Genomic DNA, 56038 nt, shown 5'->3' on the forward strand with positions numbered 1-56038 from the left:
TGATCAAGGCCGTCATCCGCATCGCTTTCTTTTGCGCCTCTGGTACGGTTTGTAACATGATCCAACTTTGCAAGACGTATAATAAAGTGGCAATGATAGTAACGGCAATATTGGAAACACCTAAACTAATGCCAAGGAAATGGGCTGAAGAAATTTCTGGGGAATACATCACGGCTTGATAGATGGCAATCATAAATGGAAATTGAATAATTAAAGGCAAACAGCCGATACCGCCGGTTAAACTCAAATTGTTCTCCCGATAGACTTTCATTTGAAGTTGGGATAATTGGGTCTGGGCATCAGGAGTTTTATTTTCCCGCATGGCATTTTGAATCAAAGTCAATTGGGGTTGGACCCGTTGCATTTTTTCTTGCTGGGTCGTGGATTTATTAGATTGATACAGCATCAATGGTAAGATGGCTAAGCGCACGATGAAAGTGATGATTAAAATACCCCAACCATAACCACTGGGGCCACCAATCAAATCAGCAGTCCAATTGATCAAATGTTGCATTGGCAGGGCTAATACATTATAAAGTGTCCCGTAAATCATACCAGTAGGTGGTTTTTGCCCGGTACGGTAAACATTTTGAACATTACAACCACTTAAGACGGTCAATAAAACAACTGCCGTCAAAACGAGTAGTATGTATTTGGTTTTTTTATTTTTCATTTTCCGTTCCTTTCATAGATAGGTCCAAAAAATACTATACGTTATGGTAAGGGACATTTCAACTGATTTTCAGCCAATTACGTTGAATTGCCCAAAATCGGGCAAAGGTCGTAGTTCCTGTTCCAATACTTTTTGCACCCGGGCATAAGGGGATGGACCTGCCTTGATAGCCGTGACAAAGGCTTGTAAATTGCGGGTTTCACCCACAGCTTGAATCGAAACACTGTTGTCGGAATTGTTTTTAACCGTACCTTTGATATTAAACTTATTGGCCAGCATCACCGTGGTATAGCGAAAGCCCACACCTTGAACTCGGCCAAAGACAGTTAGAGAAACGCCTCTTTGCATTTGTATACACATCCTTATGAATTATTGCTACAATAGATATCATACTACGAACAGTTCAAAAAGGAGAACACTTTGAAAATTATTGATTCACCTAAAAATGATACAATTAAGAATATAATCAAATTAAAGCAGACAAAATACCAAAAAAAAGAACGACTTTATCTCCTCGAAGGTCGTCATGAAATTACGGAGGCTATCAAGGCCCAAGCGCCGATTCAACAACTATTGGTGACCCAAACCACGTTAGATGCCAATCCAACTTTTCTTGGGGATTTTGAGACAATTCTAATTAGTGATGCGGTCAGCAAGCACTTAGCTGATACGAAGACCGATCAGGGTGTTTTTGCTGTATTACCAATTTTAACGCCAACTTTACCGACCACAATCAAGGGGGCTTGGTTATGGCTAGATGATTTGCAAGATCCCGGCAATGTGGGCACTTTGGTTCGGACAGCAGATGCGGCTGGTTTTACAGGGGTTATTTTTGGCTCAAATACGGTCTCGGCATATCATCCCAAGACGTTGCGGGGCATGCAGGGGAGTCAGTTCCATATTGCCCTGTACAAAGCCGATTTGATGGCAACTTTGTTAACTTTTAAGGCCCAAAACATTCCTATCTATGGCACAGCTTTAGGGGACAATACAGTTAGTTTTCGCGATGTGGGGCCCGTCACTGATTTCGCCTTGGTCATTGGCAACGAAGGTAATGGGATGGCACCAGACTTATTAAAAGCAACGATACAAAATTTATATATCCCAATTACGGGTGCGGCTGAATCTTTGAATGCTGCGGTAGCTGCTGGCATTTTAATGTTTCAATTACACCAATGATACCGCTTTGCTTTGGGGCTAAAACATGATATAATTTGGTTGCTCAAGGTTATGTGACTGTCAAAAAGGGAGTTTGTGAATGTCAGAGAAAAGTTGGCAAAATGATTCTGAATATGTCGCATTGGTATCAGATCTACTGCAACGTGATGAGGTTTTAAAGTTGGCAGAGTTTACCCAGCATTATTATTCTAACCGCTTAGAACACTCAATTCACGTATCATATCGAAGCTATTTATTAGGTAAGAAATTAAATTTAAACACTAGAGCACTTGCTCGAGCTGGGTTGTTACACGATTTGTTTTATTATGATTGGCGCAATACCAAATTTGATTTGGGGACACACGCCTATGTGCATCCCAGAATTGCTTTGCGTAACGCTGAAAAGTTAACAGATCTAACCCCAATGGAAAAAGATATTATCATCAAGCATATGTTTGGCGCGACTTTGGCTTTGCCAAAATACAAGGAAAGCTGGGTTGTGACCTTGGTTGATGATTACTGCGCGTTAGAAGAAGTTGGCGATCCATTGTATCATCGGGCTGCTGCTAAAATCAAACGCCGGTTTGGTGTCTCAATTTCATAAGGTTTTACAGCAAAAAGGTTGCTATATGCAGCCTTTTTGTTTATACTTATTTTTAATAAGTAGAGGTGAGAGCATGGTTGAACAAACAAAGACTGAGCTGGCAGTACCCTGCCAAAGTGAACAATTTCAACTTTGTCCCAAGTTCACAAAGACCTTCTCCATTCTAGGCAAGAAATGGAACGGCCTAATTATTGATGTATTGTTAGAAAATGGGACGTTGCGTTTTAAGGATCTATCCAGTAACATTACGAAATGTAGTGATCGTGTTTTAGTAGAACGTTTGAAAGAATTAGAGGCTGAGCATTTAGTTCAGCGGTTGACCCACTGTGATTCTGGGCTGATCGAATATCGCTTAACCGATAAGGGCCAAGCACTCGGACCTGTCATGGCGGCAATTCATCAGTGGTCAGATAATTTTATTGACGCTGCAGAATGTGAGTAGTGATTTGACAAAAAATGGAATTGCGGTATCATATTTTTATATTGAAAGACGTTGAAGGAAAGTAGTACCAGTTGTAAGGGTTGATTAGAGAAGCTTCTTTTTTCTGAGATGAAGCCCAATTCTTATACTGGGAATTCACTTCCTGAGTCGGCACCTAAAAAGTGTTCCGGTTGAGTGGCCGTTAAACATGAAGTGTATAACGTATTTTTGCGTTGTAAATTAGGGTGGTACCGCGCGTAGACCTCGTCCCTTGCTGGATGGGGTCTTTTTTTGTCTGGAAATAACAATATGGAAGGAACTTCAATTATGAGCTTGAAAAGTGATTTAGAGCAGTTAAAAGAAAAGGGTTTAGCCCAAATTAAAACTGTGGATTCAACAAAAGTGTTAAATGATATCCGGGTTAGTTTGTTAGGTAAAAAAGGCCCAATCACCAATGTACTGCGGGGGATGAAAGACTTAAGCGCTGAAGAACGGCCGCAAGTGGGCAGTTTTGCTAATGAAGTTCGGGATAGTTTAACGGCAGCTATTGAAACTAAGAAACAAGAGCTACAAACGCAATTATTAAACGAGCAATTAAGTGCTGAAACCATTGACGTCACGTTACCCGGCCGGCCGGTTGAAATTGGCACAAGTCATGTTTTGACGCAAGTTCAAAACGATATTGAAGAATTATTCATTGGCATGGGCTACCAAGTCGTCGATGGCCCTGAAGTTGAAGAAGACCACTATAATTTCGAAATGATGAATATGCCTAAGGATCACCCGGCTCGGGATATGCAGGATACTTTTTATATCACCAATGAAGTCTTAATGCGGACTCATACCTCGCCGGTACAGGCCCGGACATTAGAAAAACACGATTTTAACCAAGGCCCTTTGAAGATGATCAGTCCCGGCCGGGTTTATCGGCGGGACACAGATGATGCCACGCATTCCCATCAATTCCATCAAATTGAAGGCTTGGTAGTGGATAAACACATTACTATGGCAGATTTAAAGGGAACACTAGAAGTTTTAGCAAAACATGTTTTTGGTGCTGATCGGAAAATTCGGCTGCGACCAAGTTATTTCCCGTTCACGGAGCCATCTGTTGAAGTTGATGTATCTTGCTTTAAGTGCGGTGGTAAAGGCTGTGCCGTTTGCAAATATACTGGCTGGATTGAAGTACTTGGTGCTGGGATGGTTCATCCCAATGTCATTGAAAATGCCGGGATTGATTCTAAAATCTATGGTGGCTTTGCCTTTGGGTTAGGCCCTGATCGCTTTGCCATGCTGAAGTATGGCATTGATGATATTCGGGAATTCTACTTAAACGATATTCGTTTCTTACATCAATTCAAAGTGGAGGATTAATTTTTCATGAAGATTTCTTACAAATGGCTTCAAGAATATATTAACTTAAATGAAAATCCAGATGTTCTGGCTGATAAGGTTTCTTTAACCGGTATCGAAGTTGCGGGTGTGCGCTATCCGGACAAAGGATTAAAGAAGATTGTCGTTGGGCATGTCAATTCAATCGAACCGCACCCTGATTCTGATCATTTAAATATTTGCCAGGTCGAGGTTGGTGAAAGCGAACCCTATCAAATTGTCTGTGGGGCGCCCAATGTCGCAGCGGGCCAAGATGTTATCGTAGCCCTACCAGGCTCACGTATTGCCAATAATGTCAAAATCAAGAAAAGTAAAATGCGGGGTGTAGAATCTAAAGGTATGATTTGTGCCTTACAAGAAATAGGTTTTCCTGACAATGTCGTGCCTAAAGAATATGCCAATGGTATCTATGTTTTCACTGAACCCGTTAAAGTTGGCGAGCCTGTTTTCAAGTATCTGGGGATGGATGATGCCATTTTAGATTTCGATATTACGCCTAATCGTGCGGATACATTAGGAATGCACGGGACGGCTTGGGAAGTTGGGGCGATGTATCATGAAAAGCCAACTTTCAAACAACCTGAACTTACCGAAACAAATACCAAAGCCCAAGATTTACTGAGGGTTTCCGTTGAGAATAAGGCTGTTGTGCCGGGTTATTATTTGCGGATCGTAGAAAACGTCCAAATTAAACCAAGTCCCATGTGGCTGCAGATTCACTTATGGAACGCAGGGATTCGGCCAATCAATAACGTGGTTGATATCACCAATTACATTATGCTTGCTTACGGACAGCCGATGCATGCCTTTGACTACGATAAATTGACCCGTAAAGAAATATTGGTTCGGGATGCTAAAGCTGGTGAAGTGATCACCTCTTTGGATGGGGAAGGCCATCAATTAGACCCTGAAGATATTGTCATTACCGATGGCGTAATTCCAACCGGCATTGCCGGGGTCATGGGGGGCTTAGATTCTGAAATCACTGCTAGCTCCAAGACCGTTGTTTTGGAAGCCGCTGTGTTTAATGGTACCCGGATCCGTAAAACGGCCCAACGTCATAATTTAAGAACAGATGCCTCTACCCGTTTTGAAAAAGGGATCGATACAGCTTCCGTGACCGATGCCCTCAATGCAGCTGCAAGTTTACTGGCGCAATTAGCTGACGGCGCTGTAGCTCAAGGCATTTTAGTAGGCAATGATATTCAGCCTAAAGACGCGGTCATTGCTATTCGCCTAGCGCGGATTAATCATATCTTAGGAACCGAATTAACTTTGCCGCAAGTTCAAGCCATTTTCGAAAATCTAGGTTTTGGCGTGACCATTTCAGATACAGATCTGATGACGGTTTCTGTGCCACCACGGCGTTGGGACATTAGTATCGAAGCTGACTTGGTGGAAGAAGTGGCACGGATGTATGGCTATGACAACTTGCCTGCTACTTTGCCTAAGATTGCCATGACACCTGGTAAATTCAATCCACAACAGCGTTTCATTCGGCGCAGCAAAACATTGTTGCAAAGTGCGGGTTTATCGGAAGTTATTAGTTATGCTTTAACTACCAGAGCCAAAGCACAGCAATTTACCATGACTGCGGACACGGCCCTTACAAAATTAGATTGGCCAATGACAGAAGATCATGCTTATTTACGCTTAAATCTAGTGAGTGGTTTATTGAATGATATTGCTTATAATGTGGCCCGTAATCAAACTGATTTGGCTATTTACGAACAGGGTCGCGCCTTTACTAAAAAAGCGGGCCAAATTCGGCCAATTGAACGGGAATATTTAGCTGGTGCTGTAACTGGGTTAGTCAGTGGTGATAACTGGGCCCAAGGCAAACAAGTAGTGGACTTTTACTACCTCAAGGGTATTTTAGATACGTATTTAGCTGATCATGACTACACAGGGGACATTAGTTACGTTGCCAACACTGACCGGCCTGAATTACATCCTGGTCGTTGTGCAGATGTGTATGTGGGCGAGCAATTTGTTGGTTTCATTGGCCAAGTTCATCCGGCTACTGCAAAGGCTTATGCTATTCCTGAAACTTATGTCTTCCAATTAGATTTATCCACGTTGTTAGCTTTGCCGACTACTACCTTAGTTTCCCAATCAGCGCCTAAATATCCGGCTACCAGTCGCGATATTGCCGTTTTATTACCAGATACGGTAACTAATGCGCAAGTTGAAGCCATTATTAAACGCCGGGGTGGGCAGCACTTACAAAATATCCACTTATTTGATGTTTATGCTGGCAAGAATATTGAAGCTGGCCATAAGTCCTTAGCTTATAGTTTGACCTTCCAAAATCCAGAAGCCACGTTGACTGAAAGTGAAATCAACGAACAAATGACGCATATCATTGCTTATTTAACTGAAACATTGCATGCAGAAATTCGGTAATTTCTAATCAACAATTAATATCTAGTGCAAATTTTAGCTAAGTCTTGTATAATATTCTAGATTAAGCATTTCAGGAGGGCTAACTTTGCGTGAAGATAACAATAAAGATAATTCCAAGTCGGATTTAAAGGCTGCCGCGCAAAAGCGAAAGACGCAACGTCGGACCGAGAAAAAGGCTGCAAATCGGATTGTCACATGGATCATCGGTGTATTAATTGTGTTGATTGTGATCTTAGGCTTTACGACGTACCACTATATCAGCAGTTCGCTGAAGCCTTTGAATCCCAGCAGTAAGGCACAAGTAACCGTTAAAATTCCAATCGGGTCGACCAATAAAGAGGTAGCCACAAGATTGGAAAATAAAAACGTCATTAAAAGTGCTACGGTTTTTAACTATTATGTCAAAACCCACAATTTTTCCGATTTCCAAGCGGGAACTTACCTATTTTCACCTTCTCAAACCTTATCTCAGATCACCAGTGAATTGCAACAGGGACCAGAGAAGAAGGTCATGGCTAAGGTGACCGTTAAAGAAGGGGTCACCATTGATCAAATTGGGGATGCCATTCAAAAAGAAACCAAGTTCAAGAAATCTGACTTTTTGAAGCTAATGAAAGATGAAAGTTACTTGAAGAAGCTACAAAAGAAATATCCAAAATTGTTAGATTCAACCATGGCAACTAAAAATGTGCGTTACCATTTAGAGGGCTATTTATTCCCGGCACGCTATGATATTTATCAAGGGGATACCTTGCGTACTTTAGTAGATGGCATGATTTTGAAGATGAATCAAGTTATGACGCCTTATTACAGTAAAATTAGCAGCGATGATATGACCGTGCAAGAGACATTAACGCTGGCATCATTAGTAGAGCGCGAAGGGGTAACTAACACGGATCGTAAAAAGATTGCGGGTGTTTTCTTTAATCGTCTAGATATTGACATGCCAATTCAGTCCGATATTTCAGTCATGTACGCCTTGAATACCCATAAGGAACATTTGACTAATAAAGATACCGCTGTGAAATCGCCTTATAATCTGTATAAAAATAAAGGTTATGGGCCCGGACCGTTCAACTCACCAAGTTTGCAATCTATTCAAGCTGTGTTGAATCCGGCTGATCGAAATCAGGATTATTTGTACTTTGTGGCTGATTTAAAGACTGGTAAGGTTTACTATAGTCATACCTATGACCAGCATTTGACAACAAATTCATCACTGGATCAATAAGCATTTTCAACACTTAAAGTGTCGATACAAAAGGCTGAGGGCAATCTTATATTGTCCCAGCCTTTTGCAGTAGTCCAAATTTTCAATCAAGTTTACATTTAAAGTTATTGACAAATAGTTTGTAAGTCCATAAGATAGCTATTTGTAGTATCATTTTTAATTTGTTAAATCAGAATCTATAATGAGGTGTATTATATGGCACAAAAGTCTTTTCCAATGACAGCAGAAGGTAAAGAAAAGCTGGAACAAGAATTAGAAGATTTAAAAACTAAAAAACGACCAGAAGTCATTGAACGAATTAAAATCGCTCGCGGCTTTGGGGATCTATCTGAGAACTCTGAATATGAATCTGCCAAGGATGAACAAAGTGTGGTTGAATCAAGAATTTCGCAAGTTGAAGAGATGATTCGCTTTGCTGACGTTGTGGATGCCAATGATGTTGACGAAGATGAAGTATCCGTTGGCAAGAAGGTAACTTTCCTTGAAGATGGTGATGATGATCCTGAAACTTACCAAATTGTAGGGGCTGCTGAATCCGACCCCATCGCTGGGAAGATTTCTAACGAATCCCCAATCGCCCAAGGGTTACTCGGCCGGCATATGGGAGATAAAGTTCAAATCACTACCCCTGGTGGGAGTATGGATGTTACCATTACCAAAGTTGAATAGTCTATATTAAAAATTAGAGATTGAGACAAAACAGTGTTTTGGACTCAATCTTATTTTTTTGAGATCAGGTTAGGATTTATTACAAAATTTTCAGTCTTTAGCCCCAGGTAATATCCGTCGCAATTGGTTAGGGTAAATGAAGTAGGCTTGCTATAATATAGGCATAAGCTATTTAGAAATTTTTTTAAGGGAGTATTTTTTATGAGTGGTATTTGGACTGCTTTTGCCATTGTCATCAGTTTTGTTTTAGCCATTCTTGGCTGGCAAATTTTTAATAATCCCGGGGCTTTGGTATTGTTGATCATTGGGGTCATTTTGTTATTGCACCATCCTAAGAAAAAAGCCAAATTGCCGCCCTATCAAACGCTGGGTTTTGCCAAGATTACCGGTGCTTTTTTAGTGTTATTGGCCTTGGGGCAAAATATCAGCTTCTGGTTTTTACTATTGGTTTTCTTCTTTTTTGCCATGATTATTTTTGGCAGTTGGCGTAAAACCAAACATAATCTCAGTAGCTATATGCCTTGGAATCAAAAGGGCTATGTGGCACCAACTGGTGAGCGTCAAACTTCAGATGATGATATCACCGTCAAACAGCAACGCTGGTTTGGTGATTTGAATATAGGCAGCCAAATTTATACTTGGGATGATATTAATTTAACGATTATTGCTGGGGATACAATTGTGGACCTGGGCAACACGCTATTGCCACCGGATAGAGAAAATGTTATTGTGCTAAGAAAGAGCTTTGGTCGAACCCGGATCCTGGTGCCCGTTGGCACGAAGGTTCGCATTAATCACTGCGCCCTTTTTGGTAAACTTAAATTAGACGATCAAACCTATGATTTACGCAATGAGTCGATTACGATGACTCTGAATAATGAAGAAGATAATCGGGAGTTGCGTATTATTACCAGTGTTTGGATTGGTGACCTTGAGGTGATTTACGTATGACGCGGTCATCTAGATTTGCAGTATTTCTTGTGACGACTTTTTCAGTATTAATTCTCATGAGTACTATCAGTTTGGCTTATTTTATCCCCACAAATAACTTAAGTGGTCTACTGGTATTTTTAGGGACCACTGTTTTTGAGGTCCCGTTAATTGTTTATTTACTATTACTAGCTATTTTAACCGGCTTTGTTGCCATGCTGGTATCTTTTGCTTCTGAACGGCGGCAATATGGAGAAATCAATCGGAAAGTGCAACGGTTGGTGGCCCAGCAATATCAAGATGGTATTTTCAAACCAGACAATGATGGCGATCGCATCGGCGCCGGACTTGAAGAATTACGCCAGCAACTGGTAAAATTGCAACAAGAAGTTCAAATTTATTCTGAGCAGCCTATTGATGTTTCTGGGCAATCTAAAGAACAGATTTTAGAAGAAGAACGGCATCGCTTAGCTCGGGAGTTACATGACTCGGTGAGCCAACAGTTATTTGCCGCCATGATGATGCTGTCAGCCTTAAATGAAAGCGTTCAAAAGCAGACCAACAACGCGGGTTTTGTGAAGCAGGTGGCCACGATTGAACGGGTCATTAACGAGGCACAATCTGAAATGCGGGCTTTATTGTTGCATCTACGGCCAACGAATTTGGAAGGCAAGAGCTTGCGGGAAGGCATCGAGTCTTTAGTTAAGGAACTTCAAACCAAAATTAAAATTGATATTCACACTGATTTAGACGATGTCCATTTACCGGCTGGTGTGGAAGATAATTTATTTAGAATTGTTCAAGAATTATTTTCAAATACATTACGCCACGCCAAGGCCTCCCGTATCGATGTTTATCTTAAAGAGGTCAATCAAGTTATCTTGCTTAAAGTTATGGATGATGGGGTTGGTTTTGATATGGATAAAGTTGCTGAGGCCGGTAGTTATGGTCTAAGTAATATTAAAGAGCGTAGCAGTGCCATTGGTGGGGCATTTAAGATGATTAGTTTTCCAGGGAAAGGTACCAGTGTTGAAATTCGTATACCGATCATAAAGGAGCAGGGGCAAATTGATTAAAGTGTTGATTGTAGATGACCATGAAATGGTTCGCTTAGGGATATCCACTTATCTGGGGATTCAAGATGATATTGAAGTTGTCGGTGAAGCCGACAATGGGGCAATTGGTGTCAAAAAAGCCTTAGAAACTCATCCTGATGTTATTTTGATGGATGTGGTCATGCCTGAAATGGATGGGATCGAAGCAACAAAAACCATTTTAAAAGACTGGCCGGAAGCTAAGATTATTATTCTCACCAGCTTTATTGATGATGAAAAAGTCTATCCTGCAATTGAAGCAGGGGCGGCTTCTTATATTTTAAAGACTTCGACAGCTGAGGAAATTGCCAAAGCCATTCGGCAAACTTATGCCGGCGAATCTGTTTTAGAACCAGAAGTCACTACTAAAATGATGAATCACATTTCCAATCAAAATAAAACGGAACTTTACGATGATTTAACAAATCGTGAACGGGAAGTTTTGCAATTGATTGCCCAAGGTAAAAGTAACCAAGAAATTGCTGATGCCTTGTTTATTACCTTAAAGACCGTTAAAACGCATGTTTCTAACATTTTATCTAAACTACAAGTGGAAGATCGCACGCAAGCGGCCATTTATGCTTTTAAACATGGGTTGGTTTCTTAGCTAAGTTTTACATATTTCTGGTATAATCAAGATGTTGCTGACGTTGAATAGAAAAGGGGTCCAAATGATGGAAATAACCGTTTCAGATGCTGCGATTAAGTGGTTTAAAGATGAGATGAACCTACAGCCAGGAGAAGGTATCCGTTTTTTCGGTAAAGTATATGGGCGCACCAACGTCCATGAGGGCTTCTCAATTGGCATTGCCAAGGAAATTGCCACCAAGCCCTTGGTCAGAACTGAAATTGATAGTTTAATCTTTTCGATTGATCAAACTGATGACTGGTTTTTTGCCGGCTATGATTTGCAAGTTGATTATGATGCGCAAAAAGATGAACCAATCTATCATTTTGAAGCAACACCAGCCCATTCAGCATCTTAATTGAATCATATTTTGATATAACAAAACGACCAGCCATTGTTCGTGCAAGTTCAAAAATTTAGTTTTCTTGAATTTGCACGGTAACATGCTGGTCGTTTTTTTGAATTTAAATCATATGCTTGCGCCGATAAACTGTTAAGCCAATAATCATGCACCAACTAAAGGCGCTAATGACTAGGCCTAAACGCAAATAAGGGGCCCTGTAAACAATTTGAATATGGTGTGTTCCTGATTTCACCGGGATACCAATGAGGGTTTGTAATAACTGTATTTTGGGCGTTGGTCTACCGTCAACGAAGACATGCCACCCTTTGGTATTGGGAATAGATGTCATCACCACTTGATGGTTGTTGGTGGCCTTGATGTTGCCACTGATACTTAAAGGTGTAATTTTTTGTTGTGTCAAGCCTTGATCTTGTAAGGTATTGGCCCAAACCTTAAATAGCGAAGCGTTGAATTTAAAGATAGAAATATTGTCAAGCCATAAACTATTCTTCTGGGGAACTAACTCTATTTTGATGGGCTGGCGTTTTTGTTGATCGGCCACTCCAAAGACTAAGGTGTTTTGATAACCATCATCTAGTCCGATGGCTTTACCGTTAATGGTCAAAGATACAAACTTACTGTTTAATGTTGAGCCCCAGGTCATATAGTAAGGATCGTCTGTGGCTGGTGTGAAAGTTAGGGTGACTTTAGCCGGCTGTTTTTGATTGATTTTGGTATAATCTAAACCAGCAGCATGTTTTTTCAGGCGCATATTATCTAAGGTCACTTGATAGTTGGTCGCCGTATATAACGGTGTGGTAAGTTGGGGCACTGTTTCATGGAAAATTGCTTCTTGCTGTGCCAAAGGAAAATCAGTGTAGGATTTTGTCGCGCGCACTTTTGCATCCGCTAAAAATGCTAAAGGTAAGGCAAAAGGATTTTTGTAGATTTGTTGTTCCGGTAATAAGCGCGCGGTATCATACTCCTTTAGATCAGGTCGAGAAGATACGACAGGTAAGCTAGTTTTTAAATTTGGGGTGGCAGTATTGGCATCGATGGGGTCACTACGATCTTGTAAGAAGTAACCCACACTCAATAGGGCATCCGTGATTAAAGTGCCGTTGTTATAGGTCACAAAGCCATCCCCCTTGGGTTGGCCCAATTTACCAAAGAAATCAGTAACTTTAGGCTCCATCATGGAGTTGAATTGAGAAGCCCCGTAGTAGTCGGCTTCCATGGGGTCGTTTTTGGTGCGTTCATAGGTTTTACCAATTCGATAAAAAGGCGTATTCTTGGCCAATTCTTTGACGTTGTCACTGCCTTTAACCAGTGCTTGCGTATAAGTCGTGAAATCTGAGTTATTGAGATAGCTGATGGGGTTTAAACTCATGAACAAATTTAAGCCCATTTCAACGGTTACAATGATAATGAACAAATTATTGACGCCGTGATACCGGGTTTGTCTCAGCGTTAATAAGACCAGTGTCAAGAGCATAAAACCGGCGGTGATGGCAATTTGTGGCTTACTAATAAAATCAAAGCGATTGACCACATTCAAAGCAAGCAGTACTAAGCCTAAGGTTAGGGCCAAAGTCAAGCCAATTTGCGTTATGCCCATGGGTACATTGTAGCGGAAACTGTAGGCCGCCAAAAGCAACAGCCAAAAACTAATCACAAAAGAAAAACGGTAGGGATACCAAATCGGAAATTGCAGGCCATGCCACAAGAGATCCAAAGGCTCATAACACAAGGAGAAAATCAGCAATAAACTAATCGTACCGGCAGCAATTTTGGCTTTTAAGGGAATGCGTTTGATGGTGAAAAATAAGATGAACCCAAATAAGGCTAGGGAACCGGTAAAAATATTAGCATAACCCGTGGACATTTGGTCAAAATTAAAGCTGCCAATGATCAGTTTCAAAAGTTGATGCCAAGGTGTATATTCAAAGCGCCATTGAATTTTGGAAATGGTATGTTGGCCCTTACTTTCACTCAGGGCACTTAATGTTGGCAGCAACAACCAGGCTGCAGTGCCGGCAGCCAATAAACCGCCACTAACAAAGCGCCAAATTGCTGGTAGCAGTTGCTTGGGCTTGGTGATTTTTAAACTACATTGGAAGATGAAATATAAAATGGCAAATAGCACAATCATGAAACCAATATAATAGTTCAACAAGATTGTGATGCCCAAGGCAATGGGCCAAAAAAGTGGGTAGTGGCCCTTAAAAATCCCATTGATACTTAATGCCACGATGGGTAGCATGATCACACTGTCTAGCCACATCAAATTAAAGTGATTAACCACTAAGTAACTCATTAAGGCGTAATTGATCCCAAAGGTAGGGATCAATAGGCCTTTGAGCAAGTTGGTGCGCTTAAAGAAGATAGCACTTGTTAAACCAGCGGTGCCGAATTTTAAGACCGTTATGAGATAGACAGCTACCGGAAATAGCCGCTGGGGTGTTATCAGAAAAATTAAATTAAAGGGACTCATTAAATAATAGGCACTAACGCCCAACATATCGCCACCGATAGCTTTGCTAAAGGAATAGATCAAAGTCTCAGGGTGGTGTAATAAACTTGCTTTAAAATATGCAAAGAAATCGATATATTGTTGGCCCAAGTCAACAGTTAGCAAAGATGACTTACCAAAGGGGTAAGCACCGCGATAAGCAAAATAAATTAAAATAAGTATCGCTGGCACAAAAAAACTGAGATAATAAGCGTAGTGCTTTTTGAAGTGCTGTAAAATCATAGTTAACCTCAATCTAAAATTCAGAATATGGTCACTTTCAAAAGTCGGTAACCATTAAGTTGTCATATCTTTGTGTTTTTGCCTCTTATCAAAGCAACTATTTTATATTACAATAAATACCAGCCTGTTTTCAATTTTCGGGTTAATAATTTTTTCAATGACAGAAAATTTAGGAGTTTAAAAAAAGTGAAATATCTTAAACAGCAAATCAAATCTTCAGGCCGTGTCGGAAACTCAAAAATTCCGATCCGCTTGAATATTTTATTTTTTATAGTTTTTCTTTTATTTGCCGCTTTGGTGGCCCAGTTAGCCTATCTACAGGTTATTCATGGCGCTTCTTTTCAAGCAGAAGTCAATCGAACTGATCGTACAGTTATTCAAGGCAACGTTCCCCGGGGGATGATTTATGACGCGAAGGGACGTGTGTTAGTTGGCAATAAAGCCAATAGTGCCATTACTTATACCAAATCAATCAACTTGAATACGAACAATATGTTAACCGTTGCCAAACGACTCAGTAACTACATTACTGTAGATACTAGTAAATTAACGGATCGCGATTTAGCAGATTTTTATTTGTCAGATGCAACCAATCTCAAAACAACCACTGCCAGCTTAAGTAAAGCCCAGACTCATACGGCGTCAGGCGATAAATTGTCAGATGAAGCTATCTACAAATTAGCGGTACAAAAGGCAATGGCCGCTAATCATAGTTTTTCAGATAAGCAAAAACAACAAGCTGCTATTTTTAAATCCATTAGCGGCGCCTATCAGTTATCAACGGTATTTGTGAAAAACTCTGGGGTGACTTCAAAAGAAGTCGCTGAAGTTAGTGAACATTTAGAAGACCTGCCGGGGGTGAATATCGGCACTGATTGGGAACGCAACTTCCCAAGTGGGGATTCCATGTCCAGCATCATCGGGAATGTTTCCAGCGAAAAACAAGGGTTACCTGAAGATCAAGTTAATTCCTTGTTAGCAGCTGGTTATTCACGCAATGATCGGGTGGGGACTAGTTATTTAGAGCAAGAATATGAAGATGTGCTCAGAGGGACGAAATCACAAACCGAAGTGACGGTGGGGTCTAATAACCGGGTCTTGAAGTCGGATGCTGTTTATGGTGGATCCAAGGGTGATAGTTTGAATCTAACAGTGGATTCAGACTATCAAGCCAAAGTTGAAGCTGCCTTAAAAGCAGAATTTGCGCAAGCCAAAGCCAATGGTATGGCTGCTTATTCTGATGGGGCCTACGCCGTTGCGATGAATCCAAAAACTGGCGCGATTTTAGCCTTGGCAGGTGTTCGTAATAACCCTAAAACGGGTAAGACCACTGACGATGCTTTAGGGACCATTAACCGGACCTTTGTGATGGGGTCTTCGGTGAAGGGGGCTACTGTTCTAGGGGCAATGATGGACGGCGTTATTTCACCAACTAACAATACCCAATCCGATGATGCCATTTATTTGCCAAGCACACCGGTTAAGAAGTCTGTTTATCCAGTGGGGACCTTTGGGAGCATGAATGCTATTACTGCCCTTGAAGTTTCCTCAAATATTTATATGATGCGCTTGGCCTTAAAAGAAGGCCATGCCCAATATGTGCCTAATTCATATATCAAGATGGATGATGATATTTTTAGCACCATGCGGGGCTACTTTAATCAATTTGGGCTCGGCGTTAAGACGGGCATTGATATCCCTGGGGAGACATCCGGTTATGAAGGCAGTAATTTTAATGAATCCGGGCAATTGAAAGTGGGTTCAGCACTGGATTTGGCTTACGGGAACTACGATGCTTATACTTTGATCCAAATGGCGCAGTATGTATCGACTATCGCGAATGGTGGCTATCGGATGAAGCCTTACTTGGTTCAATCTATTCAAGCCACCAATAATGATGGTTCCATGGGCAATGTGGTATCTAATACACAACCAACGGTGTTAAACAAAGTTGGTTTCACCCCATCTGAATTATCTGTGGTTAAACAAGGGTTCTATAATGTGGTCCATGGGTCACAAGCCTGGGGGACAGCTCATGATTTGAAGAGTGTGACCCCATCTATGGCTGGGAAGACCGGGACCGCCCAATCATTTTATTCCGATGGCAAAAACTTAACTGAAACGCTAACCTCGAGTTTTGTGGGTTACACCCCATCTACTGATCCAGATTTTGCCATTGCCATTGTCTTTCCAAACTTGAGTACGGCAGCTAGTAACGCCCATTATAACCTTGATATGGCTAAAGAAATGGTCACAGATTATTACGGCACGACTACAGCCGCAACGGACACAAATAACAAATAATCCTTAAGACTAGCGAATTTCAATAGGTTTTCACGATTAAACATGGTAGAATAGTTTTGACTTTTCTTTGAGGGGGCGCGCTATGGACAAAGTAACTTTTCGGAAACAACAGATTGATCGACTGGTCAAATTTTCAAAAGATGATCAAAAAAGTCAGGAAGAAGCACAATTAACCAAAGCATTTTATCAACTAGAAAACTTTCAAAATGCCGAGACAATTGGCTTAACGATTAGTCAAGACATTGAATTCAATACAGCACCTTTAATTAAGGCGGTTCAAAATTTGGGCAAAAAAGTTTATGTACCCAGAACCTTATCTAATTATCAAATGACTTTTTTACCATATCCAGCAGATGTTGCAGATTTAGAGAAGAGTTCTTTTGGGATTTACGAACCTAAATTAATCGCATCTCAGCGCTTAGATCCACCTGATTTGGTAGTGGTCCCAGGGATTGCCTTTTCCAAAGATGGCCATTACCGCATTGGTTTTGGTGCTGGTTATTACGATCGTTATCTTAACCGGTATCAACCCCATACAACGGCTTTTGTATTATCACCGATGTTATATGATGAACCACAATGGCCAGTTTCCATGTTAGATGTACCTGTAGAAGATATTCTAACTGTCTAGAATGGAGCGATGGTATGGATTTTAAACGAACTTGGCAACGCTTGGATAGTACCGCATTTGTAACGTGGCTGCTTTTAGGAGCAGCTATTATTATGTTCTTTGTAGAAGTTCTCAGCGGCGGCAGTCAAAACATCGCTGTCCTAGAGCACTATGGTGCTGGGGTAAATGGCTTAATTGCCCAAGGCCAGTGGTGGCGCTTAATCACGCCCATGTTTTTACACATTGGGGTGATGCACATCGCCGTCAATGGGGTGATGATTTATTATGTCGGGACCCAATTAGAGCGGGTATTTGGGCACCTGCGCTATTTTGTCATTTATATGGCCAGCGGGATCATTGGGAACTTATGTAGCTTTGCTTTTGGTAGTGATAACAGTATTTCAGCTGGGGCTAGTACCGCGTTATTCGGGCTTTTCGGGGCATTTATCATGTTGGGCTTATCTTTTCAACATAATCCGTTTATTCAGACAATGGCTAAACAATTTGGCGTGTTAGTCGTCATTAATTTAGTATTTGATATGTTTGCCACCAATATTGATATTTGGGGACACATTGGGGGTTTTGTTGGCGGGGTATTAGTCGCGTTTGCCTTAAGTGTCCCAAGAAGATTTGGCCAAACATCCCGATTGGCTCAGGCATTAGCAGTCATTGTCGTGCTCTTAGTATCTGTAGGTTTGTATCGGGCTGGTTTGAATGGATGAAAAATTTAGAAATTTATATGATGTGCAACAGCTATTGAAACGGTTTGGTATCTTTGTACACTTAGGCAATCGCCTTTGGGATATTGAATTGATGCATGAAGAATTGCGTAAGATTCATGATGCGCGTTTGATTGATGACCAGGTATTTCGTTCGGCTGCCCTGGTTTTAAAGCGAGAACATCGCTTAGAAGCTGAACATCCAGAAAATAACATGTTTCATGATTGAAGGGAGTTAAACACCATGGCTAACATGGCTGACAAAAAATTAATCGGGGTCGATCTCGGTGGGACAACAATTAAATTTGCAATTTTAACATTGGACGGTGATATCCAACAACGGTGGAGCATCGATACGAATATTTTAGACGATGGGACTCATATTGTACCAAGTATTATTGATGCCATTAATCACCGCTTGAAATTATATGATATGACTGCAGATCAATTTATTGGGATCGGCATGGGCTCACCGGGTTCAGTGGATCTAGAAGCCGGAACGGTCATTGGTGCCTTTAACCTCAATTGGAAAACATTGCAATATGTTAAAAGAGACATCGAAACTGGCACCGGGATGAAATTTGTAATTGACAATGATGCCAACGTTGCAGCTTTAGGTGAACGCTGGAAGGGCGCAGGTGAAAACGAAGCTGATGTAACCTTCATTACCCTAGGGACTGGGGTTGGCGGCGGTTTAATTGCCAATGGTCAGCTATTGCATGGTGTGGCCGGTTCTGGTGGTGAGATTGGCCACGTGACGGTTGAAACGCACAATGGTTACCTGTGTACTTGTGGCAAGCATGGCTGTTTAGAAACCGTGGCCTCTGCCACCGGTATCGTCCGGGTTGCCCGGGACATGGCCGAAGAATATTCTGGCAATTCTGTCTTGAAGAAGACTTTAGATGATGGTGAAGAAATTTCGTCTAAAATTGTCTTTGATATGGCGAAAAGCAATGACCCGCTGGCTTTAATGGTCGTGGATAAAGTGACCAACTATTTAGGCTTGGCTTTGGCGAATGCTGCCAACTTATTAAATCCGTCTTTTGTAGTTATTGGCGGTGGGGTTTCTGCTGCAGGTGATTTCTTATTAACTCGGGTTGATAAGGCTTTTAAAGCCAATACCTTCCCCAATGTCCGGGAGACGACGGCTGTTCGGTTGGCAACTTTAGGCAACGAAGCCGGCGTTATTGGTGCGGCTTGGTTAGCTAGAAATGCATTTGTGAAGTAGTCAAGATTAAATAGTTAGGGGCGAATATTTTGGTTGTTGGTGCGATTTCAGGTCTTTGGTTTTTAAACATCTTTTTCCTAGTGATTATTCTGGGATTTGTGGGCAATTGGCTATATTATTGGTTACGAGCTAAACAATTAAAGGCCGGCCTTAAAGAAGAAGTATTTGAAAAGACTATGCGTAAGGCACAGTTGATCGATTTAAGAGAAAAAAAAGAATTTGATGCCGGGCATATTTTAGGTGCCCGTAGCCTGCCATTTACCACCTTGAAGCAACGGATGGGTGAACTGCGCAAGGATTTACCAGTCTATGTTTATGATGATGGTAAGAACGTGAGCGTTCGGGCCACATTGAAATTACGTAAGGCCGGTTTTCAAGAAGTGAACTGGCTTGAAGATGGTTATCGTAACTGGAAAGGTAAGACAAAGAAGAAATAATAAGTTGTTGCGCCTAGACTGTATCCAGGTAGTTAACGCAAAAAAAGGCTGGCACAAAATTTTATATTTTGTGCCAGCCTTTAATTTTAAAATACTGATTATGCTTGATGTGCCGCATGTTGCTTGCGATTAGCCTTACGGCGATTTTCTTCTACCTTGTTGTTAAAGTCTTCTTCAGGTTCGATCACCGTCTTTTTAAATGCTAAAACGGCACCACCCAGTGCACCCACTGTGGCGAGGGCACCAACAACAAAACCAGATACAAACTTATTTGCCATATGAATTACCTCCTATTTCAGTATACCTTTATTATTACTTATTGTATCAGAGATTACCACTAAATAACATGATTGGAGCATAAGATGAAGTCAAAAGTGTTGATGATTGTGGGGCCAACCGCCATTGGCAAGACCGACCTTAGTATACATTTAGCCAAAAAATTTCACGGGGAAATCATTTCAGGTGATTCGATGCAAATTTATCGTCATTTGGATGTGGGCACTGCCAAGGTAACCCCTGATGAAATGGCAGGGGTCAAACATTACCTACTAGATATTGCTGATGTTGACCAACGCTATACCGTCCATGATTTTCAGACCCAAGCCCAACAAATAATTACCCAGTTAACACAGGCAAAAGTTTTACCCATCATTGCCGGCGGGACAGGTTTTTATTTAAATGCCCTCCGACACAATTTAAATTTAGGGGATGCAGCTAACCACCAACTCAACGAACAAACAAGGGCTAAATGGACGCAGTTTTATGACACAGTAGGCCCTCAAGTTGCTTGGCAGCGCTTGTTGCGACAAGATCCTGTGAGTGCTAAAAATATACCAGCTGCTAATAAGCGGCGGATCGTGCGGGCATTAGAAGTGGTCAATGAAACTTCGCAGTTGTTTTCCCAACAAAATCAAACTGAGTCCCAATTGGATACCTTGATAATTGGGTTGAATACAAAGCGGCAATTGCTTTATGAACGAATCAATGCCCGTGTCGATCAGATGATGGCCCAGGGCCTCTTAAACGAAGCACATTGGCTTTATAAACGCCGACAAACTAGTGTCCAAGCCAGCAACGGCATCGGGTATAAGGAGTTGTTTGCTTATTTTGAGGGTTCAATGAGCTTAGACGCGGCAGTAGCTTTGATCAAAAGAAATTCCAGACACTATGCCAAACGCCAACTAACTTATTTCCGCAATCAAATGCCCACCCACTGGTTTGATCCTTTTGCAGATCCACATTGGCTTTCAGAAATAGAAGCGACTGTGGCCCAATGGCAAAATTAATGTAATAAAAGCTAACATTTTGCATTGACAGACAAACCTCTGTTGTGTATGATAGGTTTTGTAACAGAGAGGAGGTTAATTATGAAAGAAAAAGAATTACGACGGACACTTGCGGTTCTTCCGATTGGAACAGCCATGAAGCTGACTGATTTAAGCGCACGTCAGATTCGTTACTATGAAGATCAAGAATTGATTCGACCAAAGCGCAACGAAGGTAATCAACGCATGTTTTCGCTAAATGATATTGATCGACTGTTGGAGATTAAAGATTATCTAGCAGATGGCATGAACATTGCTGGTATCAAGTATGCCTTTGAAGAACAAAAACGTAAGTCCAAGCTCGTAACCACGACTCAGAGTGACAACCACGAATTGACCGATGATGATGTTCGGCGCATTTTGCGGGAAGAATTACTTCAAACTGGTGGCTTGGAGGGTCCAGACCATCAGATTCCTGGTTTCTTTCATAAAAAACCACTCTAGGTAAGTTAATAGGCATTGGAAAAGGAGAGTTTGATATTAATGGCTAATAAATCAATCACAGCTGATGACATCCGCGAAGTTGTTGTCAAAGAAAACGTGCAATTCCTACGGTTAATGTTTACGGATATTAACGGCATCATCAAAAACGTTGAAGTTCCAGTGGACCAACTTGAAAAGGTATTGAACAACAAAATCATGTTTGATGGTTCTTCCATCGATGGCTTTGTTCGTATCGAAGAAAGTGATATGCTTTTATACCCTGATTTGTCCACATTCTTAGTTTTCCCTTGGGGTTCTGATCATGGGAAAGTTGCCCGTTTAATTTGTGATATTCACAATCCTGATGGGTCACCATTTGCCGGGGATCCACGGAATAACTTGCGTCGGGTTGTCAAAGAAATGCAAGATCAAGGGTTCTCAGCTTTTAATATCGGCCCTGAGCCAGAATTCTTCTTATTCCAATTAGATGCAACCGGCAAACCAACCCTCAACTTGAATGATAAGGGTGGCTATTTTGATTTTGCACCAGTTGATTTAGGTGAAAACACTCGCCGCGATATCGTCCTTGAATTGGAAAAAATGGGCTTTGAAGTAGAAGCTTCTCACCATGAAGTTGCCCCTGGCCAACATGAAATTGACTTCAAATATGCTGATGCCCTGGAAGCAGCAGATAATATTCAAACGTTTAAATTAGTTGTTAAAACTATTGCCAGAAAACATGGGTTGCATGCTACCTTTATGCCAAAACCATTGGAAGGTATCAATGGTTCTGGGATGCATATCAACATGTCCTTGTTCAGCGATCCGAAAACAAATGCCTTCTTTGATGAAAAAGCTGAAGGCCAGTTATCAGAGACGGCTTACCACTTCTTAGGCGGTTTAATGGATCACGCCCGGGCATTGACAGCTGTTAATAACCCAACCGTGAATTCTTACAAACGTTTAGTGCCAGGGTTTGAAGCCCCAGTTTATGTTGCTTGGTCTGGCCGCAACCGCTCACCATTAATTCGGGTCCCTCAATCAAGAGGTTTATCCACACGACTTGAAATGCGTTCCGTTGATCCAAGTGCGAACCCTTACTTAGCAATTGCTGCGATTTTAAATGCTGGTTTAGATGGTCTAGCTCAAGGTAAAACCCCATATCCAGCCGTTGATCGGAACATTTACCGCATGAATGAAGCTGAACGTCAGGATAACCACATTACCGATTTGCCTTCTACATTACATAACGCCATCAAAGCACTTGAAAAAGATGATGTCGTTAAAAGTGCTTTAGGTGATCACTTATACCGTAGTTTCTTAGATTCTAAGGATCTTGAATGGGGCGCTTATCGCCAAACTGTTTCCGAATGGGAAAGAGATCAATACTTGGAATTATATTAAAATGAGTAAAAAAAGGTTGAGGCCAGCAATTTGGTCTCAACCTTTTTTTACATTTAATGGCAGTATTGGTGGTTTGACTTATCCCAAGCAGGTGGTCTACACTAGATAAACTGAAAAAATTGAAGGGAATGGTGAGATGACCCAAGATGATTTGTTTACCGATGGTGAAATCAGTGTATACGGCGCCAGACAAAACAATTTAAAGGATATCAATTTACGGCTGCCTAAAAAAAGAACGACAGTGTTTGTGGGATTGTCCGGGGCCGGTAAGTCTTCGTTGGTATTTGATACCATCGCCGCACAATCCCGACGTGAATTAAATGAAACTTTTCCCAGTTTCACCCAACAGTATTTACCTAAATATGGCCAACCTAATGTGAAGGCAATTGAACATTTGCCGGTAGCTATTGTTATTGAACAAAAGAAGATTGGGCAAAATGCCCGTTCCACCGTGGCTACTTATACGGGTATTTATTCGCTATTACGCTTATTGTTTTCACGGATTGGTCAACCATTTATTGGTTATTCCGACACATTTTCCTTCAATATGCCCCAAGGTATGTGTCAAACTTGCCAAGGTTTAGGTTATGTGGATGATATTGACGAAGCCGCCTTAGTTGATAAGCATAAGTCACTAAATCAAGGTGCCATTACTTTTGTGAGCTTTGGTGTGAACACTTGGCGCTGGAAAAGGTATGCTAACAGTGGTTTGTTTGATAATGATAAACCTTTGGCAGATTACACGCCTCAAGAATGGGAATTATTGATGCATGCGCCACAACAACAACTTAAAAATGCCCCGGTTAATTGGCATCCCACGGCCTTATATGAAGGGATTGTTCCCCGAATCAAGCGGTCGATCCTGCACAAGGCTGAGGCTAAACATCATCAAACTGAAATTGCCAAAGTGGTGACTCATAAGTCTTGTCCAGCTTGTCAAGGGACTCGGGTAAATGACCTCGTACGTTCTAATCATATTGATGGTAAAAACATCGCAGATGTTTGCAGTATGAACCTAGAGCAGGCCGTAGCTTTTTTAAACCAGATTCAAGTGCCTTTAGCTACTTCAATTATTCGTGAACTAAAGACCATGTTAAAGGCCTTGATCAATATTGGCTTAGGGTATTTATCTTTAGCACGGGGGACCAGTAGCCTTTCTGGGGGTGAGTCGCAGCGGATTAAAATTGCGAAATACTTGAATAGTTCCCTATCTGATTTAGTTTATATTTTAGACGAACCCAGTGTGGGCTTGCATCCCCATGATATTCGTTTAGTGAAACAAGCGTTACGTCAACTGCAAGACCAAGGCAATACGATTTTAATTGTGGAACATAATCCTTTAATGATGACTGACGCAGATTATGCTGTAGAAATTGGTCCTGTGGCTGGTAGTGGCGGCGGACAAATCACGTTTACAGGTTCTTTTAAAGCTTTAGTGCATTCCCATACATTAACGGGAGATTATTTAAGACAGCCATATATTTTAAAAACACCGAGAAAACCCAGTCAAGGGTGGTTGATTCGTCAACATATTCAAAACAACAATCTAAAAGATGTTAATGTCCGCTTACCCCTAGGCGTCATGATAGTCCTTACGGGTGTTGCTGGCTCAGGTAAGAGTTCTTTAGCCAAAGGGTTAATGGCCAGTATGGACGTACCGATCATTAATTTAAAGCAGCGGGCTGCCAGTGCTAATTTGCGTTCCACACCATTAACTTATTTAGGTATCTTTGACAAAATTCGACAACGTTTTGCCAAGGCTAATCAAGTTTCTAGTAGTTTATTCAGCTATAATGGCAAGGGGGCTTGTCCTGTTTGTAAAGGTAAAGGCGTCACCATTACCAATATGGCTTTTATGGATCCAGTGGTCCAAACGTGCGAAGCTTGTCATGGGCGGCGTTATAGTCCAGAAGCACTCCGATATCAATATCTAGGGCAGACTATTGCCGATGTTTTGGAAATGAGTGTGCAAAGGGCCAGTCAGACTTTTGCCAAGGATTCAGTAATTGGTCCGAGAATCCATGATTTACAACGCGTGGGTTTAGGCTATCTCAAATTAAATCAATCGCTAACCACGTTGTCTGGGGGAGAATTACAACGATTATCGCTGGCAACCCAGTTAAACGGTCAGGGCAATATGATTTTTCTAGATGAGCCCACGGCAGGGTTACATATGCAAGATATCAAGCAGCTTCTCAAACTTTTCAATACATTAGTTGATCAGGGCAACACCTTAGTTTTAATCGAGCACAACTTGACGGTGATGACTCAAGCAGATTGGTTGATTGATGTTGGACCAGATGCTGGTAGCTTTGGCGGCCAGATTTTATATGCCGGCCCACCAGCTGGCATTTTACAACAAGCAAACTCCTATACGGCGGCGGCTTTAAAACACGCCTTATCTAAATAAAATCCAGCAATTGCCTGACACATTTGGCAATTGCTGGATTTTTTGTTAAACGAATTTAAATTAACGCCGATAAGGAATTTCTAAGCGACAGTCTGCTAAATCGATTTGATAATGAATTACTTCAGAGGAACGTAATGTCATCCCCATGTCGGTGCTGTATAAAATCAGCCCAATTTGATGATTTTTTAATAGATGATAGTGGGTTGGTTGCAGTTCAAAATGGACGGTATAAAAATGATCAGGGGTGACAGTTTGGTTGAAACGCAACGAGGCCCGGTTTTGCAAATTAATATGTCCCTTTGTGATCAACTTGTAAGCTGATGTTTTTGGGGTCAGCTGAAATTCCTTCAGATCTTCAGATTGCCAGTTATAGCCAAGTTTTAAGCCAGTCCGTTCAATAATACTAGGGTTAGCTAACAAGCGCTTAGCTTGGCCATAATCCACGAGCATAGCGCTTAGCAAACCGTGATCTGTACTGCTGGCAATTTGGACAGTTAAAATCGGATTGCCATCAATATAAAGCTCATGATCTAATGGCTGGGACTTATATTGCAAGCGGTTAGTGGCATAGGTCGAATGATCTGCCATGATAGCCCGGGTCCAGGCGTGTTCATCACGATCGCCTTTTAGGAAAGTTGCAGCACCATCATCCACGTAAGTTTGAATGGAGCTATTTTTAGGCTGCGTTGTTAGTTCGTTGCCCACTAAATAATATTGGCGCTTAGGATCGCTGTCAGCACACCAGTCTTGGTAATGGTGCCAGGTTTCAGGCTGGGCATTATCTTGAATGAGGACTTTGGGTAAAATGGTGTCACTGTGATTGGGAAAGCCCAACAACTTGTCGGTCAGCCATAGATTGACCATGTCGTTAAAGTCAATGGAGCGAATGTTGTTCATATAAACGTGTTGGCCTTGGTGCAAGAACATTTTGGCGGGGATATCAGCTTCTCGCAAGGTTCGCCAAAGTTTTTCCGGATTGCGAAGTTTGACGTTCCAGTCGTTTAAGCCATGGACTAATAAAACAGCACACTTGATATTTTTAACGTTAGTGCGATAGTTGCGAATTGCCCAAAAATCATTATAATTGCCGCTGTTGCGATCCTGACCCTTGGTTAAGGCTAAGAGGGTTTTATCAAAGACTGGTTTAATCCGTTGATAATCAGCGGCGTCTTTTAGACGGCTAAAGGTATCAATTGCTAATACATCGCAATCTTCGCCTTGGCAATCCTCTGGGGCCACCACCAAACCATGGTCGCGATAATAATCATACCAACTGGAAATGGCTGATTCTGAAATGATGGCTTTTAAACCAGGAACCCCCGTTGTGGCCGCCGCGGTGGCCATGGTGCCCAAATAGGATTTGCCAGTCATGGCTACATTGCCATTACACCACCAGGCCTTGATGGCGATGTGATCAGTTTTGTTAGTGAAAGCAAGACGGTCGCCATGTAACCATTCAATAATGGCGGTGGTGGATAAGGTTTCGGCCGGGGAGCCGCTAGTCCGGATACCATCAGAATGCCGCGTACCAATCCCACCGGCATAAACCGTGGCTAAACCCCGGGCTAAGAAATAATCATTCAGTGAATAAATATTATCTTCAGTCGAAGTTATCTCCGCAGTTTCCGTTTCACTTTTAACCGCCGGTGTTTTTAGCGTCACAGGTTGATCAATCTGGAGGACCGGCGGCAGGGCACTGGTGATAGTGGGTTCGGTGGCTGGCTTGACCGCTAAATTAATATTAACGTCATGTAAAGCGGCCGTCATATCATTGGTGCCCTTGAAATAAGGATTGGCGGTATAAAGGGCGGGGACTTTTAAGTTATAAGCCGTGGCTTTCGGGCGGAAAATGGTAGTTTCTAAAAGATCATATTGACCATCTTCATCCGTATCTAAATCACTTTGAACATAAACGATCTCGCGAATCGTTGTATTGGCATCAAAAGTGGCCTGTAAGCGTCCGTTGAATAAAACGAATTGTGGTGTTCTAGATTTGAAAAATTGATTGAAAAAGCCCCGATTCGCCAGTACATCCAAATAATTTTGGCCATTTTTCGTTCGTAAACAGAGCAAGTAATAAAAGGCAGTGACCAATTGGGCTTTAGTTGTTAAGAGTTCTGGTGTCTTTAAGAGGGGCAAGCCTAAATTGCTTAAAAACTCACCGCCTTGGGCTAATTTAAAATCGACATCGATTTCAAATCCCAGTAATTGTAGAGCTAGGTTGTAAAAATCTGTTGTAAGTAATGTGAAGTGTTCAGTCTCATATAAAGCTTTTAAGGTCGTGTGTTCATTGACCAATAGCCGGTCCATGGTCTCCAATAAGGCGCTGGTGCTATGTTGCTCAGGAAATAGCTTGTTGATAAAGACAGCAAATACTTTGTTGATTTTCATGGTATCAAAGCGGCCGGGCAAGAAATCAATGGCTTTAAGATCGCTTAATTGCTGGTCAAAAGGCACGGGATGATAGGAATATTGGTATAATTTCAATTGGTGCACCTCTTTAGATAAATTTTGATTGACAACGCTAGAAGAAATTGTGTAAAATGGAATACGTTGTTGACACAGTGGCTCAGCTGGATAGAGCAACGGTCTTCTAAACCGTAGGTCGTGAGTTCAAGTCTCACCTGTGTCATTTTGAGTATAGCATATGAACAAGTAAAAAACATCTAAGCCCTGGTAGTAAAGGGTTTAGATGCTTTTTTGTTCCCCTAGAAAACGTAAGAAAAAGGGTGTTTTTAGAAGCTTTGCGACCAAATTGCGACCAGATTACAAAAAGTACTCTGAGAGTTCAATAACGAATAAAATAAGGAAAGTAAAATTTATTGATTTAGATGTTGAATGGCATAACCTGCTTCTTCAGGAGTGAACTTTTCGCCGGCAGTAGATGTCAGTTGCTCTCGAATTGATTCTGGAGACATTGCCATGTTTGTTTGATAATCCTTAGCTTTTGCCAATGCATTGGCATTGTAATCCGCTTTTAAATTGTCAACGGCATACTGTGCTGCTTCAGTTGAATATTTTTCACCATATTCTGATGTCAATTGGTCGTAGATACCCTGTTTGGACATGTGCATGGTTTTTGAGTAAGTAGCTGCCTTGATCAATGCTGTTTTATACTCGACCGGAACTTTTGCCTCACTAGAACTTGATGCAGTACTTGATGATTCAGTAGTACTTGTGGTTTGTTTTGAAGATGATTCCTTTGAACTGCTTGAATTAGAAGCCCCACAAGCCGTTAAAGAAACGGCCATTAGTGCAATTGCACCGATAGTTAATAACTTTTTCATTTTACATCCTCCTTATGGTAAAATATTTTTGTTCAGTATTTCCCAAGCGGAGGTACATCTCCTCATCTCGTTGCATCGGGATGGGGCTTTTTCATTTAGAAACCAAGGCTCTGTTTTATAGACCTAAAAGTTCTTTTTTCTTAGCGTCGAATTCTTCTTGCAAAATGATGTCGTCATCAAGTAATGCCTTATATTTTCGAATCTCATCGAAAGCGTCATCTGGCGTTTTTACAAGATTTTCTGACGCATCATTCATTTCGAGTGATGGTTCATCTATTTCTGTTTCAATCTCTAGTTCGGGCTCAGGGACATGGATGGTAAAGTTTGATAATTCAACAAACTCTGAATTGAAAAGTGAAAGTTGAAGGGTGATTTTTTCAGATGTTTCAATATCTTCAAGTTTCAATATCGTGAGGGCACGATCCTCGACCATTTCAGTTGAAGTTGATGTTGTACCAGCGTCAGTAGATATTTTATCTTTCCCCATACCTCGGCCAACAAGCCCACCAGCAACAGCGCCAATACCGCCGGTTAAAGCACCACCGATAATTGCGCCGCTTAATCCGTGACGTTTCTTTTTAACGGTTTGTTTTCCGGGTGTGGTGGTCTCTGTCACTTCTTCGTGGTATATGGGTCCGCTGAATTCAATGGATAGTAAGTGATACAGGGTTGGGTCTTTTAAATTGAAACTCACGCTGTCATCATCAAGCTGGTATATTTTAGAAAGCACCATACTCCCGTTTACGAGCTTCCGCGCGCTTGAATTATAAAAGGTAATGCCTGCCTTACGTACTACGCGCTGCCTGTAACCGGTGTCGTTCTCGTTGTCAAATAAGCCCATTTTGCTACCTCCAATGTTAAAATAGTATTGAAAGTGTCTTTCCAATGGAGAGTGCTATCCTCAGTCTGTTGGTAGCGGGCTGGGGATTTATTGGTTTGCAGAAGTTTTTATGTATTCGCTTTCATTTATAGCATATCGAAATCGAAAAAATATTTAAGTCGTGTTAACAATGTCGATAGATATTCTTTGCCTTTGGGTGACCTGATAAAGTCTGAATATACTGATATCTATCTATTTTTCATCACAATTCGTAATATGCTGAATTCCTTGCTAACCAAGCGAGGATGCTTGAAACTTTCTGATAAGGAAGAAATATTGCTGCAATAAAATTGAGTGTTTTTTGTTGGTCGTATTAATCGAATACACGAAGAATGAATTTTCACATTATCGAAAATCAAATTTAATAGAAGTTGATTCATCTTGAAAATTTAAGAGGTGTGACAGATGATTGTTCCTGAATTTGCTAAATATTACGCTTTAGAATGGGCATTAGTTGATGACGATGGCAGATTGGTAAGGGGTGGTGAAGATGGCCGCATGCTCTTGAAAGCAGGGGCACCGCTCAAAGTCCAAGAAGCTTATGCGGCCTATATCGAGTTATTAGATTATCAATTAGAGAAGTATATTGATTTTTAACCTTAATTTCGTTTCAGATGCTAAACAAATGTCATAGCCAGGGGTGATTCAATTGATTGAATTAAAACTCCTCAGTCAATCTGGGAACATTGTAACTTATGAATTTATCGTCGAATCTGAACAAAGGGGACAAGTGCAGTATAATTTTGAATCGGGACAATACCGGGTTGAACAGCAAACTATCACCAAGTATCCTACGAGTTACTTGGTTCACTTGATAGCTAAGTTGGCGGAGTTCTCAAATTTGAATCAATTCCCCAACAGTTACACAATTGCTTGGTATTAAGGAATAGGACGTGAGGACTTTGAAAATTGATAAAACTCTAACAATCGAAAATGAAGCTGATGATCAACCGGAATTAGTTTTTATGGCTGATTACCCAGAAGACGACGTTTGGATATCAGATGTTGTCACTGCCCTGGCAGTATCTAAGAAGAAATGATCCACGCCAGTCGGTTATTCACTTTGGCTCAGCATTGCTGGAGATGTTGAATATCTGCAATAAGAAATCTAATCGTCGGGCGGTTAAAGTTGCACTATTGGTGGTCGAAAGAAAAAGCATCTAAATCCCTTTTTACCAGGATTTAGATGCTTTTATTGTATGAAAGATTGTGCATTTGTAACAATTAATAATTACTATTACCAAAGACCAATGCTAAAAGTGAACCCCACAACAAGATGACAAAAACAAATGTTACAACGGCAATAATGAACTGAACGATACCCGCAAGATTCCAGGTTTTTTGTACGGCTTGAAAGGTTTCATAATCACCGTATTCGCTATTTTGCCAAGCCCACTTATTGCCCATGGCCCCACAGATGATGGCCCAGATTAACCCAAATCCGGGGATGAGGGCAATAAGGGGCAGATAGGTCTTGTTACCAATCCCCCAGACCCAGTTAAACATTAAGGCGCCCCAATTCCAACCGTGGACATCCGCTTCAATACCTGCTCTGTTTTTGATCATATGTCATTCCTCCCAAATGATGTTCATGTCAAGCCGGCCGATTTTTACCAACCCGCAGTGAAATGTAGTTTAATTTTATATTTCATGGTGAAGCTGGTCAATCATTTTATGGCACGAAGACAGGTTATGTTTAACCATACAAAAACACCTTTGAACCATTTGTAGCGTTCAAAGGTGTTTATGACAGTCAAACTATTTCATGTTTGTTTGACTGGTATGGGTGATTTTGTCATTAGCAGCGACAATTACAAAGCTGGCGTCATTACCCTTTACACCAGATGTATAAGTTTCAGTTAAAGCCTTTTGACCATCGATGAGGGTTTGGGTGACTTCATCAGCCAATCCAAATTTATCAGTGGCTTTAGAGACCTTGTCGCCCTTTTTAACGGTATTGAACTGCTTGAGATCAATTGTATTTTTACGCTTAGCGTTATAATTGATCAACTGCGCGCCAAAAGCCTTGTCGTTAGTAAATGACAAAACAATCTTTGCATCGGCTTGTTTATCAATGTTTGTCCAAGTGACGTTTTGTACAGCGATATCGTTGATTTTACTTTCCGTCGTCGTACTTGGCTTGCCAAATTGTTTTTTAGCAGCAGCTAAAGTTGTCCCACCAGCGGCTTTTTTATGCAAATCTCCAAATTTAAGGTTGTTGAAGTCAGCGCGCTCAGACTTAACAACGACTTTACTGGATGAGCTAGCACTATTGGCACTGTTACTTTTTGAGCTGTTGCCACCACAAGCGGCCAGGGAAACTGAAGACAAGAGCATTAAACCGACGAGCAAAAATTTTTTCATGAGGATCCTCCATTGATAACATTGTTATCAGATAATTTTAAAGCATGGTACAAGTGTGATTAAACTAGGTTATAGACTAATGTTACCTGCATCTAGTCTAACCCATTGGGCATCATTACCTACCCGAAGGTAAATGGCACCGTTGAGAACTTTGGCACCGAATACTTTCCAAACTGAGCCAGCGTATAATTGGCTGACCCCATTGCCGGCGCCATCATATAAAGTAGCTGGGCCACTGCCGTAAACTGTGAAAGTACCATTAAAACTACCCTCTTGGGATCCAAAAACAGCGAAGTCAGTGTTTGGTGTGCCTTCTACAGTGGCGCCACCAACATCATACTTAAAAGTATTGGCATTGCTGCCACCGTAGACGTTGAATACCTTCCAAAAAGTACCTGCAGGTAAGGTTGCACCAGTACTAGTGTTGATTCCCCGGTATAAGAATAAAACACCATCCGTCAAAGTTGTGCCATCCACATAAGAAATGTCTTTGGCTTTAACCCATTGGGTGCCACCTAAATTATAAGTATATGACCCATCGGCAGTTTTCGTCCGGTAAATTGCTTTCCACTGAGAACCAGCTGGTAAAGAACGATTCAGTGGGGTAAACGTACCTTGATCAAAGTAAAGCGGTGCGCCATCAGGATTGGTGACAGTGACTGTGCCACTGACATCTTCTGTTGGATAATTCGTGGCAGCTTGCGCAGTATTGCCTGTGAAAGTTGCACCAACTGCCAATAGTACAGCAGCCAAAACAGACCATAAGATATTCCTTCTCAATCGATTTTCCATAAAACCCTTCCTCTCAATAATGATTATTAGGTTCAAATTCATTATACCGTGTTCAATATTAAAGATACAGGTAATCTAAGAAAATACTTAGTATTTAGACACACCATATAATAAAACTTCAACTTAATTGTACTTTGATTACCAACATGCTAAAATTTTAATGCCGGCTTAATTTTGGGGGATTTATTCAAACTCCCAAAACTGGTATATTGGTAGTATGTCGATAATATTTGTTTGGCAACATACAAAAAAGTTAGGTGTGGATTTTTTATGAGAAAAAAGCTGAGTAAAAAGGCGCTAAAACAAGCGTCACTTAAAAAAATATATTTCTATATTGAATTTAGTGATGGCCGTGTTTTAGAAGTGCCGGTGCAAATTTCAAAAACAGATACCAGTGCCAAAGATGCGCTAATTGCGCGACTGCAACAACGTGAGGGATTTGTGACGGATACCCAGGGGGTGCGATACGAGTTTAAAAATATGGTTCATTATGAAATTATTGAAGATAAGAAATAGAGACGATTCTGATGTATGACCATCATCAAAAAAAAGACTCCAGAGATCCGCGGGTTGTCAAAACAAATGTGAAGCTGCGGCGGGCGCTGGTGCAATTTTTACAGTATCACACCCTCAAAGATTTATCCGTCCAAAAAATAACTGCTATGGCTGGGGTGACCCGAGGCACATTTTACCTACATTATTCGGACAAAGAAGATTTCGTCAAACAAATTCAATTAGGCTTTTTGCATCACTTCTTTAAGCAAGTTGTTGTCTATGTTGATAGTTTAGAGGCTTTACAGGCTTATCCGGCATTCAATGTGAGTTTGGCCTTTGCATTTATTTCAGAACATGCCACCACATTTGATGTTTTTTTGAATCGTGAGAAAACTTTAACCTTCAATGATCAATTTCATACTTGTTTAGTTAGCTACTTTGAAGAATATGTTCGCAAGTCTTATGATGTGAGTATTCCTGAAAGCAGCTTACCGGAGAAGCCGGTTTTTGATTTTTATGCGGGGGCATTTATTTCATTAGTAGCCAACTGGCTTAAAGATAACATGCGTTATTCATCAGATTATATGGCGCATATTTTTGAGTCGTTGCTCTGTGCTGATAACCATGACGTCTCTAAGGTGCAGCAGTTTTTTACATTTGATAAAAATGGTTTGACACACGTGTATTAGTTTGCTACAATTTATGAGTTGTATTTGTGGACTCCACAGCTGCAACCGCACGGATTAGGTTTTAAGCTATGGCGCCTAAAACGGCGAGTATAAGAAATTTTTTAGGAGGTGCAAATATATGTACGCTATTATTGAAACTGGTGGCAAACAATACAAAGTTGAAGAAGGTCAACCTGTATATGTTGAAAAGTTACCTGTAGAAGCTGGTGAAAAGATTTCTTTTGATAAAGTAATCTTCATTGGCGGTGATGATACTAAGATCGGGACACCTACAATTGAAGGTGCTACTGTGACTGGTACAGTTGAAAAACAAGGCAAGGAAAAGAAAGTTGTTACTTTCAAGTACAAACCTAAGAAACACAGTCATCAAAAGAAGGGTCACCGTCAACCATACACTAAAGTTGTTGTTGACAAAATCAACGCGTAATTTTTAATTGTTGATTTGTGACATGTTATTACCCAAGCTTTTTATTAAGAAGAGTGTAAAATTAGATGATAACAGCAAGTTTCTATCGAGATCGTGAAGGTAATTTAAACCATTACCGCATCACTGGTCATGCTAATTCGGGCGTGTACGGCCAAGACATTGTCTGTGCCGCAGTTTCAGCAACGACGATTGGTACCACCAACAGTTTGAAAGATCTAGCCGGCCTTGAGCCGGTGGTTGAATCTGATCAAACCAATGGCGGTTACTTAGATGTGACGATTTCATTACATGTAGATCAAGAAAAAGTATTGATTAGTCAAGTTCTTTTAGAAAATCTACTGGGAACCTTACAAAGCATTCAAAAAAATTACAGTAATTACTTAATCGTAAAAAATGATACTTCAACAGATTAATTATGGAGGTGAAATTCATGTTAGAAATGAATTTACAGTTCTTCGCCCATCATAAGGGGGGCGGTTCTACTGCCAATGGTCGGGATTCAGCTGGTCGTCGTTTAGGCGCTAAGGCTGCTGATGGCCAAACAGTCACTGCTGGTTCAATTATCTTCCGTCAACGTGGCACTAAGATTCATCCAGGTGAAAACGTGTTACGTGGTGGCGATGATACATTATTCGCAACAGCAGCAGGTATTGTCCGCTTTGAACGTTTAGGCCGAGACAAAAAGAAAGTTTCAGTTTATCCTGTAGCTGAAGCTAAATAAGGTTAAATTTTAGAGTTCGGTGATACATATTGCCGAGCTCTTTTTTCATTTTGAGGGGCGGTGTAATTTTATGACACGTTTACAACGATTACAAACACTATTAATAGAGAAACACTTAGCCAATTATTTTGTCACAAAGCCAGAGAACATTTTTTACTTAACTGGATTTACCGGGGATGACAGTGGTGTTTTGGTAACTCAAGATGATGCTGTATTAATAACTGATTCGCGTTATATTGCCCAAGCACATCAACAACTACATGATGATATTGTCATTTTACAAGAACAAGATGGGATTTTGGTGGCTTTAGCCAAACTCCTTGAAACTCGAAAATTCACAAGTCTGGGGTTTGATGGCACCCAATTAAACTATCAAGACTTTCAATTCTTAAAAAAAGCCCTGCCCAATCAAAAATTTCAAAGTAGGAACGGACTTGTGGAGCAATTACGCCAAGTTAAAGATGCTGATGAGTTAGCAAATATTAAAATTTCCTGTCAGATTGCGGATCAATGTTTTGAACATATACTGAACTTTATTCAACCAGGTATGACTGAATTATCCGTGGCAAATGAGATGGAATATGATATGCGCAAACGCGGCGCCTCAGGGGTTTCTTTTGAAACAATCGTGGCTTCTGGTTATCGTTCAGCATGGCCCCATGGCTCCGCCAGTGAGAAGGTTATTCAAAATCATGAATTGATCACTTTGGATTTTGGCTGCTTTTATAACCATTATGCGTCGGATATTACTAGAACGGTGGCGCTAGGGACCGTTGACCCAGAATTGGCTCATATTTACGATGTGGTATTAAAAGCCAATCAGCGGGTTTTATCCGTGGTTAAACCTGGAATCAGCGGTCAAGCAATGCATGATGCCGCTCATGAAGTGATCGATGGGGCTGGGTACGGCCCTAATTTTGGCCACGGTACCGGGCACAGCATTGGCTTAGAGATTCATGAGGGCCCAGGGGCTTTTGGGGCTTACAAGACCCAAAAACAAGTGATTGCCAATGTGGAGACTGATGAACCCGGTATTTATTTGGAAGGTAAAGGTGGGGTTCGGATCGAAGACGATTTTGTTGTGACGGCTACGGGCTATGAATTGTTGACCCATGCCCCAAAGAATCACTTGATCCAGTTATAATTGGCTTGCAATCTAGGGGCTTGTCTTGCTAAGATAGTCTGCAAGAAGCCAACATAAAATGATATAATGGTAGTAATTTATAAAGTTTAGATTTCAAAGAAATTATTGAAATTTTTAGATTGGAGCTAATTATGGCAGAGAATACAAATATTGTCTTACAGGATCAAGATGACGGTCGGGGCCGCATTGAAATTGCCCCAGAAGTTTTAGAAATCATCTTGGGTATTGCCGCAAATCAAATTGATGGTGTTTATGAGATGCGTGGGACCTTGGCAAATAATATCAATGCTTGGTTTGGCCGTGTTAATCGTGGCAAGGGCGTTTCCGTTAAAATTGATGGCGATAATCTGGTGGTTGATGTTTATGTTTATTTAAACTATGGTGTCTCCGTACCAAAAGTTGCCATTGCGATTCAACAAACTTTAAAAGAACAATTGTTATATATGACTGATCTGCAATTGGATGAAGTTAATATCCACGTGGTGGGTTTAGTTTCTGAAAAACCTAGTCAGAAATTAGATCCAAGTAATTTGTTTGCAGATGATGATACTACTGAAACGGAAGATGGGACAAGGAATTAATGGAAGTAAATCGACATAATATTCGAAAAGTTGCTTTTCAAGTACTTTTCATGCTGTTTGACAGCCCAGAGGTTGATCCAAATGAAGCCATTCAAAAAGTCTGGGTCATTGTTCAAAATATCAAAGATGAGGATCAACCCCTAGATATCCCTGATTATTTGAGTTATTTAGTTTCTGGGGTATTAACGCATCAAAAAGCGTTAGACCAAGATATTGAAAAGAATTTAAAAACTGGTTGGCGCATAGAACGTTTAAACCGGACCGATTTGACGATTTTACGCTTAGGTCTTTTTGAGATTTTCTTTGAAACAGAATTACCTAATAAGGTTGCTATCAATGAAGCTATTGAGTTGGCTAAAGACTTTGGGGATGACACCTCGCGTAAATTTATTAATGGCATTTTGTCTAACTATGTTCAAGCAAAAGACTAGCGTTAAACCAGATATTGCTAGAAAGATTGATGATATTTAAGCTGTAGACGGTTAGAATTGTCTCAGCTTTTTTTAATATTTAGGCTGGTCAGCGCCTTCACTTTCTTGGTATACTGGTGGCAATCTATTTTGAGTTGGAGGTCCGTCTTTTGGGAAAAATAATTGATGGCAAACTTGTTGCCCAGCACTATACTGCTGAGATGAAGCGAGAAGTTGAAGCCTTAGGTAGCAATCACATTGTACCAACACTAGCAGTCATTATCGTAGGTGAAGATGATGCTAGTAAAATATATGTGCGTAACAAACATCGCCGTGCTGAAGGTATTGGAATTCATTCAATCAATATTAGAATGCCTGAAGAAACAACACAGCTAGCTTTATTGGAAAGAATTGATTTATTAAATTCTGACCCTGAAGTAGATGGTATTTTGGTCCAATTGCCACTGCCAGAACACATCAACGCACAAGAAGTCTTAAATCGAATTAACCCAGACAAAGACGTGGATGGTTTTCACCCAGTGAACGTTGGCCGCTTATGGTCAAATAATGCGCAAATTGTCCCCAGCACGCCTTTTGGCATCATGAAAATGTTGGCCTTTTATGGCGTTGATCCAGCCGGTAAACAGGCAGTTATCATTGGGCGTAGCACAATTGTTGGTCGGCCCATGGCAGCAATGTTACTCAATGCCAATGCAACGGTCACGATTGCCCATTCCCAGACCAAAAATCTGAGAATGCTTAGTCAACAAGCAGATATTTTAGTGGTGGCTGTGGGCCAAAGTCGGTTTATTAAGGCTGAAGATATTAAACCTGGCGCGGTCGTGATTGATGTGGGGATGAACCGGGATGAAAATCATAAACTCAGTGGCGATGTGGACTTTGAAGCGGTTATCCAAAAAGCTGATCTCGTCACACCCGTGCCAGGCGGGGTCGGACCAATGACGATTACCATGCTGATGCAGCAGACGATTAATATCGCCAAAAGAAGGGCACTTCATGCAATCCAAAACAAATGAAAAATATTTAACAGTTACAGCGTTAACACAATATATTAAACGGAAATTTGAAGTTGATCCTTATTTAGACCAAGTCTTTTTAAGAGGTGAGATTTCAAACTTTCGATTACGCCCCCATAACCACCAGTATTTTAGCTTGAAGGATGCCCATGCTAAGATCAATGCCATCATGTTTAAATCAGCATTTGAAAAGATTAAATTTCAACCTGAAGAGGGCATGCAGGTCCTGGTTGTGGGACGTATCTCAGTTTATGAACCCACTGGGGCTTATCAAATTTATGTGTCACAGATGGAACCTGATGGTGTCGGGGCTTTGTATTTAGCTTATGAGCAATTAAAGGCTAAATTAGCTAAAGAAGGGTTATTTGGCCAAGAAAAACGACCGTTGCCCCATTTTCCCAAACGAATTGCAGTGATCACTAGTCCTAGTGGGGCGGTGATTCGGGATATCATGACAACGGTGGCACGACGATATCCAATTGCCCAGTTGGTTTTGTTTCCAGCAGTGGTCCAAGGTGAGGGCGCCAAAGACAGTTTGGTCACGCGCTTGAAACAAGTTAACACATTGGGTAATTTTGATACATTGATTATCGGCCGTGGTGGGGGTTCGATTGAAGATCTATGGCCCTTTAATGAAGAACAAGTTGTCAGAGCTATCGCCGGCAGTAAGATTCCGATTATTTCTTCTGTTGGCCACGAAACTGATGTCACTTTAAGTGATTTAGCGGCTGATGTCCGGGCGGCTACGCCAACGGCCGCTGCCGAATTGGCTACACCGGTGTTACAAGATGAAATTTTAAACATTCAAAAATTACGGCTGCATTTGATTCAAAGTTTTCGTCAGCGTTTAAAATTGGCGCAGAATCATTTGCACCAAATCCAGCGCAGTTATGTATTACAGCAGCCCCAACGTTTGTATGAAAACTATGTACAGCGCTTAGATATGGCGCAAAATGGGTTATTACGTAATATGAAAGTTGTCTTCGAACAAAATCAGCAACAATATCGTAATTTAAAACAACGCCTGATTTTTTCAAATCCTCAAAAACTCGCGACGACCTATCAACAGACGGTACAGCGCGATCAAATAGCATTGATTCGGGCTTTTGCTAACTATTTACAACGGCAACGCCAAAATTTTCAAAATCAAGCCCAAGCTTTAGATCACTTAAGCCCATTGAAAATTTTAGGCCGGGGTTATAGTTATACCGAACTTCAAACCAAAATTATCACAACCGTGACGCAAGTTCAGAAAAATGATAATATCCGCGTCCATCTACAAGATGGTGTGCTGGATGCGACAGTTCAAAAAATTACAAAGGACGCTGAAAAATGACCAAACAAGCAAGTTTCGAAGAAAACTTAGAAAATTTAGAGCAGATCGTTGCTAATTTGGAACAGGGGGATATCCCGTTGGAAAAGGCCCTGAGTCAATTTCAAGAGGGTGTTAAGTTAAGTCAGTCTTTAGAGAAGACACTGACGCAAGCTCAAGCAACTTTGACCAAAGTTATGACGGATACTGGGGATACTATCAACTTTGAGCCAAAGACGACAACGCCTGACCAGGATGAAGCTGATACAAATGACAAATAACTACCAGGATTTTTCAAAAGCAGTATTACCAAAGCTAGAAACTACTTTTAAGACCCAGTTGCAACAGACTGTCACGCAGCCTGATTTACGGCGCGCCATGACCTACTCTTTAGAAGTTGGGGGTAAGCGATTGCGGCCGTTACTTTTGTTGAGCGTGGTGGCAACTTTTACCGGGATTGAAGAGCCAACTTATTTACCAGCGGCGGCGTTGGAATTGGTTCACACTTATTCTTTGATTCATGATGATTTGCCAGCAATGGATAATGATGCGATTCGCCGGGGCCAACCTAGTAACCATGTGAAATTTGGTGTGGGGCAAGCTACCTTGGCCGGAGATGGGTTATTGACCTTGGCCTTTGAGTGGTTAGCACTCAGTCATTATCCGGCGGCCATTCAAGTTAAGTTGATCCATTTATTGAGTCATGCGGCGGGACCTAGTGAAATGGTTGCTGGCCAATATACGGATATTTCTTTGAGTGATCAAGCCAATGATTTAGCGGTATTACGGGGTATGGAAATGCAAAAAACTGCCGCATTAATTAACGCAGCGGTTTTAATGGGAGCAACAATTAGCCAAGTGGATCTAAATACTTACCGGCAACTAGATTTATTTTCAAAGTATTTTGGCTTGGCATTTCAAATTGCTGATGATATAGCTGATTTTAAAACTGGGCAGGATACTGAAGAACATAAGGCGACTTTTGCCACTGAAATGGGTTTAAATAAGGCCCAGACTTACCTCACTGAGACGGTGAATCAAGCCCAAACAGCGTTAAAGACAATTAAAAATGTGGATTTAAGTTTATTGCAAAGTTACTTTGAATATTTTAAGGCGGCAGAATGAAAAAAGAACGTGTAGATGTATTAGCAGTTAATCAAGGGTTATTTGAATCCAGAGAACAAGCAAAAAGAGCTGTCATGGCTGGTGAAGTTTATGATCAAAATAACCAACGCTTAGATAAGCCTGGGGTGAAAATCCCAGGAGATGCACAGCTGCAGTTAAAAGGTCAAAAACTGCCCTATGTGAGTCGGGGTGGCTTAAAGTTGGCTAAAGCCTTGCAAGTATTTGATATCGATGTTAAAGGCTTTACGGTGTTGGATATTGGCAGCTCCACCGGTGGTTTCACCGATGTGGTTTTGCAAAATGGCGCAAAATTGGTCTATGCGTTAGATGTGGGCTATAATCAATTGGCTTGGAAATTACGGGAAGATCCCCGGGTAGAAGTTATGGAGCGGGTCAATTTCCGTTACAGCAAGCCAGCTGACTTTTCAGAGGGCCTGCCAGATTTTGCAGTCACTGATGTTTCCTTCATTTCATTGAAATTGATTTTGCCACCTTTATCGCATATTCTAAAACCAGGGCATGACTTGGTTGCTTTAATCAAGCCGCAATTTGAAGCTGGACCCGAAAATGTTGGTAAGCATGGGATTGTACGCGACCCTAAGGTTCATGCGATGGTGTTAAAGATGATTGTAAACTTTGCATTGGCGCAACACTATGACGTCTTGGGCTTGGATTTCTCACCGATTAAAGGCGGCGAAGGCAATATTGAATTTTTGATTTGGTTGAAAAATGTGGTGGATCGACCGGGGACGCTAAGCCCTGAGATTTCGGTGGATCGCTTATTGGATCGAACATATGCTGAATTGAATAAGAATACAAAAAATGTATAATTTTTCATAATTTTACCCCAGATGACCTGATTTAATGATATAATATGCATATAAGTTATTTGTGGGTAGGTGAACACAATGAATAGAGCCGAACGACAACATCTTATCAAACAATTGATTCGGGAACATGAAATCAGAAGACAACAAGATTTCGTGCGTTTATTAAATGAACAAGGCTATGCTGTAACGCAAGCAACTGTTTCCAGAGATATCAAAGCGATGGAACTTGTGAAAGTGCCAGCGACGCACGGCGGCTATCGTTATAGTTTACCGGTGGAACGACAAATGAATGTGGATAAAAAGCTGGGCTATGCTTTAAAGGACGCATTTGTTTCCTTAACACGCCAAGGAGAATTGCTTTTTTTAAAAACATCCCCTGGCAGTGCACCAGCAATCTCCACATTAATTTATCAAATGCATTTTTCAGAGCTATTTGGTAATATTGGGGATGATGATTCTATCTTCATTGTGAGTAAATCAGAAGCTGAGGCCGAATCATTACAAAAAAAATTATTGAATCTAATTAATTAAGAGACAGACCACAAATTGGTTCTGGCTCTTATTTTTAATGATTTTGTGATACAATTTCTCTAATGTACACTAACGTTCAAATGTTCAGCGCTGTGCTTCAATAGAAAACGTGCTTGTCCAAAAGCAGTACAGTTGATGGTAATTAGGTTGATTTAAAAAAGGTGATCATAGATGCTTCAAGAATTAGTAATTCATGATTTTGCAATCATTGAAGATTTGGCCATTGAATTTAACAATGGTATGACCGTCCTCACTGGGGAAACCGGTGCAGGTAAGTCAATTATTATTGATGCGGTAGGTTTATTAGCTGGGGGTCGGGGCTCAACCGATTTTATTCGTGCTGGCGCCAAAAAATGTGTTTTAGAGGGTCAATTCGTAGTTAACGACGTTGCGGCGATTAAAGCTAAACTAGATGCTTTTGGTATTCCCCAAGAAGATGACACGATTTTATTGCAACGGGATATTAGCACCAGTGGCCGCAGTGTCTGCCGAATAAATGGTCATTTAGTGAATATTTCCATTCTAAAGAGAATTGGGGAAATGTTAGTGGATATTCATGGCCAAAATGAGCACCAAGAATTAATGTATCCTGAAAAACACTTAGGCTTGCTGGACCATTTCGCGCAAAAGACAGTTGGACCTATTATCAAGCAATATCGTTTGGCGTTTAATAATTACAAACAGTTGTTTACCCGTTTAAAGAAACGGCAGGACAATGAACAAGAATGGGCCCAACGTTTAGATATGTTAAAATTTCAAACCAATGAAATTCAAACTGCCAATGTCAAAGTTGGGGAAGATGAGGCATTGAGTGCCGAGCGCGATCGGTTGGAAAATTATCAAAAAATTAATGAGAACCTTGCCAACAGTTATCAAGTCTTAACCGGGGTGGAACCTAACGCCTTAGATCAACTGGGCCAAGCAATGTCGGCCATGCAAGAAATTGCCGACTTAGATGAAGCCTTTAGAGGTATTTCTGAGAGTATCAATAATGCTTTTTACGAGCTGCAGGATACTGCCAGTGATATTTCTCATCAGATTGATAATTTATCTTGGGATGAAGGTCGCTTAGATGAAATTGAAAAACGTTTGGAAACATTAACCGAACTAAAACGCAAGTATGGGCAGAATTTAGCGGCGGTTTTAGATTATTATCAAAAAATCAAAGCTGAACTAGATGAGATGGAATCATCTAATGCTGATAACGATGATTTACAACAACAAGTCCAAGCGGCCCAAGATAAAGTCAAAACGCTGGGGCAAAAGCTCTCAAAGGCCCGACACAAAGCTGCCTTGCAGTTAAAGCAAGCGGTTCAAAAGGAACTGGCTGATTTATACATGGATAAAGCAGAGTTCTCGGTTATTTTTCACGAGAGTGATAAGATTCGCTATACAGAAACTGGGGCAGATCAAGTTGAATTTTATATTCGCACAAACTTAGGTGAAGGCAGCAAGCCCTTGGCCAAAATTGCCTCTGGTGGGGAGTTATCCCGAATTATGTTGGCCATCAAAACAATTTTTTCTCGTAACGAAGGCGTCACTAGTATTATCTTTGATGAAGTTGATACCGGCGTAAGTGGCCGAGTGGCCCAAGCAATTGCCAATAAAATTGCTGTCATTGGTCAAAGCTCACAGGTTTTATGTATTACGCATTTACCTCAAGTGGCGGCAATGGCTGATAACCAACTTCGTATTCAAAAAGTTATTAAGGCTAACCGGACCACTACAACAGTCACGTTGTTACAAAGTCATGCCCGGGTTGAAGAATTGGCGCGGATGATCACTGGGACTGAATTAACCGAGCTTTCTTTAGAACATGCCAGTGAAATGCTGAAATTAGCTGAGGCGGAAAAGAAACATTTAGCAATTAAGGCGTAATTTATAGCAAAGGGGATGTTTGAAGCATGGCAAAAATAGAATTTGAAATTATGGAACATATCGGCATTTTATCAAAAAATGAAGCCGGCTGGCAAAAGGAATTAAATTTAGTATCCTGGAATAAACGGCAACCTAAGTTTGATTTGCGGGATTGGTCAGAAGACCATACTAAAATGGGTAAAGGTGTCACCTTGACCAATGAGGAATTGGCGCAACTAAAGGATATTTTAGCGAATATGTAGGAACTCATAATTTATGTTGAAATGTGCCTCAAAAAAGTGCAAAATAGTATGTATTAAACAAAAAAAGGGGCCAGTCAAAGAATGTCAAATCGTGGCATGCTAATTGTCCTGTCTGGACCTTCTGGTGTGGGTAAAGGTACCGTCAGACAGGCAATGTTAAAAGATAAAGATCAAAATTTTAAGTACTCCATATCTATGACGACTCGCAACAAACGTCCCGGAGAAGTTGATGGCGTTGATTATTTCTTTCGGTCCAAGATGGAATTTGAATCTGAGATCGAAAATGGTGGTATGCTAGAGTATGCCAAATATGTTGATCATTACTATGGCACGCCATTACGCTACGTGAATGAAACTCTGGAAAGTGGTACGGATGTCTTTTTAGAGATTGAGGTCAATGGTGCGATGCAAGTTCGCAAAAAATGTCCAGACGGTGTTTTCATTTTCTTAACACCACCTGACTTAGTGACCTTACGCGATCGGATCGTTAAACGTGGGACTGATGACGCGGCAACGATTGAAAAACGCCTTGAAAAAGCACGTAGTGAAATCAAAATGATGCAAAACTATGATTATGCCGTCGTTAATGATAAAGTAGAGCTAGCGGTTCACCGTATCGAAAAGATAATTGAGAGTGAACATTTACGCGTGCCTCGGGTAATTGATATTTACAAAAAAATGATAGGAGTTGTGAACAGATGATTTCATATCCTTCAATTGATAAATTGTTAGATAAGGTTGATTCACGGTATTCATTAGCTGTCTTAGCGGCTAAGCGGGCTCACCAATTGGAAGCTGGCGATGTTAGGATGCTTTCTTCATATAAGTCTCCTAAATCTGTAGGGCAAGCTTTGGAAGAAATTGCTGATGGCAAAGTTGTCATCGATCCAAAATCAATTTTACTTGAAAAAGAAGCCGAAAAAATGGATGACCAAGCGAAACGCGATTCATCTAATTAATAATAGTTAAAGCTCTTCCCTAATTGTTATAATTGGTGAAGAGTTTTTTTGTAGTTATAAGCCGATGTATGGGAGAGAAAATAATGTTCAATCAAAAAAACATTACCATTTTTATTAGCGGGGGTATTGCAGCATATAAGGTACCTCTTTTAGCCCGATTATTGCAAAAAGCGGGTGCCAACGTGCGGGTAGTCATGACCGAAGCTGCCCAAGCATTTGTGACGCCATCTGTATTTGAAGCATTATTGCATGAACACACCTATACCCAATTATTTGCAGATCCGCAAAATCCCAAAGTAGTGCATATTGAAATTGCCGATTGGACCGAAATTGCAATTATTGTACCAGCAACAGCTAATGTAATTGGTAAAATGGCCAATGGCATTGCCGATGATTTATTAACATCAACGTTACTGGCTATTGATGGACCTAAGTATTTAGTGCCGGCGATGAATTCTAAAATGTTGCATAATCCGGCCGTAGTACGCAATCTAGCGCGTTTGACCACTGATGGTATCAACGTATTGCCCACAGTCAAGGGACTGTTAGCTGAGGGGTACACGGGTGATGGTCGAATGCTAGAACCACAAGAAATTTTTGACTATATTGAGTTGACTGAAAGTATTCGGCAGTCGAATTCGCACTTAAAACACAAGCGGGTTTTAATTTCTGCGGGGGGGACCCGGGAACGCATTGATTCTGTTCGTTATATCACCAATGATTCTTCCGGTAAAATGGGTTATGCTTTGGCTAAAGCCGCCGCATATGCGGGGGCAACAGTGACCTTGGTGAGCACCATTCATAACTTACCAGTGCCTTTGGGCGTGGAATTGGTTACGGTGCAGTCTGCACTAGAGATGCAACAGGCCATCGAAAGCCGATTTGATCAGTTAGACGTGGTCATTATGGCCGCCGCGGTTTCAGATTATCGCCCAGCTCAAAGTCTGGCTTATAAAATTAAAAAGAATTCAAAGGATGATTTAACTGAGTTAAAACTGGTTAAAAATCCAGATATTTTAGCTGGGTTAGGTCAAAAAAAACAACATCAATTTCTAGTGGGTTTTGCGGCTGAAACATCTAACTTAGAGAAATACGCCCTCACCAAGTTGGCGGACAAACATGTGGATATGATTGTGGCCAATGATGTGAGCCAAGCTAATATTGGCTTTAACAGTGATGACAATGCCGTGACCGTTTTGACCAATACTCAAAAAAGTATTCGGTTGGCCCAAGCCGCCAAACCTTTAATTGCACAAAAACTAATTGAATTAATTAGCCAACATATTTGACCGAGGTGAAACTAGTTGAAGATTGCCAAAGTTATTGTTGATGTTCCTGTAATGCAGACTAACCGACCTTTTGATTATGAAATCCCCCGAGCGATGACGCCCTTGATTCAAAAGGGATTGCGGGTCGTGGTTAGTTTTGGCAAAGGCAATCGCTTATTGCAAGGTTATGTCGTTGACATTGTTGATAAACAAGCTGTGTCAACACCATTAAAACCAATTGTAGATATTATTGATTTAGAACCGGTTTTGACCCCTGAACTTTTAGAACTCTCAGATTGGCTGGCCAAAAGTACCTATGCATTTCGGATCACCTGTTTGCAAACAATTTTGCCAGGGGTGATGCGGGGGAGTTATGACAAAGTAGTTCATGTGTTACAGCCAGATTATCCCCAGTTGCCAACTTTTTTAAAGCAAGCTGCACCGGTGGTATTAGACGACCAAGTGGGCAAAAGTGAGTTGGCTGCGCTGTTGAAATTAAGACAAGCAGGGGTCATTCGCTTTGAGTACCAGGTGCATAATAAAGCGAAAATTAAAACCCAGCGGGCCATTATGTTATCTCAATCAGCCGAAAGTCTGTTACAACAAGCGCAGGCTTTGCCGGAACGGCTCAAAAAACAAAAAGAGTTATTACATTATTTGGCCCGACAAACGGCTGATGCTGACTTTGTTTGGGTTAAAACTGTGCAGTCATTATTTTCGGCCAGTGTATTAAAAACAGCGCTCAAACATCAGTTGATCACTATTAAGGCCCTTGAAGTTAAAAGACGTGTGTTACCCGACAAGCGGGTTGCCGAAGCACCACGTCAGTTATTACCCGATCAAAAACGCGCTGTTGCAGCAATTGATCAAGCCACTAATAATAAGTTGGCCAAGGTATTTTTAGTGGAAGGGGTAACGGGTAGCGGCAAAACAGAAGTTTATCTTCAAACTATGCAACGGGCTTTAGACTTGAATAAAAGTGCCTTGATGTTGGTGCCAGAAATTGCGTTGACGCCACAAATGGTGCAACGGGTTTTTCAACGTTTTGGCAACCAAGTTGCTGTATTGCATAGTGGTTTATCCGAAGGTGAAAAATATGATGAATGGCGTCGCATCCGGGAAGGCAAAGCCAAGGTTGTGGTGGGGGCTCGCTCGGCTGTATTTGCCCCATTAGAAAACATTGGGATCATCATTATGGATGAGGAACACGAATATAGTTACAAGCAAGAAGACACACCGCGTTATCATGCCAGAAATGTGGCCATTCATCGCGCCGCCTACCATCATTGTCCCTTAGTGTTGGGCAGTGCTACCCCATCCCTTGAATCAAGAGCGCGAGCCCAAAAGGGTGTTTATCAATTATTACGTTTGCCCACACGGGTGAATCAGGCCCCATTACCCAAGGTACAAATTATTGATATGCGGGAAAATATTGAACAACATCAAACGTTAGACTTTTCCAGAGCACTTAGTGATGCAATTAGTGTACGTTTGGCTAAAAAAGAACAGAGTGTCTTAATGCTCAACCGGCGCGGATTTTCATCTTTTGTAATGTGCCGCGATTGTGGCTATGTGGTCAAATGTCCTAATTGTGATATTTCACTAACTTTGCATATGGACACACATACGTTAAAATGTCATTACTGTGGTCATGAAGAACCAATTCCTAAGAAATGTCCGAATTGTCATAGCAATAAGATTCGTTATTATGGCACCGGAACAGAAAAGGTCGAAAAGGAATTACAAGAGATGTATCCAAAGGCACGGATTATCCGCATGGATGTGGATACGACCCGGAAGAAGGGGGCCTATGGTCGCTTGTTGAAAGCTTTTGGCGACGGCCAAGCAGATATATTGCTAGGCACGCAAATGATTGCCAAAGGCCTGGATTTCCCCAATGTGACCCTAGTCGGTGTTATCAATGCGGATACTGCACTGGGCTTGCCTGACTTTCGTGCTAGTGAGCGAACCTTTCAATTATTGACACAAGTTGCAGGGCGCGCTGGTCGGGGGGCCAAAAAAGGAGAAGTTATCATCCAAACCTATAATCCCGATCATTATGCGATTCAGCTGGCCAAGTCTCAAGACTATGAAAAGTTTTTTAGAACAGAAATGAATATCCGCCATCAGGGTAACTACCCGCCATATTATTTTACTGTCCGTTTGGCTTGTAGTGATCCAGAAGAAAATAAAGCTGCAAAAGCGGCTTTTAGTATTTTAAAATTATTGCAGCCAGGGCTATCGCAAAAGGCAATTATCTTAGGACCATCTCCGCGGGCTATTGCCCGAATCAAGAATAGATATTATTATCAAATCATTGTGAAATATAAACAAGAACCTAAATTAGCCCAAACGTTAGATCATATTTTAAATTTGACTCAAAAATCAAACTATCGCCAATTGCAAATCTCTATCGATCAAGAACCATTACAATTTATGTAAGACGAGGTGTGTACAATGTCATCAATTATTTTTATGGGAACGCCCGATTTTTCAGTGGTCGTTTTGAAGGGCTTATTAGCGGCTGGCTATGATATTAAAGCAGTGGTGACCCAACCAGATAAACCAGTGGGGCGCAAACACAAACTGACGCCTTCACCAGTGAAAGCTTTTGCGAGTGAAGCTGGACTGGAAGTTTTACAGCCAGTTAAAATCAGTGGCAGTCCTGAAGCTGCCCGTATTCAAGCACTACAGCCAGATTTTATTATCACGGCTGCCTTTGGCCAATTTTTACCCATGTCAGTTTTAAACGCAGCTAAAATTGCCGCAGTGAACGTTCATGGTTCCTTGCTGCCTAAGTACCGAGGTGGGGCACCGATCCAAATGGCCATTATGAATGGTGAAAGAAAAACGGGCATTACTATTATGTATATGGCTAAAAAGATGGACGCTGGAGACATGCTGGCTCAAGCGGCTATCCCAATTGAAACCACAGATACGTCAGGTTCTATATTTGAGAAATTAAGTCAAGTAGGTTCGAAACTATTGCTTGAAACACTGCCTAAAATTGCGGCGGGTACGATTGTACCCAAGGCGCAGGATCCAGACAAAGTAACGATTGCTTATAATTTGACACCTGAACAAGAGGTGCTAGATTTTACGCATACAGCGTCGCAATTGGATCGACAAATCAGAGCGTTGAATCCTGATCCTGGGGCGTACACTTATTTTGAAGGCCAGCGCCTTAAAGTGTGGTTGGCAAAAGTGGTGGATGTCCCTAACGATGGTGCATTACCAGGAACCGTGTTGATTAAGAATAAGAAAGAGCTTATCATTTCCACTGGTAGTGAACTTGAAAGCTTAGCTTTACTAGAACTTCAACCTGCGGGTAAGGCAAAGATGCCAGTTGCAGCCTTTTTAAATGGCCTGGGTCAACAGCTCGAAGTAGGGACACCATTTATTGAAAAGATACCAGGAGGCGGAACTCATCACTAAATCACCAAGAGAATTAGCGCTAAGTGTATTGCTGGCAGTCCTTGATGAAGGTGCCTATTCAAATTTGAAACTAGACCAAACGCTACGCCAACATGATTTATCGAGCCAAGATACGAATTTTGTTACCAATTTGGTATATGGCGTATTGCAACATAAATTAACTTTAGATTATCAAGTGCAGCCCTTTTTAAAAACAGCCAAGAAAACACAGCCTTGGATTTTGATTGTATTAAATATAGCGGTTTATCAAATGTTTTATTTGGACCGTGTGCCCACGCGGGCGGCTATTTTTGAAGCCGTCAAGATTGGCAAGGCCCGAGGCAATGGTGGCATCGGTAATTTGATCAATGCTGTTTTGAGAAATGTGCAACGCCAAGGTTTCCGAGATCCCAAGTTGATTGCAGATACTAACGAACGTTTGAGTATTCAGTACAGCGTGCCGGCCAAAATCGTCGCTATGTTGACAATGCAGTTAGGGCTAGCAAAAACTGAAGCTATTTTGACGGCTGTTAACCAACCGCCACAAAATAGTGTGCGGGTCAATACGACCGTCACGACTGTTGCCAAAGCCCAGGCTGAGTTAAGAGCAGCTGATTTTGATATGAAAGCCAGTCGAATTTCTGATGTGGGTCTGGTAGCACCTAGTGGACATTTAGCCGCAACAGCACTATTTCAAGCGGGTGCAATCGTGATGCAAGATGAAAGTGCTCAATTGGTGGCACCAGCCCTGCAAGTTCAGCCAGGTGATTATGTCCTGGATGCTTGTGCTGCCCCTGGGGGGAAAACGACACAAATTGCGACTTACCTTGATCCAAATCAAGGGGGGAAGGTTTTAGCTCTTGATTTATATGACCAAAAAATTAAATTGATCAATCAAAATGCCGAAAGACAGCATGTGGCCGAATTGGTGACTACTCAGCAGATGGATGCCCGCCAAGTGAGTGATCATTATCCAGCTGAGAGTTTTGACAAAGTATTGGTGGATGCACCGTGTTCAGGAATTGGGCTTATCCGACGTAAACCCGAGATTCGTTACCGCAAAGAGATAGAAGATTTTAAAAATCTGCAAAAGTTGCAATTACAGATTTTAGAAAGTGCGGCCTGGGTATTAAAGCAACATGGCCGCTTGGTCTATAGCACTTGTACCATTGTTCAAGAAGAAAATGACGCTGTTGTAGCGGCTTTCTTGAAAAAGCATCCCAATTTTTCTCTAGAACAAACTTACACTAAAGCAAACTTAACAACCACAAATAAAACCCTGACAATCTATCCAGATGATTACAATTCTGATGGCTTCTTTATTGCCAGTTTAAAACGAAATTAATTGAGGTGAAACCGTGAAATTTGCATATCGTACGGATGTTGGAAAAAGAAGAGAAAACAATCAAGATTCTGTTGGGGTCTTTAACAATGCCGTCGGCGCCCAAATCGCGATTGTGGCTGATGGGATGGGCGGCCACTTAGGCGGGGATGTCGCGTCAGAAATGGTCGTGACCCACTTGGGTAATGCTTTTGAAGCTAATCAATCACAAACCATTGATGATTTGATTCGTTGGTTGGTTTTTGAATTAGATTCCGAAAATCAGCGTATTTTAGAAACGGCCTTACATCATACCAATCTTTCAGGGATGGGAACGACTTTTGTAGCTGTGTTAATGATTGCCGATACATATATCGTGGCCAATATTGGCGATTCCAGATGTTATCGGTTGCGAGCTGGTGAATTAACGCAGTTAACAGAAGATCATTCCTTCGTTAACGAGCTGGTCAAGCATGGCGATATCTCCCCTGAAGATGCCAAACATCATCCTCAGAAAAACTTAATTACCCGTTCTTTAGGTATCTCTAAAGATGTAGATGCTGATGTCACGATTTATCACAGTTTTCCTGAAGATTATTTGTTACTTTGCTCTGATGGTTTGACCAATATGGTTTCTGATGCGCAAATTCAAAAAATTCTCACCACCTCGGGTTCTCTACAAGATAAATGCGATACTTTGGTGACCCTGGCCAATGACAACGGTGGTTCAGATAACATCACCGCGCTCTTACTTTATGAGGATTCCGAGGTGAGCAGCTGATGATGGAAACCAATCATATTTTAAGCGGTCGTTATAAAATCATTAAGCCCATTGGTGAAGGTGGTATGGCTAACGTCTATTTAGCTGATGACCTACAAACCAAAAAGCAAGTGGCTATCAAGGTCTTAAGGATGGATTTACAGTCTAACGATGATACAAAACGGCGCTTTCAGCGTGAGGCGCGGGCTTCACGTAAGCTAAATCATCCCAACATTGTCAAAGTGTTTGATATTGGTGAAGAAAATGGCATGAGCTACATTGTTATGGAATATGTGGTTGGTATGGATTTAAAACATTATATTCAAAAATATTTTCCCATTCCTTATCAAAAAGTTATTGATATCATGTCAGAAATTCTCGATGCCGTGCAAGTTGCCCATGACCATGATATTATCCACCGGGATTTAAAACCTCAAAACATCATGATCGATAACCACGATCACATTAAAATAATGGATTTTGGCATTGCAGTGGCCTTACACGACAATTCTTTAACACAGACCAATACCTTGTTAGGGTCAGTGCACTATTTATCGCCGGAACAAGCTAAAGGCGGGATGGCTACTAAACAGTCGGATATTTACGCCTTAGGGATTATTTTGTATGAACTGTTAACGGGGAAAGTCCCCTTTGAAGGCGAATCTGCCGTGTCGATTGCCATCAAACATTTTCAAAGTGAGATTCCTTCAGTACAGAAATTTGATCCCAGAATTCCGCAAGCCTTAGAAAATGTGGTCTTACATGCCACAGCTAAAAATCCAAAGGATCGTTATTTGTCTGCCAAAGAAATGAAGGCCGACATCCAGACTTCTTTGCAAAAGAGCCGCGCTAATGAAGCCAAATACCTGCCGGCGCTGCGCGATGATCTGGATGAGACAAAAATTATTGATGTACCTGCTAAAAGCGATTTAACAACGCCGGATAAAAAGCAATCTCGGAAATTAGCATTTCTTAAACGCAAACGATTTTGGCTTTGGGCAGGTATTTTGGGTTTATTGGTGATATTAATCACGGGTATTGTGATTGGCAGTGCTAAAAAAGATGTGACGATCCCCGATCTTTCCGGGATGAGTCAGACCCAAGCTGAATCCACCTTAGGCGATAATCACTTACAAGTTGGTGATGTGGCCCAGCAACATGACGACAATGTCCAAAAGAACCGCGTCATCAAAACCATCCCCAATAAGGGCATGGTGGTCAAAGAAAATAGCCGGGTGGGACTTTTAATTAGTTTAGGCCCGAAAAAAATCGAAGTCGCCAATTATGTCGGTAAAAATTATACTGACGTCGCCAAGACGTTGAAAAAACTTGGATTCACTGTACGTAAGACAACGGTCACTTCCAATGACTATGCCGCCGGTCAAATCACCAAACAAGATGTGCCAGATGGCAAGAAAGTGATTCCTAGAGATACCATCATCACCTTTACGGTAAGCACAGGCGAAGCCGTCATCAATATGCGGGATTTGACCAATTATACCCAAAAGAGTGTTCAAGATTATGCCAACGAAAATGGGTTAAACGTCAGCTTTAGTAGTGCATACTCCGATACGGTTGAAAAAGGGCTGGTTATTTCTCAAAGCCCAAGTGCTGGTACACCAATCAGCCGAGAAGCCAATATAAAGGTATCCTTATCCTTAGGTAAAAGACCGGTTAAACCTGCTACCACAACGTTTTCTAAAACCTTAACTATTCCTTACAATCCTGTGACCACAAGTAGTACGAGCGCCAGTACCAGTAGCAGTACGCAGAGCAGCAGTACATCAAGTTCAAGTCTCAGTTCAAGTGCCCAATCCAGTGGCGGTGTCCAAGAAAACCATGTAACGATTTTTATTCAAGACAGCACCCACAATATTAATACGGTTTACAAACAGTTTCCCATTACCCAAGATACGCAAGTTAATTTGAGTTTTACAGTGAAACAAAACGAGTCAGCTTATTATCGGATTGTCCGGGATGGTGAATTGATCATGAGTGATGAAGTTCAAGCACCACAATAGCGTTGACAAAAAATAAATAACTCGTAAAAATAATAGGGCACACACCTTTAACGTAGAAATGGAGTGAACCATGAAAGGCCAAGGCAGAATTGTAAAATTAATCGGTGGTTTTTACTACGTGGATGATGGCCAAGCTGTTTATCAAACACGGGCCCGGGGAAATTTTCGTAAAAAAGGGATCAAACCGTTAGTGGGGGATGAAGTTATTTTTGAGTCTTCCAATCCCACCGATGGCTACATTTTGGAATTACTAGCGCGAAAAAATACATTGGTACGGCCGCCAGTGGCCAATATTGATTTGGTAATTACCGTCACATCGCTTAAAGAACCGGACTTTCAAGCTAATTTATTGGATCGTTTTTTGGTCATGCAACACTTTGCGGCGATTAACACTTTGTTATACGTCACCAAGGGCGATTTATTAACGCCAGCTGCTTATGGCGTGTTTGAACCAATCTTTGCTTACTATCAAAGGATTGGCTACCCGGTATTGATGACGCAAAACCCTTTCCTTGCTGAGAACTTACAGGCATTAACCGATCATTTGCAAACGCAAACGGCAGTGGTCACCGGGCAGTCCGGGGCAGGAAAATCCACGTTATTGAACCATTTAAATCCGGATTTAGCTTTAGCCACTGGGGTGATCTCACAGAGCTTAAATCGTGGGAAACATACGACTCGACAAGTAGAATTATTAAAGTTTGGATCGGGCTGGATTGCCGATACCCCAGGTTTTTCTTCTTTAGAGATTGATCAAATTCCTTTGGATGAATTAAAGGATCAATTCGTGGATTTTGTGCCTTTTAGTGCCCAGTGTCGGTTTAGGGGTTGTCAACACGTGAATGAACCAGGTTGCGCAGTTAAAAACGCAGTGGCCGATAATGAGATTGCCTCTTGGCGTTATGATAATTATTTACAGTTCAGAACTGAAATTGAATCAAAAACAAGATTTCAATATAAACGTAAGTAAGGAGTTGATGGCTATGAAGATAGCGCCATCTATTTTAAGTGCTGATTTTTTAAATTTACAAAGAGATGTTGAAAATTTGGAGGCCAATGGGGCTGATTTGCTGCATGTGGATATTATGGACGGCCATTTTGTCCCTAATTTATCCTTTGGCCCGCAGACGGTGGCAGCATTAAGACCGCTAACTAAGTTACCGTTAGATGTCCATTTGATGGTCGATGGACCAGAGCAGTTTATTGAGACCTTTGCTAAGGCCGGGGCTGATACAATTTTGGTGCACTTAGAAAGTACACCTCATATTTATCACGTATTACAGTTGATTCAAAAATACAATGTTAAAGCCGGTATCGTCATTAATCCTGGTACCCCAGTGGACGCTTTAAAGGCTGTGTTGCCGATTGTACAACAAGTTTTAGTGATGACGGTTAATCCTGGTTTTGGTGGGCAAGAATTTTTGGAAACAACACTTTCAAAAATTACGCATTTGGACCAATTGCGGCAAGTTGAAGCCGATTATGATTTTGAAATTGAAGTTGATGGGGGTATTAATGATCAAACCATTAAATCCACAGCAGATGCTGGTGCAGATATATTCGTTGCTGGCTCTTATGTATTCAGCGCCAATACACCTGGGCAACAAATTCAAACACTAAGGAATCTGATTGAATGAAGCGGATAAATATTTTAGTGGGGGGCCCAGAAGCCAATTGGCCGCAAGTTTTACAAACAGCACCGCAAAGCATCCCCGGTGACTGGTTGGGTGTGGATCGGGGCACTTTAAGGCTATTGAAGCTGGGATTGACCCCAATCCTTGCTGTAGGTGATTTTGATTCATTAGATGATGCTGAATTAAAGACCATCCAACAGCAAGTTGCTAATATTCATTATGCCAAACCAGAAAAAGATGATACTGATAGTGAGCTGGGCTTAAGTCTAGCGATTAAGGATTTGCAGGCAGATGAAATTGTGCTTTACGGAGCCACCGGTGCTAGAATTGATCACTTCCTCGTTAATTTATTCATGATCTTAGAACCCCGATTCATTAGCCATGCTGAGCAGATATTTATCGTGGATCGGCGCAATACTATTCAGTTCTTTCGGCCTGGGCACCATGAATTAAGTCAGGAGGTAGACAAGCATTATTTGGCGTTTACCAATTTAACACCAGTAACTAATTTCTCAATTATTGATGCTAAATATCGTTTGAGTCATGTAGATTTAAGTTATAGTCAGGCCTTTGCCAGCAACGAATTCATCAATTCCACGGTACACTTTGAATTCGATAGTGGCGTTATCTGTACCGTACAAAGTCGAGACTAATTAATGAAAAAAGGGTACAAAAAAAGATCGACGATATCGTCGATCTCAGATTGAAGACAAACTATACTTTTTCGTTAAAGTTGTAGTTTGTCTTTTTAT

At 41.2% G+C, this 56038-nt stretch carries 61 protein-coding genes, 1 tRNA gene and 2 other annotated features (1 of these 64 running past the window's edge); of the genes, 52 read left to right on the plus strand and 10 right to left on the minus strand.

Features of this window, described 5'->3' with window-relative positions:
* Positions 1–673: the 5' portion of a membrane protein insertase YidC gene (yidC, locus tag FC83_RS03310; RefSeq protein WP_057002389.1), read on the minus strand. The gene continues 317 nt to the left of window position 1, outside the view; 673 of the gene's 990 nt are visible here — the first part of the coding sequence; the start codon lies at positions 671–673; its stop codon lies off the left edge, out of view.
* 69 nt (positions 674–742) lie between these two features.
* On the minus strand, positions 743–1021 hold the full coding sequence (locus FC83_RS03315; RefSeq protein WP_052004596.1) for an acylphosphatase: 279 nt from the start codon (positions 1019–1021) through the stop codon (positions 743–745).
* A gap of 72 nt (positions 1022–1093) precedes the next feature.
* Here FC83_RS03315 and FC83_RS03320 point away from each other — a divergent pair, with 72 nt between their 5' ends.
* The 11 genes from FC83_RS03320 to FC83_RS03370 all read left to right on the plus strand — a co-directional run bounded on the left by FC83_RS03320 (position 1094) and on the right by FC83_RS03370 (position 11564).
* The gene (locus FC83_RS03320) at positions 1094–1852 is read left to right on the plus strand and encodes a TrmH family RNA methyltransferase (protein WP_035452396.1); all 759 of its coding nucleotides are present in this window, start codon (positions 1094–1096) and stop codon (positions 1850–1852) included.
* A 79-nt stretch (positions 1853–1931) separates the two neighbouring features.
* Positions 1932–2435, plus strand: a complete 504-nt coding sequence (locus FC83_RS03325; protein ID WP_057002390.1) for an HD domain-containing protein — start codon at positions 1932–1934, stop codon at positions 2433–2435.
* Between the two features lie 73 nt (positions 2436–2508).
* Complete coding sequence (locus FC83_RS03330) at positions 2509–2877, plus strand: winged helix-turn-helix transcriptional regulator (protein WP_057002391.1); 369 nt, start codon at positions 2509–2511, stop codon at positions 2875–2877.
* Positions 2878–2919: 42 nt separating this feature from the next.
* Positions 2920–3131: a binding site (T-box leader), on the plus strand.
* A gap of 52 nt (positions 3132–3183) precedes the next feature.
* The gene (gene pheS / locus FC83_RS03335; protein ID WP_057002392.1) at positions 3184–4230 is read left to right on the plus strand and encodes a phenylalanine--tRNA ligase subunit alpha; all 1047 of its coding nucleotides are present in this window, start codon (positions 3184–3186) and stop codon (positions 4228–4230) included.
* A gap of 6 nt (positions 4231–4236) precedes the next feature.
* Entirely contained in the window at positions 4237–6654 is a 2418-nt protein-coding gene (gene pheT / locus FC83_RS03340; protein ID WP_035452397.1) for a phenylalanine--tRNA ligase subunit beta, read from the plus strand.
* 85 nt (positions 6655–6739) lie between these two features.
* Complete coding sequence (gene mltG / locus FC83_RS03345) at positions 6740–7885, plus strand: endolytic transglycosylase MltG (protein WP_035452398.1); 1146 nt, start codon at positions 6740–6742, stop codon at positions 7883–7885.
* Between the two features lie 195 nt (positions 7886–8080).
* Complete coding sequence (gene greA, locus FC83_RS03350; protein ID WP_035452399.1) at positions 8081–8554, plus strand: transcription elongation factor GreA; 474 nt, start codon at positions 8081–8083, stop codon at positions 8552–8554.
* A 201-nt stretch (positions 8555–8755) separates the two neighbouring features.
* Positions 8756–9505 carry a cell wall-active antibiotics response protein LiaF gene (gene liaF, locus FC83_RS03355; RefSeq protein ID WP_035452401.1) on the plus strand — a complete coding sequence of 250 codons (750 nt, stop codon included), beginning with the start codon at positions 8756–8758 and terminating at the stop codon, positions 9503–9505.
* Positions 9502–10560 (plus strand): sensor histidine kinase, encoded by a 1059-nt coding sequence (locus tag FC83_RS03360; protein ID WP_035452403.1) that lies wholly within the window; start codon positions 9502–9504, stop codon positions 10558–10560. The genes liaF and FC83_RS03360 overlap by 4 nt, the downstream gene beginning before the upstream one ends.
* A complete protein-coding gene (locus FC83_RS03365; protein WP_035452405.1) occupies positions 10553–11185 on the plus strand; it encodes a response regulator transcription factor in 633 nt (210 codons plus the stop codon). Before FC83_RS03360 ends, FC83_RS03365 begins: the two co-directional genes overlap by 8 nt.
* Before the next feature lie 67 nt (positions 11186–11252).
* Entirely contained in the window at positions 11253–11564 is a 312-nt protein-coding gene (locus tag FC83_RS03370) for a HesB/YadR/YfhF family protein (RefSeq protein WP_057002393.1), read from the plus strand.
* Between the two features lie 106 nt (positions 11565–11670).
* On the opposite strand, the gene FC83_RS03375 is transcribed toward FC83_RS03370, so the two are convergent.
* The gene (locus FC83_RS03375) at positions 11671–14304 is read right to left on the minus strand and encodes a YfhO family protein (RefSeq protein WP_057002394.1); all 2634 of its coding nucleotides are present in this window, start codon (positions 14302–14304) and stop codon (positions 11671–11673) included.
* Positions 14305–14490: 186 nt separating this feature from the next.
* Between FC83_RS03375 and FC83_RS03380 the strand changes: the two genes are divergently transcribed.
* The 6 genes from FC83_RS03380 (at position 14491) to FC83_RS03405 (ending at position 19602) form a co-directional block, all read left to right on the plus strand.
* On the plus strand, positions 14491–16608 hold the full coding sequence (locus FC83_RS03380; RefSeq protein WP_057002395.1) for a peptidoglycan D,D-transpeptidase FtsI family protein: 2118 nt from the start codon (positions 14491–14493) through the stop codon (positions 16606–16608).
* An 82-nt stretch (positions 16609–16690) separates the two neighbouring features.
* Entirely contained in the window at positions 16691–17239 is a 549-nt protein-coding gene (locus tag FC83_RS03385; protein WP_035452408.1) for a 5-formyltetrahydrofolate cyclo-ligase, read from the plus strand.
* Between the two features lie 14 nt (positions 17240–17253).
* Positions 17254–17940, plus strand: coding sequence for a rhomboid family intramembrane serine protease (locus FC83_RS03390; RefSeq protein ID WP_035452410.1), 687 nt, complete (start codon positions 17254–17256; stop codon positions 17938–17940).
* A complete protein-coding gene (locus FC83_RS03395; protein ID WP_035452411.1) occupies positions 17933–18166 on the plus strand; it encodes a YqgQ family protein in 234 nt (77 codons plus the stop codon). Before FC83_RS03390 ends, FC83_RS03395 begins: the two co-directional genes overlap by 8 nt.
* Positions 18167–18190: 24 nt before the next feature.
* On the plus strand, positions 18191–19165 hold the full coding sequence (locus tag FC83_RS03400; RefSeq protein ID WP_035452474.1) for an ROK family glucokinase: 975 nt from the start codon (positions 18191–18193) through the stop codon (positions 19163–19165).
* 29 nt (positions 19166–19194) lie between these two features.
* Entirely contained in the window at positions 19195–19602 is a 408-nt protein-coding gene (locus FC83_RS03405; RefSeq protein WP_200868848.1) for a rhodanese-like domain-containing protein, read from the plus strand.
* Between the two features lie 98 nt (positions 19603–19700).
* On the opposite strand, the gene FC83_RS03410 is transcribed toward FC83_RS03405, so the two are convergent.
* Positions 19701–19880, minus strand: a complete 180-nt coding sequence (locus FC83_RS03410) for a DUF3042 family protein (RefSeq protein WP_035452413.1) — start codon at positions 19878–19880, stop codon at positions 19701–19703.
* An 84-nt stretch (positions 19881–19964) separates the two neighbouring features.
* On the opposite strand from FC83_RS03410, the gene miaA reads away from it, so the two are divergent.
* The 4 genes from miaA (at position 19965) to FC83_RS03430 (ending at position 25164) form a co-directional block, all read left to right on the plus strand.
* Entirely contained in the window at positions 19965–20888 is a 924-nt protein-coding gene (gene miaA, locus FC83_RS03415) for a tRNA (adenosine(37)-N6)-dimethylallyltransferase MiaA (protein ID WP_057002396.1), read from the plus strand.
* Positions 20889–20969: 81 nt separating this feature from the next.
* The gene (locus tag FC83_RS03420; RefSeq protein ID WP_035452414.1) at positions 20970–21371 is read left to right on the plus strand and encodes a MerR family transcriptional regulator; all 402 of its coding nucleotides are present in this window, start codon (positions 20970–20972) and stop codon (positions 21369–21371) included.
* Positions 21372–21410: 39 nt separating this feature from the next.
* Positions 21411–22754 (plus strand): type I glutamate--ammonia ligase, encoded by a 1344-nt coding sequence (gene glnA / locus FC83_RS03425; protein ID WP_035452415.1) that lies wholly within the window; start codon positions 21411–21413, stop codon positions 22752–22754.
* A 136-nt stretch (positions 22755–22890) separates the two neighbouring features.
* On the plus strand, positions 22891–25164 hold the full coding sequence (locus FC83_RS03430) for an ATP-binding cassette domain-containing protein (protein WP_057002397.1): 2274 nt from the start codon (positions 22891–22893) through the stop codon (positions 25162–25164).
* A 60-nt stretch (positions 25165–25224) separates the two neighbouring features.
* Here FC83_RS03430 and FC83_RS03435 read toward each other — a convergent pair whose 3' ends face one another.
* Complete coding sequence (locus FC83_RS03435) at positions 25225–27660, minus strand: Xaa-Pro dipeptidyl-peptidase (RefSeq protein WP_236700805.1); 2436 nt, start codon at positions 27658–27660, stop codon at positions 25225–25227.
* Positions 27661–27722: 62 nt separating this feature from the next.
* Between FC83_RS03435 and FC83_RS03440 the strand changes: the two genes are divergently transcribed.
* Positions 27723–27796: transfer RNA gene (locus tag FC83_RS03440), tRNA-Arg, on the plus strand.
* A gap of 187 nt (positions 27797–27983) precedes the next feature.
* On the opposite strand, the gene FC83_RS03445 is transcribed toward FC83_RS03440, so the two are convergent.
* On the minus strand, positions 27984–28451 hold the full coding sequence (locus tag FC83_RS03445; protein WP_035452416.1) for an Ltp family lipoprotein: 468 nt from the start codon (positions 28449–28451) through the stop codon (positions 27984–27986).
* Positions 28452–28566: 115 nt separating this feature from the next.
* A complete protein-coding gene (locus FC83_RS03450; protein ID WP_035452419.1) occupies positions 28567–29292 on the minus strand; it encodes a hypothetical protein in 726 nt (241 codons plus the stop codon).
* Positions 29293–29736: 444 nt separating this feature from the next.
* On the opposite strand from FC83_RS03450, the gene FC83_RS03455 reads away from it, so the two are divergent.
* The 3 genes from FC83_RS03455 to FC83_RS16995 are packed head-to-tail and all read left to right on the plus strand — an operon-like array spanning position 29737 to position 30371.
* Positions 29737–29928, plus strand: a complete 192-nt coding sequence (locus FC83_RS03455) for a hypothetical protein (RefSeq protein ID WP_035452420.1) — start codon at positions 29737–29739, stop codon at positions 29926–29928.
* 52 nt (positions 29929–29980) lie between these two features.
* Positions 29981–30214, plus strand: a complete 234-nt coding sequence (locus tag FC83_RS03460) for a hypothetical protein (protein WP_035452421.1) — start codon at positions 29981–29983, stop codon at positions 30212–30214.
* A gap of 19 nt (positions 30215–30233) precedes the next feature.
* Positions 30234–30371, plus strand: coding sequence for a hypothetical protein (locus FC83_RS16995; RefSeq protein ID WP_156405557.1), 138 nt, complete (start codon positions 30234–30236; stop codon positions 30369–30371).
* A 184-nt stretch (positions 30372–30555) separates the two neighbouring features.
* Here FC83_RS16995 and FC83_RS03465 read toward each other — a convergent pair whose 3' ends face one another.
* The 3 genes from FC83_RS03465 to FC83_RS03475 form a co-directional block, all read right to left on the minus strand.
* Positions 30556–30897, minus strand: a complete 342-nt coding sequence (locus FC83_RS03465; RefSeq protein WP_035452422.1) for a hypothetical protein — start codon at positions 30895–30897, stop codon at positions 30556–30558.
* Positions 30898–31089: 192 nt separating this feature from the next.
* Positions 31090–31695: a DUF3862 domain-containing protein gene (locus tag FC83_RS03470; protein WP_035452423.1), complete on the minus strand. Its 606-nt coding sequence runs from the start codon at positions 31693–31695 to the stop codon at positions 31090–31092.
* 69 nt (positions 31696–31764) lie between these two features.
* The gene (locus FC83_RS03475) at positions 31765–32487 is read right to left on the minus strand and encodes an SLAP domain-containing protein (protein ID WP_035452424.1); all 723 of its coding nucleotides are present in this window, start codon (positions 32485–32487) and stop codon (positions 31765–31767) included.
* 270 nt (positions 32488–32757) lie between these two features.
* On the opposite strand from FC83_RS03475, the gene FC83_RS03480 reads away from it, so the two are divergent.
* From FC83_RS03480 to FC83_RS03610, 27 genes are all read left to right on the plus strand, one after another.
* Positions 32758–33003 carry a hypothetical protein gene (locus FC83_RS03480; protein WP_035452425.1) on the plus strand — a complete coding sequence of 82 codons (246 nt, stop codon included), beginning with the start codon at positions 32758–32760 and terminating at the stop codon, positions 33001–33003.
* A gap of 11 nt (positions 33004–33014) precedes the next feature.
* On the plus strand, positions 33015–33671 hold the full coding sequence (locus FC83_RS03485; protein WP_052004602.1) for a TetR/AcrR family transcriptional regulator: 657 nt from the start codon (positions 33015–33017) through the stop codon (positions 33669–33671).
* A gap of 33 nt (positions 33672–33704) precedes the next feature.
* Positions 33705–33772, plus strand: a sequence feature (ribosomal protein L21 leader region).
* A 17-nt stretch (positions 33773–33789) separates the two neighbouring features.
* Positions 33790–34098: a 50S ribosomal protein L21 gene (gene rplU, locus FC83_RS03490; RefSeq protein WP_035452426.1), complete on the plus strand. Its 309-nt coding sequence runs from the start codon at positions 33790–33792 to the stop codon at positions 34096–34098.
* Between the two features lie 65 nt (positions 34099–34163).
* Positions 34164–34511, plus strand: a complete 348-nt coding sequence (locus tag FC83_RS03495) for a ribosomal-processing cysteine protease Prp (RefSeq protein WP_035452428.1) — start codon at positions 34164–34166, stop codon at positions 34509–34511.
* Between the two features lie 17 nt (positions 34512–34528).
* Positions 34529–34819 carry a 50S ribosomal protein L27 gene (gene rpmA, locus FC83_RS03500; protein ID WP_035452430.1) on the plus strand — a complete coding sequence of 97 codons (291 nt, stop codon included), beginning with the start codon at positions 34529–34531 and terminating at the stop codon, positions 34817–34819.
* A gap of 70 nt (positions 34820–34889) precedes the next feature.
* Complete coding sequence (locus FC83_RS03505; protein WP_035452432.1) at positions 34890–35963, plus strand: M24 family metallopeptidase; 1074 nt, start codon at positions 34890–34892, stop codon at positions 35961–35963.
* A gap of 131 nt (positions 35964–36094) precedes the next feature.
* Complete coding sequence (locus FC83_RS03510) at positions 36095–36544, plus strand: Asp23/Gls24 family envelope stress response protein (RefSeq protein WP_035452433.1); 450 nt, start codon at positions 36095–36097, stop codon at positions 36542–36544.
* Entirely contained in the window at positions 36544–36975 is a 432-nt protein-coding gene (gene nusB, locus FC83_RS03515) for a transcription antitermination factor NusB (RefSeq protein WP_035452435.1), read from the plus strand. Before FC83_RS03510 ends, nusB begins: the two co-directional genes overlap by 1 nt.
* Positions 36976–37124: 149 nt before the next feature.
* Complete coding sequence (folD, locus tag FC83_RS03520) at positions 37125–37991, plus strand: bifunctional methylenetetrahydrofolate dehydrogenase/methenyltetrahydrofolate cyclohydrolase FolD (RefSeq protein ID WP_161633794.1); 867 nt, start codon at positions 37125–37127, stop codon at positions 37989–37991.
* Entirely contained in the window at positions 37972–39327 is a 1356-nt protein-coding gene (gene xseA / locus FC83_RS03525; protein ID WP_057002399.1) for an exodeoxyribonuclease VII large subunit, read from the plus strand. The genes folD and xseA overlap by 20 nt, the downstream gene beginning before the upstream one ends.
* A complete protein-coding gene (locus FC83_RS03530; protein ID WP_035452441.1) occupies positions 39324–39584 on the plus strand; it encodes an exodeoxyribonuclease VII small subunit in 261 nt (86 codons plus the stop codon). The genes xseA and FC83_RS03530 overlap by 4 nt, the downstream gene beginning before the upstream one ends.
* Positions 39574–40428, plus strand: a complete 855-nt coding sequence (locus FC83_RS03535) for a polyprenyl synthetase family protein (RefSeq protein ID WP_057002400.1) — start codon at positions 39574–39576, stop codon at positions 40426–40428. The genes FC83_RS03530 and FC83_RS03535 overlap by 11 nt, the downstream gene beginning before the upstream one ends.
* Positions 40425–41258: a TlyA family RNA methyltransferase gene (locus FC83_RS03540; protein WP_035452443.1), complete on the plus strand. Its 834-nt coding sequence runs from the start codon at positions 40425–40427 to the stop codon at positions 41256–41258. Before FC83_RS03535 ends, FC83_RS03540 begins: the two co-directional genes overlap by 4 nt.
* A gap of 78 nt (positions 41259–41336) precedes the next feature.
* Complete coding sequence (locus FC83_RS03545; protein ID WP_057002401.1) at positions 41337–41789, plus strand: arginine repressor; 453 nt, start codon at positions 41337–41339, stop codon at positions 41787–41789.
* A 171-nt stretch (positions 41790–41960) separates the two neighbouring features.
* Positions 41961–43667 (plus strand): DNA repair protein RecN, encoded by a 1707-nt coding sequence (recN, locus tag FC83_RS03550; RefSeq protein WP_057002402.1) that lies wholly within the window; start codon positions 41961–41963, stop codon positions 43665–43667.
* 26 nt (positions 43668–43693) lie between these two features.
* On the plus strand, positions 43694–43909 hold the full coding sequence (locus tag FC83_RS03555; RefSeq protein ID WP_035452444.1) for a YdbC family protein: 216 nt from the start codon (positions 43694–43696) through the stop codon (positions 43907–43909).
* Positions 43910–43990: 81 nt separating this feature from the next.
* Positions 43991–44611 carry a guanylate kinase gene (gmk, locus tag FC83_RS03560; protein ID WP_035452447.1) on the plus strand — a complete coding sequence of 207 codons (621 nt, stop codon included), beginning with the start codon at positions 43991–43993 and terminating at the stop codon, positions 44609–44611.
* Complete coding sequence (gene rpoZ, locus FC83_RS03565; RefSeq protein ID WP_035452449.1) at positions 44608–44868, plus strand: DNA-directed RNA polymerase subunit omega; 261 nt, start codon at positions 44608–44610, stop codon at positions 44866–44868. The genes gmk and rpoZ overlap by 4 nt, the downstream gene beginning before the upstream one ends.
* A gap of 83 nt (positions 44869–44951) precedes the next feature.
* Positions 44952–46157 (plus strand): bifunctional phosphopantothenoylcysteine decarboxylase/phosphopantothenate--cysteine ligase CoaBC, encoded by a 1206-nt coding sequence (gene coaBC / locus FC83_RS03570; protein WP_057002403.1) that lies wholly within the window; start codon positions 44952–44954, stop codon positions 46155–46157.
* A gap of 15 nt (positions 46158–46172) precedes the next feature.
* Positions 46173–48578, plus strand: a complete 2406-nt coding sequence (priA, locus tag FC83_RS03575; protein ID WP_269083172.1) for a primosomal protein N' — start codon at positions 46173–46175, stop codon at positions 48576–48578.
* Positions 48579–48593: 15 nt separating this feature from the next.
* On the plus strand, positions 48594–49571 hold the full coding sequence (gene fmt / locus FC83_RS03580) for a methionyl-tRNA formyltransferase (RefSeq protein WP_035452451.1): 978 nt from the start codon (positions 48594–48596) through the stop codon (positions 49569–49571).
* Entirely contained in the window at positions 49537–50895 is a 1359-nt protein-coding gene (rsmB, locus tag FC83_RS03585) for a 16S rRNA (cytosine(967)-C(5))-methyltransferase RsmB (RefSeq protein ID WP_235184262.1), read from the plus strand. The genes fmt and rsmB overlap by 35 nt, the downstream gene beginning before the upstream one ends.
* 13 nt (positions 50896–50908) lie before the next feature.
* On the plus strand, positions 50909–51652 hold the full coding sequence (locus FC83_RS03590) for a Stp1/IreP family PP2C-type Ser/Thr phosphatase (RefSeq protein ID WP_035452453.1): 744 nt from the start codon (positions 50909–50911) through the stop codon (positions 51650–51652).
* Positions 51652–53652, plus strand: coding sequence for a Stk1 family PASTA domain-containing Ser/Thr kinase (gene pknB / locus FC83_RS03595; RefSeq protein ID WP_035452454.1), 2001 nt, complete (start codon positions 51652–51654; stop codon positions 53650–53652). Before FC83_RS03590 ends, pknB begins: the two co-directional genes overlap by 1 nt.
* Positions 53653–53722: 70 nt before the next feature.
* Positions 53723–54622 carry a ribosome small subunit-dependent GTPase A gene (gene rsgA / locus FC83_RS03600; protein ID WP_035452456.1) on the plus strand — a complete coding sequence of 300 codons (900 nt, stop codon included), beginning with the start codon at positions 53723–53725 and terminating at the stop codon, positions 54620–54622.
* A gap of 13 nt (positions 54623–54635) precedes the next feature.
* Positions 54636–55289, plus strand: coding sequence for a ribulose-phosphate 3-epimerase (gene rpe, locus FC83_RS03605; protein WP_057002404.1), 654 nt, complete (start codon positions 54636–54638; stop codon positions 55287–55289).
* A complete protein-coding gene (locus FC83_RS03610) occupies positions 55286–55939 on the plus strand; it encodes a thiamine diphosphokinase (RefSeq protein ID WP_035452458.1) in 654 nt (217 codons plus the stop codon). The genes rpe and FC83_RS03610 overlap by 4 nt, the downstream gene beginning before the upstream one ends.
* Positions 55940–56038: the final 99 nt, after the last annotated feature.

The sequence above is a fragment of the Agrilactobacillus composti DSM 18527 = JCM 14202 genome (assembly GCF_001436375.1).
GTDB lineage: Bacteria > Bacillota > Bacilli > Lactobacillales > Lactobacillaceae > Agrilactobacillus > Agrilactobacillus composti.

Bases quoted from the DNA above. Each gene is read 5' to 3' on its own strand.
- FC83_RS03480 (WP_035452425.1), top strand. From the start codon at position 32,758: ATGAGAAAAAAGCTGAGTAAAAAGGCGCTAAAACAAGCGTCACTTAAA.
- FC83_RS03455 (WP_035452420.1), top strand. From the start codon at position 29,737: ATGATTGTTCCTGAATTTGCTAAATATTACGCTTTAGAATGGGCATTA.
- FC83_RS03610 (WP_035452458.1), top strand. From the start codon at position 55,286: ATGAAGCGGATAAATATTTTAGTGGGGGGCCCAGAAGCCAATTGGCCG.
- recN (WP_057002402.1), top strand. From the start codon at position 41,961: ATGCTTCAAGAATTAGTAATTCATGATTTTGCAATCATTGAAGATTTG.
- FC83_RS03505 (WP_035452432.1), top strand. From the start codon at position 34,890: ATGACACGTTTACAACGATTACAAACACTATTAATAGAGAAACACTTA.
- rplU (WP_035452426.1), top strand. From the start codon at position 33,790: ATGTACGCTATTATTGAAACTGGTGGCAAACAATACAAAGTTGAAGAA.
- FC83_RS03540 (WP_035452443.1), top strand. From the start codon at position 40,425: ATGAAAAAAGAACGTGTAGATGTATTAGCAGTTAATCAAGGGTTATTT.
- FC83_RS03390 (WP_035452410.1), top strand. From the start codon at position 17,254: ATGGATTTTAAACGAACTTGGCAACGCTTGGATAGTACCGCATTTGTA.
- rpe (WP_057002404.1), top strand. From the start codon at position 54,636: ATGAAGATAGCGCCATCTATTTTAAGTGCTGATTTTTTAAATTTACAA.
- gmk (WP_035452447.1), top strand. From the start codon at position 43,991: ATGTCAAATCGTGGCATGCTAATTGTCCTGTCTGGACCTTCTGGTGTG.
- FC83_RS03330 (WP_057002391.1), top strand. From the start codon at position 2,509: ATGGTTGAACAAACAAAGACTGAGCTGGCAGTACCCTGCCAAAGTGAA.
- FC83_RS03475 (WP_035452424.1), bottom strand. From the start codon at position 32,487: ATGGAAAATCGATTGAGAAGGAATATCTTATGGTCTGTTTTGGCTGCT.
- pheS (WP_057002392.1), top strand. From the start codon at position 3,184: ATGAGCTTGAAAAGTGATTTAGAGCAGTTAAAAGAAAAGGGTTTAGCC.
- greA (WP_035452399.1), top strand. From the start codon at position 8,081: ATGGCACAAAAGTCTTTTCCAATGACAGCAGAAGGTAAAGAAAAGCTG.
- FC83_RS03410 (WP_035452413.1), bottom strand. From the start codon at position 19,880: ATGGCAAATAAGTTTGTATCTGGTTTTGTTGTTGGTGCCCTCGCCACA.
- FC83_RS03360 (WP_035452403.1), top strand. From the start codon at position 9,502: ATGACGCGGTCATCTAGATTTGCAGTATTTCTTGTGACGACTTTTTCA.
- FC83_RS03375 (WP_057002394.1), bottom strand. From the start codon at position 14,304: ATGATTTTACAGCACTTCAAAAAGCACTACGCTTATTATCTCAGTTTT.
- FC83_RS03545 (WP_057002401.1), top strand. From the start codon at position 41,337: ATGAATAGAGCCGAACGACAACATCTTATCAAACAATTGATTCGGGAA.
- FC83_RS03370 (WP_057002393.1), top strand. From the start codon at position 11,253: ATGGAAATAACCGTTTCAGATGCTGCGATTAAGTGGTTTAAAGATGAG.
- FC83_RS03315 (WP_052004596.1), bottom strand. From the start codon at position 1,021: ATGCAAAGAGGCGTTTCTCTAACTGTCTTTGGCCGAGTTCAAGGTGTG.
- rsgA (WP_035452456.1), top strand. From the start codon at position 53,723: ATGAAAGGCCAAGGCAGAATTGTAAAATTAATCGGTGGTTTTTACTAC.
- FC83_RS03325 (WP_057002390.1), top strand. From the start codon at position 1,932: ATGTCAGAGAAAAGTTGGCAAAATGATTCTGAATATGTCGCATTGGTA.
- FC83_RS03430 (WP_057002397.1), top strand. From the start codon at position 22,891: ATGACCCAAGATGATTTGTTTACCGATGGTGAAATCAGTGTATACGGC.
- FC83_RS03445 (WP_035452416.1), bottom strand. From the start codon at position 28,451: ATGAAAAAGTTATTAACTATCGGTGCAATTGCACTAATGGCCGTTTCT.
- FC83_RS03465 (WP_035452422.1), bottom strand. From the start codon at position 30,897: ATGATCAAAAACAGAGCAGGTATTGAAGCGGATGTCCACGGTTGGAAT.
- FC83_RS03450 (WP_035452419.1), bottom strand. From the start codon at position 29,292: ATGGGCTTATTTGACAACGAGAACGACACCGGTTACAGGCAGCGCGTA.
- FC83_RS03495 (WP_035452428.1), top strand. From the start codon at position 34,164: ATGATAACAGCAAGTTTCTATCGAGATCGTGAAGGTAATTTAAACCAT.
- FC83_RS03530 (WP_035452441.1), top strand. From the start codon at position 39,324: ATGACCAAACAAGCAAGTTTCGAAGAAAACTTAGAAAATTTAGAGCAG.
- pheT (WP_035452397.1), top strand. From the start codon at position 4,237: ATGAAGATTTCTTACAAATGGCTTCAAGAATATATTAACTTAAATGAA.
- glnA (WP_035452415.1), top strand. From the start codon at position 21,411: ATGGCTAATAAATCAATCACAGCTGATGACATCCGCGAAGTTGTTGTC.
- xseA (WP_057002399.1), top strand. From the start codon at position 37,972: ATGCAATCCAAAACAAATGAAAAATATTTAACAGTTACAGCGTTAACA.
- FC83_RS03400 (WP_035452474.1), top strand. From the start codon at position 18,191: ATGGCTGACAAAAAATTAATCGGGGTCGATCTCGGTGGGACAACAATT.
- coaBC (WP_057002403.1), top strand. From the start codon at position 44,952: ATGTTCAATCAAAAAAACATTACCATTTTTATTAGCGGGGGTATTGCA.
- FC83_RS03510 (WP_035452433.1), top strand. From the start codon at position 36,095: ATGGCAGAGAATACAAATATTGTCTTACAGGATCAAGATGACGGTCGG.
- rpoZ (WP_035452449.1), top strand. From the start codon at position 44,608: ATGATTTCATATCCTTCAATTGATAAATTGTTAGATAAGGTTGATTCA.
- FC83_RS03385 (WP_035452408.1), top strand. From the start codon at position 16,691: ATGGACAAAGTAACTTTTCGGAAACAACAGATTGATCGACTGGTCAAA.
- FC83_RS03395 (WP_035452411.1), top strand. From the start codon at position 17,933: ATGGATGAAAAATTTAGAAATTTATATGATGTGCAACAGCTATTGAAA.
- FC83_RS03535 (WP_057002400.1), top strand. From the start codon at position 39,574: ATGACAAATAACTACCAGGATTTTTCAAAAGCAGTATTACCAAAGCTA.
- nusB (WP_035452435.1), top strand. From the start codon at position 36,544: ATGGAAGTAAATCGACATAATATTCGAAAAGTTGCTTTTCAAGTACTT.
- miaA (WP_057002396.1), top strand. From the start codon at position 19,965: ATGAAGTCAAAAGTGTTGATGATTGTGGGGCCAACCGCCATTGGCAAG.
- FC83_RS03420 (WP_035452414.1), top strand. From the start codon at position 20,970: ATGAAAGAAAAAGAATTACGACGGACACTTGCGGTTCTTCCGATTGGA.
- FC83_RS03485 (WP_052004602.1), top strand. From the start codon at position 33,015: ATGTATGACCATCATCAAAAAAAAGACTCCAGAGATCCGCGGGTTGTC.
- pknB (WP_035452454.1), top strand. From the start codon at position 51,652: ATGATGGAAACCAATCATATTTTAAGCGGTCGTTATAAAATCATTAAG.
- liaF (WP_035452401.1), top strand. From the start codon at position 8,756: ATGAGTGGTATTTGGACTGCTTTTGCCATTGTCATCAGTTTTGTTTTA.
- FC83_RS03555 (WP_035452444.1), top strand. From the start codon at position 43,694: ATGGCAAAAATAGAATTTGAAATTATGGAACATATCGGCATTTTATCA.
- rpmA (WP_035452430.1), top strand. From the start codon at position 34,529: ATGTTAGAAATGAATTTACAGTTCTTCGCCCATCATAAGGGGGGCGGT.
- FC83_RS03470 (WP_035452423.1), bottom strand. From the start codon at position 31,695: ATGAAAAAATTTTTGCTCGTCGGTTTAATGCTCTTGTCTTCAGTTTCC.
- fmt (WP_035452451.1), top strand. From the start codon at position 48,594: ATGTCATCAATTATTTTTATGGGAACGCCCGATTTTTCAGTGGTCGTT.